The following is a 57,671-nucleotide window of genomic DNA, read 5'->3' as shown; positions in this document are numbered from 1 at the left end:
GTTTGGTTAGTGTTACAACTGAAGAGTATTAACAATATAAAATCAAAAACAAATAATTTCCTCCAACAGATATACCTTAATGACATCTCTAAACTTTTAAATAAAAATACTCATTTTTAACAATAAAAAAGGAGCTAATCGCTCCTTTTTATAATGAGTATGTCTTAATATCTTAACCTCTTACAGTATCATCGCTTTCATCTTCTGTACCATATTCTCTGGTAGTATCATCACTCTCATCCTCATTACCAAATACATCTATAATTTCTAAACTTACATCCTCATTTTCTACTGAATCTGCTTCACAAGCGATGAATAATGGGCTAAAGAATAGTATTGCTGCAAGTAATTTAATAGTTTTCATAATCTTTTGTTTTTTTGTTTTTTTAGTCTTTTAGTTTGTTAACACGTATCACCCGTCGGTCATACTTGTTGGGGCAATGTTTATAAATTTCGTTACGTAACGGTTAAGAATTTCTTCTTGTTATTATTGTACTTCACTGATTATTACCTCAATTGTACACTACAAATGTATAGCAATAAGGGCCTCGCGCCTAATATATTAAGGTGTCTTTAGTAACTGACACTATAGGAGTAGTAGATTGCATTCGTATGCGGGTAGATGGGGTGATTTACTATCAGTAGGTAAATTATTGTAGGAAAAAAACTACTGATTTAAAAACACAGGGGCCTTGTAAATAACTTGGGTTGGGAAAATACAAAAACCCTATTTACATAGCAATAGGGTTTTTAATTTTATCACAAGAATTTAAATCTGTATTAAACTTTTCTTGGCTAAATTATCTTTAATTTCTTCTACATTATTTTTATAGGATCTAGAGAAAGGGATCATAGCCGTACTGTTCTTAATCTCGCATTTGGCTTTTCCAAAATGAATCCTCGACACATAATTGGTATTGATGATATAACTGTTATGTATACGTACAAAATGATCCGGTAGCAGATTTTGAAAATGCTTTAAGGTTTTAAAAGCTTCTACCTTGGAGCCATCACTCATTATAAAATCAGTAGTGTTATTATCCGCTTTAAGGTACAAGATTTCGTCTACATCAACAAAGCGATAATCGCCATACGATTTAAAGCACAGGGTGTTATCTGCAGTATGATCTATATTCTTCTCAAAACGCATTAGCATCCTAAGCATATGACTCTTAGACAGAGGTTTAAGGATATAATCTAACACATTATTTCGTATCCCTTCAATCGCATAATCAGCTGTTTTGGTTACCACAACAAATTGAGGCAACTCATTGATGTATTTCGGCAATTCACTAATTATGGAATATAAGGTTTTGGCACGCTGACTTCCATTTACCTCTGGTTCCAAGAACACCAATCTTGGCCTTCTTTCTAAAATAAGATCTATGGCATGCTCTTCATCTTTAGCGATACCTGTGCATATGTAATCTGCTCGATCCTCTAATGCTAATTGAATGGATGATGTCGATTTTTCATCGTTATCTATAATAATGTAGGGGTATTTCATTTGGTATAGGATTAATTAATAAAAGTTGTTTAGTAATAATGTCATATTCTTCCTACAAGATACTCTAATTGTAGGTTTTACTGATGCGGTATTACCGCAATTTAAGTACTGTTAATTTTTACTATTTTATATATTTCAAATACTTATCATCGTTTAAATCAAACAATTAAACGATAAAAAATAATCACTTCTCTAGAACGAAAAAAGAGGATACTTAGTATTACAATTGTATTTAATGCTCTGGTAGCTTCATATCAGTACCCTAAAAATGTTACAGATCTGTATGATCTATAACTGATGTGTACCTACTTAGAAACCTTATAGCTATTCTTATGACCCAATAGGTTTTACAACCAATGAATTTTGTGTAATTTTCCAAAGATTAAAAAGGTAACGCATGAAAAAGATTGTGGTATTAACCGGTGCAGGTATCAGTGCCGAGAGTGGGATCAACACCTTTAGAGGGGATGATGGTCTGTGGGAAGGTCACGATATTATGGAAGTAGCTTCGCCTATAGGTTGGGAAAAAAATCCAGCTTTAGTGCTCGATTTTTATAATAAACGGAGAGCTCAATTATTAACCGTAACTCCAAACAAAGCCCACCACGCCCTAAAAGAGCTCGAGGATCAATTTGAGGTTACTATTATTACGCAAAATGTGGATGACCTGCATGAACGTGCAGGTAGTAGTAAGGTAATTCATTTGCATGGTGAATTATTAAAGGTACGGAGTCAATTTGACGAAGATCTCATTTTGGATTGGAAAACAGACCTATGTATCGGGGATTATTGTGAGCATAACAGCCAATTACGACCACATATTGTTTGGTTTGGAGAGCAAGTACCTATGATGGAAAGGGCTATGGAAATTACTAGCGAAGCAGACATTCTAATGATCATCGGCACCTCTATGCAAGTATATCCTGCCGCAAGCTTAGTGCAATACGCAGCACACGGAACCCCCATGTATTTTATCGATCCTAATCCAGCGATTGCGCCTCAACCAAATTTAAAGATTTACGAAGAGAAGGCTACGATAGGCGTGCCAAAGGTAGCGGAAGAGCTATTAAACAATTAATCAAAAACCAATGTCTTCATTCATAGAAATACAACTATTAGAGACACTTAATCACTCAAGAGCAAAAAGAAATGAAGTCGCGGAATACCTACTAAGGCATCCTGAATCCATCCCAGATGTAATAGATATTTGCGGAAAGATAGATGAAGACATATCCTGTAAGGCTGCCTGGGTATTGGAATTTGTCTGTGGTAAAGATCTTAGCGTGCTACTGCCTCACATCAATGCATTTCTTAGCTGTGCTAAACTGGTTTATCAAGATCCTGCCGTACGCCCTATGGCAAAAATCTGTGAATATTTAACCTATGCGTACTACAAGCAAAAAACAACAACACTAAATTTAACATTAGCACAAAAAGAGAAAATGGTCGCGCTTTGCTTCGATTGGTTAATTACTTCCCAAAAAGTAGCGGCCAAGGCCTACGCAATGACCTCCTTATATTTATTAGGCAACGATGTTGAGTGGGTGCACCCAGAATTAAAGCTCTTATTACTACAAAACTACGACAAAGGTAGCGCTGCGTATAAAGCAAGAGCGCGCAAAGTATTAAAGGAGCTTACTTAATACGTATTATTCGCTATAAGGGTCGTATCATTTATACATTATTACAATAAGGGTGTAACAAAAGGATAAAAATTCCTACTTATATCCTACAACCTATAGCACTTCACTTCATGCAATCAAAGCTCAGAACCACACCGCAACTTGCTTTTCTAGTTGACCTAATCCTTTATGTAACGGTTATGTTTTTAATAAGGGAATTATATTTTCCAAAACTAAGCTTTATTGTTAATGGGTTGTTTTGGTCATTAACCACTTTAATCGTTGCAAACTGGAGAATGAGGTCAAGAAATATAAGCTGGAAAGATTTAGGATTAACTAAACCAAATAGTCTATTAAGAATGATCGGAATTTCGCTTTTAATTTTAGTGACTGTTATCATTACAATGATAGGTGTAGAACTGTTAAAAGATGCTTTTTCTGAAACCATAAAGCCAGATAATTCTTCCGCTGAAGCCGTTTCTAAATTTGGTAATTTAAAAGATAATTGGCCACTGTTTTTTCAAATTTTACCTTTAATCTTACTCGAATCAGCTTTAGAAGAGCTATTAGATAGAGGATTTTTACTGAATTGGTTAGAACGTGTTTTTTCTTTTACTTCTATCGCTACCATTTTGGCAGTAATGCTACAAGCCGCGATTTTTGGATTCAGGCACTCTTATGATTTTTCTTTAAGATCCCTGAGTACTGGGTTTATAGGGCTTATAATGGGTATAGCTTACGTTAAATTCGGCAGAAACCTGTGGCCACTTATACTGGCACATTGTATTTTAAATACCGTATCTATGATGGATAGAGTTTAAATCTAATTGATAACTAAATTTCTAAATTCGATCTTATCGCCTATCTTTGCAGCTTTCAAAAAAACAACACAACATTATGTCCTTATCTGCACTACAAGCTATATCTCCTATTGATGGTAGATATGCTTCTAAAACAAAAGCACTGAGTGCTTATTTTAGTGAAGAAGCGCTTATTAAATATAGAGTCCTCGTTGAGATAGAATATTTTATCGCATTATGCGAGTTACCTTTACCACAATTAAAAGGAGTTGACACTGCACTATTTGATAAGCTTAGAGCTATTTATAAACATTTTACTGCAGCTGATGCGCAGGCTATAAAGGACATTGAAAAAGTTACCAATCACGATGTCAAAGCGGTAGAATATTTTATCAAAGAAAAATTTGATGCTCTTGGGTTGTCAGCGCATAAAGAGTTTATTCATTTTGGACTGACCTCTCAGGATATTAACAATACTGCCATACCACTTAGTATTAAAGAAGCCATAAGCGATGTTTATATCCCTGTTTTTCAAGAACTACTTGAAAAATTAAAGTCACTAGTTGCGGCTTGGAAAGACATCCCTATGTTGGCAAGAACGCACGGACAACCTGCATCTCCTACTCGTTTAGGAAAAGAATTTGCAGTTTTTGTTGCACGTTTTGAAGCACAATTCGAACAACTCAAAGACATACCTAGTGCAGCCAAGTTTGGCGGAGCTACCGGTAATTATAATGCCCATAAAGTAGCTTATCCTTCGATAGATTGGAAAGCTTTTGGAACTGATTTTGTACAATCTAGATTAGGGTTACATCACTCCTTCCCTACTACGCAGATCGAACATTACGATCACGCAGCAGCGCTTTTTGATGGATTAAAACGAATAAACACCATACTTATTGATTTGGATCGTGACATCTGGACCTACATCTCTATGGATTATTTTAAACAAAAAATTAAAAAAGGAGAAGTAGGCTCTTCAGCTATGCCACACAAGGTAAATCCGATCGATTTTGAAAATAGCGAAGGTAACTTAGGTATTGCCAATGCCCTATTTGAACACTTAGCTTCAAAACTTCCTATTAGTCGTTTGCAGCGCGATTTAACGGATAGTACGGTATTAAGAAATATTGGGGTACCTTTTGGACATACCTTAATCGCTTTTCAGGCAAGTTTAAAAGGGTTAAACAAATTACTTTTAAATGAAGAGAAATTTGCTCAGGACTTAGAAAACAACTGGGCAGTAGTTGCTGAGGCAATACAGACTATATTACGAAGAGAAGGATATCCAAATCCTTATGAAGCACTTAAAGGATTAACGCGTACGAACGCGAAAATCAACCAACACTCTATTGCTGAATTTATTGATACATTATCCGTGTCAGATGCGATTAAAAACGAATTAAAACAAATTACACCTGCCAATTACACAGGTATTTAAAACATAAAAAAAGCTTTAGATTTCTCTAAAGCTTTTTTGTTTTATATCATTTTAACCTAATCGAAGGATTTCGCAATACTTTCAAAAGCACTGAGGTTTACATTTCCTTTTTCTACAGATTTCATAAGCATTGCCATTTTTTCTGGTCGCATATTGTCGCCTAATAAGCGTACTAAGGCTAATCCTTTTTCCTGATCTGTTGCAAATACAATAACCTCATCGATATCATCATCTTCTCCTTGGTATTTCAGCACTGCTCGCATACCATTAGAACCAAATCGCATTAGGGTTTGGTATTTCTCAGCACTTAGTATCTTGTTAATTGCTTCAGATTCTTCAGCTATTCTATTTTTATTGTTTTCGTTTAATGGAATTGCCAAAAAATTAACTTTTTTTATACTCTCTAAGGCCTCTTTTTCATCTTTAGAAAGTTCCACTTTATCCTTATTCAATAAGCTTGAAGGAATATCTACTGCAATAAAATCCTGATCATTTTGATGATCCACATAGTATTGTTGTAAGGATGGTTCGTTGTTACAGCTTAGCACTACTATAGACAAACAAAGCAATGCTAATATTTTGGTTATATATTTCATAATTGTTTTTTTTGATTGATTATGGTTTAGATCAAATAGACTTCGAAGCTAAACTTCGAAGCCCATTTATGCACTAACTATTGTTTAATTTTTCTTTTCTACTTTTTTAAGCTCTTCTCCTCCAGGGATGTTCATTTTATCGGTCAACTTAGAAATTTGTTTTAAATCAATATCGCCAACTAAAGTAAGTACCACAGTATTTGGTCCTTCATCGCCTGCTTCTTTTACACCATCAATGAACATAAACAATTCGCTAACGTGATCTTCATCTTTACCTGGTTTGGAATAAAATTTCACATTTTTCCCATCGCTATTCACTCGCATCAATTCTTCTAATGAAGAGCTATTAAGGTATTTATCTACATCCGATTTCATCTTCTTTCCTACATCAGCACTAGAGGTAGCAAAAACCTTAATGTTGTTTATCTTTTCGACAAGATTCATATACTCTTGTACTTCTGCGTCTTTTGACTCTACATCGATTTTGCTTAATAACTTAAACATTTTACTGGTGATGACTACTGATGAAACATCCTTCATGTTTTCATATTTGTCAAATGCTCCTTGTGCTACCGATAAATAAGGTACAAGTGCCATCATAAAAATAATTACTAACTTTTTCATAATACGTTCGTTTTAAAACTCTTAATCTTGATTGATTGTTTGAGTATTGATTATTTCTTTATTTTAATAGTTTATTGGTGGTGTTTTCGAATTCATTCAGATACACCAGATCTTTTTTGCCCTCATTCATATATTGTGCAACTAAATTGAGGACTTCTTTAGTTTTTTGAAGTGCTACTTCTGGATCTTCATAAGTTCCTGTAGCTTCCGTGGTATTAGGGTTATAGAAAAATACTCCTAATACAATCGCTACTGATGCAGCTACTCCGATAAATGGATATAAAAATCTGAGATTATTTGCTTTGGGTAATGTGGTTGCCCTAGTAGCTACTACATTACTTTGAGCTGAAAAATAGCCAAACAGATCTTTGTATTTCTCCAGATGCGACGGCACAGTTTCTCCGGTAAAGTAAACCTTTAATTCTTTTTCTTCAGAAATGGTCGTTTCGCCTTCAAAATACTTATCCAATAATTTTTCAATTCTAGCCAACTCCATAATTGTGCTTTTTTGTTAATTCTTCTCTAATTTTTTTTCTTCCTCGGCTTATTGCTGCTCGTACTGCTGATTCATTGATATCTAACATTTTGGCAATTTCCGCATTATCATATTCTTCAATATCTCTAAGTTGAATGATCATTCTTTGTTGCTCTGGTAACGTATCTAATATTTTACCAACCCAGCTAACACTATCTTTAGCTTCTACTTGTCGCTGCAAAGATGGTCGTTCGTCCTTGTAATTACTGTGTACGATTTTTAAATTGTTATTTTCTTTAGCTTTTAACTTATCGTAACAATAATTTTTTGTCATTGTCATCGCAAAGGCCTCAATATTTTTATACTCACCTATTTTGCCTTTGTTTTTCCATAATTTCAACAGCACCTCTTGTGTGGCATCTTCTGCCTCCTCCTGACTTACCAATAACCTTTTTGCAAAGCGAAAAAGCTTATCCTTAAATCCGTTAGTAAGTGCTATAAATGCGCTTTCTTTCATTCTATTGGTTAGTTGTTATTAAAACTATTTTACAACTTCAGTACTGTTAGTTTTATATAAGGGAGACGACTATACCTTTAATTTGTTACATTGAAATCAAAAAATTATAATAAACTTGCTATTTTTAAGGTTTTATAAAGAAAATTATATGAGAAAGACTTTATTGTTTACTTTACTTTTTACCATCAGCTTAGTATGGGTAAGTTGTTTTAGTGATAATGATGATTCGCCCAGTTTTGCCACTAGTTTAGAGATAAAGGACTATATATGGAAAGGCATGAATGCCTTTTATCTATACAAAGGATTAGTACCGGATTTGGCGAATGATCGCTTTAATTCTAATCAAGAGTATACGGATTACTTAAACGGATTCACTTCTCCTGAAACTATTTTTGAGGATATTGTAACAGATGATATCGATGCTGCTAGTGGACTACCGGTGGATGACTTTAGCTTTTTGGTGGATAATTATATTGCTTTAGAGCAAGCACTAGACGGTATTACCTTAAATAATGGAATGGAATTTGGCTTAGTGCGTTATCCAGAGCCTAATCAATCCTTAGTCTTTGGTTTTGTTCGTTATGTACTTCCCGGTACGGATGCGGAAACCAAAGGAATACAACGCGGTGACATATTTAATACCATAGATGGTATCCAAATAGATGATCAAAACTTTAGAAGCTTAATCGATCGCGAATCTTATACTATAGGATTGGCTACTTTTGATGGTAATACGGTTACACCTACCGGAGAATCCATTCCATTAACTAAAGTACAGTACACAGAAAATCCAGTGTATATTGCAAAAACACTTGATATTGGTGGAAACCCCGTTGGCTACCTTATGTATAATGGCTTTACCGGTGATTTTGATACGCAATTAAATCAGGCGTTTGGACAATTTCAATCTGCTGGAGTTACTGATCTTATTTTAGATTTACGCTACAACGGTGGTGGTTCAGTTACTACAGCAATCGACTTATCGAGTATGATCACCGGTCAATTTAATGGTCAGGTTTTTTCCACAGAGCAATGGAATGAAGATCGACAGGCACAATTTGGTGATACTAACTTATTTGATAATACGATCAGAACAGGAGCTGCTATTAATAGTCTCAACCTTAGTAGACTTTTTGTATTAACCACAAGAAGTTCTGCTTCGGCTAGTGAACTGGTTATCAATGGACTTGATCCTTATATTGAAGTGATTCAAATCGGAACAGCGACACGAGGTAAATTTCAGGCTTCAATTACCTTATACGATTCTAACAATTTCGGTAGACAAGGCGCTAATCCAGGTCACACCTACGCCATTCAGCCGTTAGTTCTAAAATCGGCAAATTCTGTGGGGTATACCGACTACTACGAAGGATTTATCCCTGATATAGAACTTGCAGAGGATTATGCTAATGCAGGTACATTAGGAGAGTTGAATGAACCTTTATTACAAACGGCAGCAGATTACATTTTAGGCAATCGGATAGCTCCTCTACAAGATTTTAATATCTTAGAGAACTTAGGAGATAGTAATATGATCAATCCAGATTATGAACGCATGTATACAAAGTTCGACCCGAAAAAAATGAAATAAAAAAATGTTCCCCTTCTATGTAAAAGAAGGGGATTTTTTATTTAAAAACTGAGGTTGAAACCTATCTTGGCATTTCTACCTCGAGTACCAAATCCAAAAAGCTCTTGGTATTCTTCGTTAGTAATATTTGTTACCGCGGCAAAAATCTTCATGTTTTCTAACAGCTGATAATTAACGTACCAGTCAAAAAGCATATAAGAGTCTAGCACTACGTCTTCTGAAGAAAAAGTATTTAAATTGAAGAAGCTATCATCTCTAGCATCTACATATTGGAAATTCAAAGAAGAATAGGCTTTAGAACTTAGCTGATAGCCAATATTTGCATTTGCTTTTATTTCAGGTATACGAACTGAAGATTGTACATCATCTAAATTAGTATAGGTGAAATTACCAGAAACATCTAATTTATTATCCAATAATTTAGCAGTGGCTTCAACTTCTAATCCATAAGTATCGAAATCTTCACTTACATTTTGGTATTGAAAAACAAAACCTCCGGTATCCACAAAATTGACAAAATTCTTTTCTTTTCTTGAAAAGTAGACCACGCTTAACCTCAAGTTGTTATTTCTTGAAAACTCTATACCTGACTCTATAGTACTATTTTCTTCGGGTTCCAAGTCCGTATTTCCAAAATTAGGTGAGTAGAGTTGAAATAAAGAAGGAGTAATATATGCGGTAGAATACGAAAACAGTCCCTTGATATAACTATTGTCAAACGTATAGCTATAGGAAGGATTAATACTGTATACCAATTGATTATCGTATTCACTATGTATGTTTAATCGTGCCCCTACGTTGATGTTAAAACCAAAATCTGAAGTATAGACCAAGTTTGCATAAGGATCAATAATATCGAAATCTGCTTGATTATCATTTATAGTTTGTACAAAGTCATCATTTCTTGAGGCTGCACTAAAACCATTGTAATCACTATTTGATCCGTTAACCCCTACAACGGTGTAAAATGTATTATCAATACTATATTTATTATACATATCATATGAATAAAACCTACTATCCGTTAGGGTCGCATAAGTATCCGCTAAAAACGTTCTTTCCAGTAAAGAATACCGATTATTTATGACGAAATTTCCATTTTTATAGGAATATGTGGCTACAAAACCCGCTTCCATCTGCTCGCTATCCGAGTCAAATTCTGCATCAGCACCAGCTCCGCTATCAAATTGATTCTTAAATTCATTAAGACTACCAAATACTTCTAATTTGAACGCCTCTGAAAAGGTATATCCTACCCTTGCATTAACATTATATCTAGAAAATGCATCATCTTTGAATGTAGCATCAGAGGTATCATTTGGTAATTTCTCTGCTGCCGATAAGTCATCTGCAAAATGATTGCTAAATCCTACAACGTAGGTTAGTTTATGGAGCGTTCCATTAAGGCCCACGGAATTTACGAATTCACTGAGATCATAATCCTGATCTTCTTGCGACTGGTTAGTACCAATAGTCGATTGAAAATTTGCATTGATACGGTTATCCTTTGGTTTTTTAGTGGTGATATTAATCACAGCAGTAGAAGCACCAGACCCGTATAATGTACTGGAAGCCCCTTTCAGTATTTCGATATTTGCAATATTATCTACAGCTAGCAAGCGAAGGTCAAATTCGTTGGTGATAAAAGAAGGATCACTGACTGTTAAACCATCAACCCGGATTACAACTTGCCGATTTCTACCTCCTCGTATAAAATAACTGAGTGATTGTCCTGGCGCACTACTGCTACCATTAATCTCTATTCCTGCAACGCGGTTTAGCACAGTTGCTACAGATTGCCCCTGGCTGCGCTCTAATTCTTGCTGAGAGATTGTTGTAATTACTTTTCCGCTTTTTTCGCGTTCTAAAGCAAATTTGGAATCAGAAATAACTACTGTTTCTAATGCTTCAACGTCTTGTTCCGTTTCTTTTTGCTGTGCAAAAAGAAATGCCCCATTAACAGCTATACATAAAGCTGCTAATACTTTTGATTTGTTCATTTTAATTTACTTAATTTAAAAATTAAGGGAAAAAAGTATGTAGTTTACCCATACCCAAACCTTTATCCCGAAAGTTTGATTAACGAATTAAGGCAGGTCTCCTGGCTTGCGTATTGTTATTGACCTTCCCATCCTTAGTATTTTTCTGGACAGTGGTATTTGAAGTTTTAATAACAACCTCCTTTCGGATACGTTTGCTTTACACAAACAAGCTTACAGTTGCGGGAACAGCTCAGGATTGATAATTTTTAAGTAAACAAAACTTATTTCACCTGATTCCCTTTTAATCCTTTTCATTTGTTTCATGAAGAGGAACCAAAATTCAGGGCGAAAATATAATTTTTAAATGAATTCATATAATCAATTGTTCATAATCTCTTTTGAATACTGTTATGCTTCTAATTGAAAATTCCATTTAGTACTTTTACAAAAAAAAGAATGCGTTACCTTACCTTTTTCTTCCTTTTGTTTAGCTTCAATTCTTGTATAAAAAAACAAGAAACTACCTCAACAGATTATACACTTCAGGAACAAGAGGTTACATATGCCTCAGGTTTCAGTATCAAAACGTTTGATACGTATAAAAAAATAGAGGTTTCCTCTCCCTGGCCAGAATCTAAGAAAAGTCTTACCTATATATTATATCCTAAAGGCACCCAAAGACCAACAATTGCAGAAAAAGCGATTTTTATTCCAGTACCGATAGAAAAAACAATAATTACCTCATCAACGGATATTCCGATTTTAGAGTATTTAGAAGTAGAAGGCTCTCTAGTGGGCTTTCCCAACACCAATTATATAACTTCCGAAAAGACACGCCGCTTAATTGAAAAAGGACAAGTAAAAGAATTAGGCTCCGAAAGGGATCTAAACACTGAAATTGTATTAGAACTTGATCCTGATGTAGTTATTGGATTTTCGACGACCGGCGACACCAAAGCGTATGACCTTATAGGTAAAACCGGTATCCCAGTGGTGATGAACGGATCGTGGACCGAGCAACATCCTTTGGGACGAGCAGAATGGATAAAATTTATTGCTGCCTTTTATGGCAAAGAACAAAAAGCAGACAGTATATTTACCACTATTGCGCAAGAATATCAGAAGGTGAAACAAAATGCGATTTCCGTAACAAAGAAACCTACGGTATTATCTGGTGATATGTTTAAGGATGTTTGGTATGCGCCAGGGGGTCATAGTTTTCTTGCTCAAATGTATAAAGATGCCCAAACAAATTACCTATGGAAAAATACTGATAAAACAGGTAGCATAGCATTAAGTTTTGAAAGTGCCTTAGATACGGCACAAAATGCCGATATTTGGTTTAGCTCTGGGAGTGCTAATTCTTTAGCCCAATTGGCTAGCAAAAATCATAACTACAGCCTATTTGACGCATATAAAAATAAAAAAGTATATTCGCCAACCCTTAAAAAGGGATTAAATGGAGGTGTATTATATTATGAGCTTGGGCCGATGCGTCCCGATTTAATTTTAAAAGATATCGTTAAAATTGCACACCCCGAATTACTAAAAAATTACGACCTTTATTTTTTTGAAAAACTGAATTAATTGACCTTACGCAAATCATATACGCTAACCTTTTTTCTTATATTTATAGTAATGGCTGCTTGCTTCATTACTAATATCAGTCTTGGCTCTGTGATTATTCCCTGGTTAGATATTTTTTATAGCCTTACAGGTGGAGCCGTAGAAAAGGAATCGTGGCGCTTGATTGTTTTAGATTACCGTTTGCCAAAAGCAATAACCGCAGTACTGGTGGGCAGTGGATTAGGCGTATCTGGTCTATTGATGCAAACCCTTTTTAGAAATCCTCTTGCGGGACCTTTTGTCTTAGGAATAAGCTCAGGGGCAAGTCTTGGGGTAGCCCTATTGATTTTGGGGAGTAGTAGTTTAAGCTTGGTCCTATCCGATTTTTTAATTTCGAAATGGGGGCTGGTAATTGCTGCAAGTTTAGGTAGTATCATTGTACTTTTTGCTGTGTTGCTGGTATCGATACGAGTAAAAGACACTATGGCTATACTTATCATCGGTTTGATGTTTGGGAGTATTACTGCCGCAGTAGTAAGCGTGCTATCCTATTTTGCTCCTGCACAACAACTACAACAATATATATTTTGGGGATTTGGAAGTCTCGGCAACTTGTCTTGGCACGATTTACTATTATTTGTAATTATATTTTCTTTCGGTATTTTACTAACCATAGCTAGTATTAAACCTTTAAACACCTTGCTACTAGGCGAAAATTATGCTAAAAGCATGGGATTAAATATCAAAGTTAGTCGACTCATCATCATAATAGCTACAGGATTGTTAGCAGGTGGAATTACGGCATTTGCTGGCCCAATTGCGTTTATTGGGTTGGCAGTACCTCATTTAACACGACAATTATACCATACCTCTGACCATAAAATCTTAGTCCCAGCTGTACTCTTAATGGGTAGCATTATTATGCTCATTTGCGATACGGTGGCACAATTACCGTTTACCGAATATACGTTGCCTATCAATGCAATTACCTCATTAATTGGAGCACCAGTGGTCATTTGGTTACTGGTACGAAAACGTAAAATGTTATTTTAATACTATCGAGACAGAAAAGCTAAATATCGTTTTAAAAACAGAAGACCTTTCTATAGGATATCGAACCAAGAAAGATTTGCTCGTTGTAGCTGCAGATATTAATCTTCAGCTATACGAAGGAGAGCTCATCGGTCTTGTGGGTGCAAATGGTATAGGTAAATCCACCTTATTAAGAACCCTATCTGGAGTACAACCACAGTTACACGGTAAAATTTTATTATCTAACAAAAAATTAGAGGAGTATAAGAATCTAGAACTTGCCTCGCAGCTAAGTGTGGTGTTAACCGAACAGATAGCATCCAAGAACCTAACCGTGCAGGAACTTGTAGCCTTAGGAAGACTACCGTATACGAATTGGGTGGGTAAACTGGCCGAAGACGATGTAGAAAAGGTAAAACGTGCAATCGAGGTTACACATATCACTGATTTGATTGCTAAACGATGCTTTGAGCTTAGCGATGGACAATTGCAAAAAGTACTTATTGCCAGGGCTATTGCACAAGATACTCCATTTATCATACTTGATGAACCCACCACACATTTAGATGTCTATCATAGAGCTTATATTTTAAAGCTATTAAAACGACTTGCTTTTGAAACTAAAAAAACCATTTTATTTTCTACTCATGATATTGATTTTGCTATACAACTTTGCGATAAAATGATGGTTATGAATCCTGAAGGTTTTGAATTTGGAAGACCCAAAGAATTGATACAATGTAAAGCTTTTTCTTCCCTATTTCCTGACGATCTTATTCTATTTGACGAAAAAACAGGCAGCTACAAAATACGAGGGTAAAACCATAAAAAAATATCGATATAAAACGTTTTTTACCGATAAAAAACACAATTTATTCTTAAATATTAGGCTATTACCTACTTTTTTTCGTTATTTGCGCAGTGATATTGATATCTATGCAAAGAATTTATACTGTTTTATTACTTTTTGTCGTATCTGTAATTAATGCGCAATCGGTAAATGATTATCGAACTGTAGCTTCTGGTAACTGGACAGATGTAGGTATATGGGAAGTTTATAATGGAACTTCTTGGGTAACCGCGACAACTTATCCTGGTCAGGTTGCGGGAACTAACGACGTTTTTATTCAGGGATATAATGTAACATTAAATTCAAGTATTCCTAATACCTTTAATTCTCTCACAGTTGGGTCTGGTACTTTGTTTATAAGTTCAAACTCTTCTTTAGATACCTCATCGATAACTCTGGTGACCGGTGGTTTTATGGAATGGACAAGTAACAATACTAATTTAGCTTTACCCTCAGATGCATCAATAGTCCTTCAGGGAGGAAGATTGGTAGAAGATAGTCCTTGTAATGCCACAAAAACACTATCGATTGGAGGTGTCGTTTATGCATCGTGTAACGGAGGTGGCGGTGTAGATAACGAATTTGGAGATATCAACGATGGTGGAGGTACGCTAAGTGCTACTCCATCTTCCAATGGACCTATTTGTGTGGGTCAGACTTTAAATCTTTTTGCAAACCCTTCGGGAGCAGGAAGTACTACTGCTACTTTTAGTTGGTCTGGTGTAGGGCCGGGAGGATATTCATTTAGTTCTGCTGTACAAAATCCTACAGAATCAGGTATTACCAGTACAGGTACTTATACTTATACAGTAACCGTAACAGATACTAACGGATACAGTGATACAAATTCGGTTGATGTTACAGTAAGCGGCAATCCTACTACTCCAACCAGTAATGGAGATCAAACCATATGTAGCGGTAGCTCAGGAACTCTAACAGTTACCGTTGGTCCCGGAGAAACTGTAGATTGGTATGATGCCGCCACGGGAGGTACTTTATTATTATCAGACAATACTTCATATACGACTTCGACAGCAGGCAGTTATTATGCAGAAACAAGAAATACTACAAGTGGCTGTGTAAGTACGAATAGAGTTATAGTTTCATTAGTAACCAAATCTTGCAGCGTAATTACCAACAGAAGGGTAACTTATCGAGTAAATAATTAGTACTTAATAATCGTTAATCTCCAATTACATCAGCAACGTTATCAAGTAAATATTTATCTTTGAAAAAAGATAATTTTTAATGACAGAATACACTCTTATTCTTACTTCAATAGGGATTATAGTACTAGGTACAGTAGTTGGTATATTTATAGGTAAATATATAGCAGCGCTTAAAAATAAAAATGTGGTTGGTAGCCTGGCAGATAAACTGCATCAAGCCCAATCCCAAGTAGAAGACAGCAAAAAAGTTGGAGAAACACAGTTAGATTTTTTAAAAACTCAATTTGAAGCTAACCTGGCCTCAAAAGAAACACAATTAGCAAAAGCCAACGAGGAAATCTATCAAATTCGTAAAGAAAAAGAGTTTTTGCAAAACGAGTTAACCAGAAGAAATTCAGAATTTGAAAATCTTCAAGTACGAAATCAAGAACAAAAGGAAGAGGTAACCAAACTACAAGAAAAATTCTCCAAAGAATTTGAAAATTTAGCCAATAAAATATTGGACGAAAAATCCAATAAATTTACAGAGCAGAACAAAGAAAATATTAAAAATATACTTAGTCCTTTACAAGAAAAAATTCAAACTTTCGAGAAAAAAGTCGATCAAACCCATAAGGAAAGTATCGACTATCACGCAGCGCTACGACAACAAATTTTAGGGCTTAAAGATCTCAATCTACAGATGAGTAAAGAAGCCAATAATCTGACTAGAGCCTTGAAAGGTGATAGCAAAATGCAAGGGAACTGGGGAGAGTTGGTCTTAGAACGTGTTCTAGAAAAATCAGGGTTGGAGAAAGACCGGGAGTATTTTGTACAACAAAGCTTCACCACTGCTGATGGACAGCGTATTATGCCCGATGTAGTAATTCATCTACCGGATAATAAAAAAATGGTGATTGACTCTAAAGTATCACTCACTGCTTATGAGCGGTTTGTAAATGCTGAAGGTGATGAACAAAATATCGAATTAAAAAAACACGTTGATTCACTAAAAAAACATATCGAACAGCTAAGTGCTAAGAATTATCAGGACATTTATGAAATAGAAAGTCCAGATTTCGTCTTACTGTTTGTACCTATAGAACCAGCTTTTGCTGTAGCCATCAATTATGACAATAATTTATACAACTGGGCATTTGAAAAAAATATTGTTATTGTAACCCCCTCCACATTACTGGCTACCTTGCGTACGATAGACTCTATGTGGAATAATGAAAAACAACAACAAAATGCTATAGAAATAGCAACACAAGCCGGTAGGCTTTATGATCAGTTTGTTAATTTAACGGACGATTTAGTGAAGTTAGGCAACCAATTGAAAACGGTTCAGGGAAGTTATGATGGAACTATGAAAAAACTAACCGGAAAAGGAAACTTAATCAAGAAGGTAGAAAACATCAAAAAATTAGGAATTAAGCAAAAGAAACATATCAACGAAAAGTTGCTTAATCGCGCAACTGAAGACTAAAACAACAACATGAAAAACAATCTTACAGCCAATATCATTGAGTTTATGCTATCTTTAATTCACATTCTTCCCATAGTACTAGTATTAGCATTTGCCATTTATTACATATCAAAAAAAGGTTGGAATTTAGAAGGAATACTATTAGTAGCCGGAAGTTCAGCAATTCTTATTAGCGTTTTAAGTACACAACTGTTTATCTTTATAATGTATAACCAAATGAACCATATCACTTTGTTTATGTATATTTTAAATGGTTTATCATTTTTAGGGTATTTAGTGCTTGCATTAGGAGTTCTTGGTTTGATTAAAAAAATTATTAAACTTACCAATTCAGAACATTAATATATTATGAAAAAAGTTTTCACCATAATTGTAATTTCCATCCTTGCCTTATTTGCGATTTGGTATGCATTTATTTATTATGCTACCTATAGTGAGGGAACCAGAAGTGGGGAGCTAATTAAATTTAGCAATAAAGGAGTGGTATTTAAAACATGGGAGGGCGAAATCAGCCAAGGAATCAGTGGCGCACAAATATTTAGCTTTTCGGTTGAAGATAAAAATGACCAACTCATTGAAAAATTAGAAAAATTACAAGGTAGATACGTCAAAGTAACCTATAAAGAGCGTTTTGCAAAAATAAACTGGTTAGGAGATACCAAGTACTTCATCACCGAGGTTACCGAAGAAAAGTCTCCCCATTTTAGAAATAAATAAATGAGTCGATTTAAAACCATAAAACAATCGCAGATTACCATTTCGGAATTGATGTTACCCTCACATTCTAACTTTAGTGGTAAAATTCACGGAGGTTACATTTTATCGCTGATGGATCAAATTGCTTTTGCCTGCGCTTCTAAACATTCTGAAACCTATTGCGTAACTGCTAGTGTGGATAAAGTAGATTTTCTTTTACCTATTGAAGTGGGCGAATTAGTCACTATGAAGGCTTCAATCAACTACACTGGATCGACGTCAATGGTTGTCGGTGTAAGGGTAGAAGCGGAAAATGTCAGAACTGGTAAAGTTAAACACTGCAACTCCAGTTATTTTACTATGGTAGCCAAAGATGACCAAGGAAATAATGTAGAAATACCAGGCTTGATTTTAAAGGGTAAAAACGACATCCGAAGATATGCTCGAAGCTTTTATCGAAAAAAAGAGTCCAAAGAAAGAACGGATCGTTTTACGGATGCAGTTTTTAATGAAAAAACCTATATAACTGAGTTAAAATCTCAAAATGTACGATTGGAAATATAATGATTAATCGATATTTTCGTTATTAAATAAAAAGCTATGAAGTCCCCAATTTATGTATTGTTATTTTTCGCTATCCTCTTCTTGGTAAGCTGCGGTAGTGATGAAGAAGCCGTTACGGAACCTCCTATAGAAATTGACCCAGATCCAATACCCGGAAAAACGACTACTTATGTGGCTGATGTAAAAGCGATTATAGACGCCAATTGTATTGAGTGCCATTCTAATCCACCTACACAATCGGCTCCGATGTCATTGGTTACTTACGAAGATGTAAAAGATGCGGAAGTCAATGGAGAGCTCTATCCCAGAATGTTTACTTCTAGCTTTACACGGGTAATGCCTCCACCTGAAGAAGGTGGTCGGTTACCAGATGCTACCATAAAAATAATCGAAGACTGGATTGCTGATGGTTTACTTGAACAGTAAATTATAGATTAAACACTCTTGAAAGGTTAAATCCAAAATAAAAATCTCCGTCGGACCAATCTCCTGCTGCTTGTCCTAAAAATCCATTTTCGAACATTGGCTGGGCATTGGTAAAGTGCAATTGAAAAACGTGACCGCCGGTTTCAATATCAACGCCAATAGATAATGGATTTTTAAATAAGGACTGAGAACTTCTATTGAGGTGCGCCCCATAATCTATATTGAGACTAAAACGCTTGGTCAGTTTATAGCGACCGCCAAACCCAATTAAATATTGAGCATTATCTTGATCATCAAATCTTACGTAGCTTTCGTAAAGAAATGAAGGTATAACTTCTATAGACAAGTTTTTGGTTACTTTCTTAGAAATTACAAACTGATGTACATAAGAAAGTCTATCGTTAAACGAAACACCTGGTAATATTTGGTCGTCCAATAAGGTATTTACAGTAACCAGATTATAACCCGCGATTGTAACAGGAAAGCCATCCTTCTGCTGCTGTAAAAGATTGTATTTAAGATGCAATCCATAGATTTTTTGAAAAGAACTTCGAGCTATACCTACATTAAACCCATCTGTTATTCCGTATATAAATTTTAATTGAGTAACGGCTTGATCTAGCCCAAAAAAGTCATCGACACCATTCTTTACGGTACCAAAACGATGTGCAACTATAAAATATAAATTTCTTTTTTGCACTAATTTGGTAGATTCAAAATTGACAATCTTTAAACCTTTAAAAGCAGCTTCCACCTCTTGACTTACTTCTGCTTGATTTTCTAATTCTTCAAGTAAATCCTCTTGTGCTAATACCAAAGTTGGAAACAAAAAAAGCAACAACACTAATCTTTTCATAGAGATATGATTTATTTTCACTATAATCTCAGTTGATAAATTGTTTATCATTATTTGAGACTGCTAAAAATACTATTAATAATTTTTAGATGTATTCCAATTTAGGAATAACAAAAAAATAATTTAGAAAACTTGCATCATACTAATCTGTAATCAGATAATTTTATCCGAATAAAATATAACTCAAGATAGATGCCATCGATATCGCTATAAACATCCTTTTTACTATTTTTAAACAATGATAGTAAAGGAAAAAACCATACAATTCTCTTCTACAATTATCGTTTTACAAGAATAAATATAAAAATCGCAATGAAGTACCTCATACTGTATTTTTCCTTATTACTATTAAGTCCGCTGTGTTTAGCTCAAAAAAAGTACTATTCATCAAAGGGAAAGATAGCGTTTAATGCTTCCTCTTCATCTATTGTTGAAATAAAAGCTATAAATTCTAACGTCTCAGCGATTTTAAATACAGAAAATGGTACTATCGCAGTATTGTCTTTACTACAAAAATTCAAATTTAAAAATGGATTGATGGAAGAGCACTTTAATGAAAACTATGTAGAATCAGATAAATATCCCAAGGCTACCTTTCAGGGAACTCTTGAAAACTTTGAACCCAAAAATATACAGAAATCATATCGTATTACTGGTATATTGTCGCTGCACGGCATATCAAAAGAAATTTCCGTAAATGCTATTATTGAAAGAGAAAACAACCTCTTACTATTATCATCTAAATTTTTTATAGCTCCTGAAGATTTTGGTATAGATGTACCAAGATTGATAAGTTACAAATTAGCAGATAGAGTGTCTGTTGAATTAAGCTTACCCTTCAGTGAAAACTAAGTTTTCATTATGATATTAGTTCTAATTCTTAAATAAATCATTATTCTTTATCGAACTGTTACCGCATCTCCTCCCTTTACAAACTGGGCAATCTGCGCATGTTGGTCTGAAGAAATTTTTACAATATAGGTACCATTAGGTAATGAGGTAACATCAATTTTCTTATCCATATGAACCTCCTTTTCTATCCGTAAAAAACCTGATAAATCCATAATCTTTACATTTACCACCTGTTTCTCTGGATAGGTTTTAATCATAATCCAATCTGAAGTTAACGTTGGTTCAATCTCATAGATAATCTTATCGTTATCGTTATCGTTGCTAAAAGAAAAAAAGCATAAAATGCTGAATAGTAGTACTAATTTTTTCATAAGTATAAGTTTTAATTGTTACTATAAGTTATTAAATTCCAACACTATATAGCGTTAATAAAACAATAAAAGAGCGCTATACAAGCGCTCTTTTATAAAAACATTAAGTACTGTTTAAGCTATTACTTGCTCAAATACATCTTTCTTCTTGCATATAAATCATAGAATTGATCATCCTTTAGATCGTCAATAAATAATATACTCTCCCCGGTACTTTTCATTTCAGGTCCAAGCTTTTTATTGACATTATGGAACTTATTAAAAGAAAATACTGGTTGTTTTATCGCATAACCATCTAAATGCGGTTTAAAGTCAAAATCTTTTACTTTTTTATCCCCTAGCATCACTTTTGTGGCGTAATTCACATAAGGCTCACCATATGCCTTAGCAATGAAAGGAACCGTTCTAGAGGCTCTTGGATTAGCTTCTATGATGTATACCATATCATCTTTGATCGCAAATTGTATGTTTATCAATCCTACCGTGTTTAAGGCTAACGCTATTTTTTTAGTATGATCCTTAATTTGTTGCATCACAAACTCACCTAAATTAAACGGTGGCAAGGTGGCATTAGAATCTCCTGAATGTATTCCACAAGGTTCTATATGCTCCATTATACCTATAATATAGACATCTTCGCCATCACAAATCGCATCCGCTTCCGCTTCAATAGCACCATCTAGGTAATGATCTAGCAATAATTTATTGTTAGGTATCTTTCGTAATAGATCTACTACGTGCTCCTCTAACTCTTGTTTGTTAATCACGATTTTCATTCCCTGACCTCCAAGTACATAAGACGGTCTAACCAAAATAGGAAAATCTAATCGATCAGCAACAGCCAAGGCTTCATCCGCAGTTTCTGCGGTATCAAATTCTGGGTAAGGAATGTTATTGTCCTTTAATAGCGTAGAAAAACTACCTCTATCTTCAGCTAAATCCAAAGATTGGAAGCTAGTACCTATAATTTTGATACCATAACGATCTAATTTCTCTGCAAGCTTTAAAGCCGTCTGTCCTCCAAGCTGTACAATAACTCCTTCTGGTTGTTCATGTCGAATGATGTCGTAGATATGCTCCCAAAATACCGGTTCAAAATATAGCTTGTCTGCTACATCAAAATCTGTTGACACCGTTTCTGGGTTACAATTGATCATAATCGTTTCGTAACCGCATTCAGCCGAGGCTAATACACCATGTACACAACAGTAGTCAAACTCTATTCCTTGTCCGATTCTATTAGGACCAGAACCTAGTACAATAATTTTTTTCTTATCCGTTACCTTACTCTCATTAGCAACATAAACCTTCCCATCTGGCGTTTCAACTTCTGCTTCAAAGGTAGAATAATAATAGGGGGTTTCTGCTTTAAACTCAGCAGCACACGTATCTACTAATTTATATACCCGTTTAATACCAAGGTCTTCTCTTTTATTATACACCTCACTTTCATAGCAACCTACCATATGCGCTATTTGTCGATCTGCAAAGCCTTTTTGTTTTGCTTCAAGAATAAGCTCTTTAGTAAGGGATTGTATAGTATAGGTAGAAATTTCTTTTTCCAAATTGTACAATTCCTCATATTGCTTAAGGAACCACATATCAATCTTTGTAATTTCGTGAATCCTACTTAATGGTATTCCCATTTGGATTGCATCATAGATCACAAATACACGATCCCAACTTGCGTAGGTCAGTTTATCAATTATTTGATCATAATTCTTATATCCCTTACCATCTGCACCTAAACCATTTCTTTTAATTTCAAGAGACTGTGTCGCTTTATGTAAGGCTTCCTGAAAAGACCTCCCAATAGCCATTACCTCTCCTACCGATTTCATTTGAAGTCCTAATGTACGATCAGAACCTTCAAACTTGTCAAAATTCCATCTTGGAATTTTTACAATCACATAATCCAGCGTAGGTTCAAATAGTGCCGAAGTAGATTGTGTAATCTGATTATCTAGCTCATCCAGGTTATACCCTATTGCTAATTTAGCTGCGATTTTAGCGATTGGATATCCAGTAGCTTTAGAAGCCAGTGCAGAAGATCGAGAAACCCTTGGGTTAATCTCGATGGCAATAATGTCTTCTTTTTCATCCGGACTCACAGCAAATTGTACATTACAACCACCTGCAAAGTCACCAATACTGCGCATCATATGTATCGCCATATCTCGCATACGCTGAAAAGCACTATCACTTAGGGTCATTGCGGGCGCAACGGTAATAGAATCCCCGGTATGAATACCCATTGGATCCATATTTTCAATGGTACAGATAATAACCACATTGTCATTATTATCTCTAAGCAGCTCTAGTTCATATTCTTTCCACCCCAGTAATGCTTTATCAATCATTACCTCGTGTATAGGAGAAACTTCGAGACCTCTGGTTAGTAGTTCATCTAATTCTTCTTCTTTATGCACAAAAGAGGCTCCTGCTCCACCTAAGGTGTAAGAAGCTCTAATTACTAATGGAAATCCAAAATCCTGTGCAATTTCTTTTCCTTTAAGATAAGAGTTGGCAGTGGCTTGCGGTGCCATACCAATACCGATCTTTAGCATTAACTCCCTAAACTTTTCTCGGTCTTCGGTAATATTAATTGCGTCAATATCAACACCAATAATTTCTACATTAAAGTCCTGCCAGATTCCCTTTCCATCTGCCTCTATACACAGGTTTAAAGCTGTTTGCCCACCCATAGTAGGGAGCACGGCATCAATCTCTGGGTGTTGTTTTAAAATATCAATGATAGACTTTGTGTTTAAAGGTTTTAAATACACATGATCCGCCATTGATGGGTCTGTCATAATTGTAGCCGGGTTAGAGTTGATCAAAATGGTTTTAATACCATCCTCTCTTAACGATCTTAAGGCTTGAGTTCCAGAGTAATCAAACTCGCAGGCCTGACCAATTATGATTGGTCCTGATCCAATAATCAAAATACATTTAAGGTCTTTTCTTTTAGGCATGGGAAAGTTTTATTGTTGACGCTTTACAAGTTAATACAAATTAGATATAAAAAAAGGCGTTACCTTTAAAGTAACACCTTTTATATTTTTAATCACTAACAATCATTAGTGCTTATGTCTTATCTCAGATGACACAGATAGCTTTTTTCTTCCTTTTGCTCTTCTTCGAGCTAATACTTTTCTTCCGTTCACGGAAGCCATACGCTCTCTGAAACCGTGCTTATTTTTTCTTTTCCTTTTTGATGGTTGAAACGTTCTTTTCATTGCTATCTATCTTTATATTTCTTCTTCAGATGTCTTTACTTTAACTATAGGAGTATTTTCTCCAAAACTGCGGGCAAATATACAAAGAGTTTTTACTTCTACAAACCTAAAATACAAAATATTTTTAATAGTTTTTATTACCTTTGCCGCGATCAAAAATATTAAATCCTATATATGTTCAACAAAAATATAAAATTAGTAATAGCAGCTATTATCATTGGGCTTGGTGTATGGCAAATAATTGAAAATTATATTGGAAATGGTATTATGCTAATTTTATTTTCATTGATTTTTATTTTTCTATACTTTAAAAATGAAATGATCTTAATGGCATTTCTAAGGCTTAGAAAACAAGATTTTGATGGGGCAAAAAAGTGGCTTGCTAAAATTAATAACCCTGCAACTGCACTTACTACAAAACAACAAGGATATTACAATTACCTTTTAGGAATTATGTTATCCCAAACTAATATCACGCAAGCAGAAAAGTATTTAAAGAAAGCGGTGAAATTAGGACTCTCGATGAATCAAGATTTGGCAGTAGCCAAATTAAACCTCGCAGGTATTGCTTTAACGAAAAGGAGAAAGCGCGAAGCTCAAATGCTGCTCACGGAGGCCAAAAAACTGGACAAACATAATATGCTGAAAGATCAAATTACTATGATGAAGCAGCAGATGAAAAAAATTTAGGCATACTAATTGCCAAGCGTAAATCGTTAGGGTAATAGGGAAAAAGTAATTCTTTAGGTAAATAGTAAATCGAATGGAGAGATTATCTATTGATAAGTTTTGAGGGAAAACCATAAATTCTGAAGACTTTATTTTACCTTAGCAATTGTAATTGAAATATATGATGAAAAATTTTTTTGTGTTTTTTTTACTTATTGGAGTATTCTATTCAAGTATAGCTCAGGAGGAAGTTAAAGTCCCCTTCTCTGTAGCCATTTCGGCACATATCAATAAATATAACCAGAGAATTGACGAAGCTTATGAGGATAATGATATGGAACGAGCCACATTTTTATTTGACTCTTTAGTCGATAATCATCTCAAGGGAACATATATGGACAACTTCCAAGTGAATCAACTCAAAGGAGAGTCTTTATCATTGAATTCATTTGAAAAACCTATCTATTTAGTAACCTATGCCGCCTGGTGCGTACCTGGTATTGGGGAGATACCTGCATTCAATGATTTAGTAGAGCGATTCCACGATCAAATTGATTTTGTGGTTTTGTTTTGGGATACGGAAGAAAATTTAAAATCAAAAGCTGATGACTATAGTGAATTTGCTCATTTGGTTTATGTAGATGAAAAATCAAATCAAAATTCATATATCATTAATAAACTAAAACACGCTCTAGGTTTTCCAATGACTTATTTTATGGATCCGGATAAAAAAATACTGGATATCAGAAAGGTGATAACACACCACAGTAGTGAATCCCTAAGTAACTCTTATAACATTCACTTTAACTCTCTGTCCAAAGGAGTCTCTTTACTTATAGCAGATTTAGACACCAGACCACCGGAAGAAAAAGATGCGGAAATGGTAACCGAAGACCTTAGCAAACCTACTGGTCCAAGAGATGATAGAACTGAAGAAGAGCGGCGAATTGATGAAGAATATGAAAAATACCGAAGAGAAAAAGATTCTCTCAAAAAACTAAGAGATAATTAAGTGTTAAACCACATTATACCTAGCGTATTTTATTTTTCTAGTATATTCAACTAATCTGAAAAATTACTAAACTACTATCTTTTGAATTAAAATCGATAAGGTTACCTGTGTAACACCTATTTAATTTCGTTATTCATAAACTTCACTAGTATTTAATTTGTAATAGAATACGCATTACCAAAACCTCATTTCCACAACCCTAAACTATGAAAATTTACAGGTCATGAATTATCAGAACCTTTTAACAGCAACTAGAGAATCTTTAAACGTAGACTTAAAAGTTAAAGAAGGTAAAATCCCAGATGATCTCTCTGGATTTGTCTTTATAAATTCTGGTGCAGGTACCGTTAATTCAGGTGGTCTGCCTTACAAAAAGAAACTGCCTAATGGGGATATGAATAAGGAGTATGGGTCTCCAGTAATTAATGGAGATGGATATATCTTTCGCTTTGATATGACCCAAAAAGGTAAGATTAATCTTAAAACAAATATCTTAAAACCGCCTTGCTATTATGCGGACTTGGCTTCGAGTCCATTATTGAATGGAAAAAATAATCCTTATGCCAAAATTGCATTTAAGAATAAAGGATTGGCTCGAATGTCTATGAAATTAGGCACGAGAAACCAATTAAATACTGCTATTACTGCTTTTCGTACACCAGGTGACGATCAATTACGTATGCTCGCTACTTTTGATGCAGGTCGACCTTTTGAATTTGATGCGGAAAAAATTAATGTAATTACCCCCATAGGAAGAAATAAATTTTGGAGATCAGGAACCCCTCCTTTTTTTTACGATCCTTTCCCAATGTTTTTGACTACGGCGCATCCAGCTTATGACCCTGAAACCAGAGAGGTTTTTAGTGTCAACTTCACTAAAACCACAAAAAGGTTACTAAGTGCAACAGAAATCTTTGAATTACTAGCAAAAGATAAGAAGGGATTCGAAAAAAAGCTTGAAGAAAGGATCAAGCAGTGGAAAAACTATGAAAGTAAAGAAAAAGCTATAGAGGAGGTAAATGAATTTTTCTATCACGCACAAGAGGCTAAAAAGAAAAAAAGTTTAAAGAAAATGCTAAAGGCCATCTACAAAAAGTCTGTTGGTCATAAGCTATCCAATGAAGATGCTGTTTATGTAGTGATATGGCAAGGCGAAGACACCCCGCAATCTATCAAGATTTTAAATGAAGATGGTTCGGATATTCAGATTCAACACAATATACACCAGATAGGTTTCAGTAAAGATTATTTAATATTAGCAGATACTAATTTTAAATTCACATTGAATGTAATGATGAATAATCCTTTTGCTAATAATAAAAAATTGAATTCATTTCTTAGAGAACTATTAAGTGGGGTGCAAAATGACTATTCTAGTATATACATTGTACCACGAAATGAACTAACTAAAGGAAAAAAAGAAGTAAGAGCTCACAAAGTGATTTTACCGGTAGAAACGGTTCACTTTTCTGTGGATTATAATAATGACAATGATATCGTAACCTTGCATCTGGCGCACAACTGTAGCGCTTGTCCTGCAGAGTGGTTAAGGCACTATGACACCCGTAAAATCGATGGGCAAAGAGTGGATGAACAAAAAGTAGGAATGATTGCTGTAGGGGCAATGGATATCAGTAAAATAGGTAAGGTTAGGATAGATGTTAAAAACCGTGCTGTTCTTCAAAAAGAGTCCAAGTTTTTGCATATCGAAGGCAATTTAGATGAAAAAGATCCTGGCCCACATACCTGGGGTATTGGGCTGCATACATATAACGGCATACTTTCACCAGACAGTAATGTAGATAAAATTTCACACGTGTTTTGGCAAGCGTATGGGCTGTCTGATGAAATACTTACTGAGTTTGTGTATCGACTATATCAGAGTCCAGAGCGTAATCGCATTTATTCAGCAGAAGAAATGCTTGAATTTACCAAAAAAGGTGCCCCTTTTGTTTTACAAACTGTTGCAACGGAAGGTATGGAGGTTACCGATTACTACTCCTTTCCTGAAAATGTCTATATGTGGTCCTTGCAATTTGTTCCTTCTTCCCAACCTAAAGATAATGTCCCAGAAGCGTTAAACGGATATATCCTTTGTACGGTCGTAGGTAAAACGGAAAATACAACCAAGGGAGACTCTTATTACTCAGAAATATGGCTTTTTGATGCACAAGATCTTAAAAAGGGTCCTGTCACCAAGTTATATCACGAAAAAATGCAGTTTGCTTTTACTATCCATTCTATATGGGTCGATTCTGCTTCAAGCGTGACTACTCCTCCCTACACCATTAATATACAGGAAGATTATGATGAGCAAATAAGCCAGGTAAAACGAAAAAAACTTCGTAAAAAAGTACAAAAGCTTATGAATGAAGGAGTTTATCCGTATTTTAAACAATCGAACTAAATAGGTATTGCCTAACCCTTATAAAAGTTTACTTGAAAGATTTATAGTCGTAAAAAAAAGAGTGCTTGCTGATTAAGGGTATAGTATCAATTATAGTTGCAAAGATGGATAAATAGCTTTACTTACCAAAGATCATTTTAATGGCTACAAGTAGTAATACACCACCAAAAATTCTTTTCAATAAAGATTGATTGATGGAAATGGCCAATTTACTCCCTAAGTATCCACCAATAATAAAGGTTAGTGCAATTATTGCAGCATACTTCCAATTTACGTGCCCTTCTTTGTAGTAATTAAATGCGGCTAGTAAGGTTACTGGAACTGCTAATACTGCTAAGCTTGTTCCCTGAGCCTGATGTTGAGAAAAATTAACCCAGAGTATCAATAAAGGAATCATAACCACGCTTCCTCCTATCCCTAAGGTACCGCTAAAAAAACCGGCTATTAATCCAATAAGTATTAGTGAAATAAGGACACTTAAGTTCATGTTAACTAAATAATTAAAATTATAACTCAGCTAACATACTAAAAAATAACATAATGAATTAATTATTATTGCCCTACAGTAGTCTTATAATAGCCGTCTCTAGGTATTTGAATAAAATATTCCTTACCACTTCCATTTTGTAAATGAGATTCGCGTAGCCAAGGATTATGCAACTTTAAGATTTTATAGTTGATATTGTATTGCTTTACAAATTCCGTAAAATCCTCAACGGGCTTATCTACCAACACATTAAAAGTAGGGATGGGATCATATAAATCCTTTTCACTGAAATTAAACCCATATTGCTTTGGGTTACTCAAGATTTCTTTAACTGCTATGATTCTAAATACATATCTACCTGTTTCTTCACCCAATAATAGGTCATAGTAGCTTTTCACGTTTTGACGTTCTAGTTGTTTATCGATGCCATATTGCCCAGCATTGTACGAGGCAGCCGCCAGTGTCCAAGTACCAAAGCGCTCTTTGGCTTTCTTAAGATACTTACAAGCTACTTCTGTTGATTTTTCAATATGATAACGCTCATCAACATTATCATTTACTTCTAAACCGTATTCTTTTGCCGTCCCTGAAAGTATTTGCCAAAACCCGGTTGCTCTAGCAGGAGAAACCGCCTGCGTCAAACCGCTTTCGATTACGGCTAAGTATTTAAAATCATCAGGTACTCCTTGTTCTTTAAGAATAGGCTCTATGATAGGAAAATATTTATGTGCTCTCTTAAATAACAGTAATCCATTGGATTGCCAATACGTATTCACCAATAATTCTCTATCCATTCGCTCCCTGATATCAGGATTTTCAACAGGAACCAGCTCACCGGCAAAATTCAAATTTGAAGGCATAGGAATGGCATAAACGTTATAATCGTTTACCAACTTGGTTTCTAATTTATTTTGCTGAACATTTTTTTGTGGTTCAGCCTGTGTTGCGTTAATTAAAACACCAATCGTGAAGACAACACCTAATATTAATAATACTTTTCTTACAACATTGACCATTTTCATAGATTTTTAGCGAGAATACTGATTTTCATCACAATATAAAGTAAAAACATCGATTATCGCAAGTCTTTTTCGATAATTTCTGGCAAATGTTTATTAAACCATTTTGAGCGTTTTATGATCATTACGTGGGTTCCCTTGGGTATTATGATGCAACCTTTAATATTCTCAATAGGAAAAATAATATCACTATCCCCGTGGATATGTACGATCCCTTTTGGCGGTGTTTCTTGATCCCAACAAACCATATTTTTAATTGCCCAATCCAAGTATTGCTTATTATTTAAAGAAAGGTATTTTTGATACATTGCCGCGCGCTTCTTGGCAAACTCACCCACTGCTAAGGCATCCCAGTTCTTCACTTTTGCAACTAATCCAGTAGGCAAAAATTTATACAAGCCTGTTTTCTTTACAAACCTCATCCGTTTAGGTAATTCGAACTTTGACTTGACACTGCTAATAATTATTAGTTTTTGTACCGTTACGAATTTACTCATCTCTTGCACCACTACCCCACCAAAAGACACTCCAACTAATACAATATCAGTATGTTTAATTTCCTGACACATACGCTTAGCATACTGCTTTAAGGTCTCGTTTTTAGCGGGTATTTTCCAAGGGATCGTATGCATAGTGTATCTGTCTTCGGGTAGTTGGATATACTCGAATATAGATACATCTGCAGCCATACCTGGTACAAAATAAACGTGCATCATAGGTATTCTAATAGTATTTTAACAGTGATTATTTTAGTTAAAGCGTTAATTTTCTTATCTTTGCATCGCCAAAATTAAGTATTCTCTGATTATAATTGGAATGCTTAATATCTTATTTAAGGGATTTATAACCAACTGATCTTAGTTAATAACGGGAATTTATTACGCAAAATTACAAAAATTGAATTTTAATAATCCTCTTTCAGTGATATTTAATCACTGAAAAATTATCATAAATACCTTATAAAATCAAAAATATGGAGAACATGAATGATGTCGAATTGGAAATCGTAGACAATGAATTTCTGAGACAGTTTGAGACTACAATTGAAGGGAAAAAGTCAACAATAGAATACTCTCTTCAGGAACGAAAAATTTTTCTTACCAAATTTATTATGGATGATGATTTAGTAGAAAAAGGCTATAAGGATGAGTTTATTCAAGCTGTGTTTAACATCGTAGAAGATCGTAATATTCGACTAGTTCCATCTAGTTCTGAGATTGCAAAGTTTATGAGAAAAAACAAAAGGAAATATAAAGACCTACTACCGGTAGGTATTAATATTTAAAAACAGAAAAATCCGCTTTAAAGCGGATTTTTTTATGCTATTTTTGATTGTAATTCATGCTGTTTAAATTCAAATCGTACCATACCATCCTCATCGATCTCTGTGAGTTTAATACGATGTAGCGTATTTACATACTCTGGGTTCCAAGGCATTTTTACTTTTACATAGTTTTCTGTAAAACCGTGAATGTAACCTTCCTTATTTTCTGATTCAAATAACACTGTTTTTTCCTTACCCAATTGAGACTCATAAAAAGCTCTTCGCTTTTTGACAGATAATCCTCTTAGCATTTTACTTCGTTTTTTACGAACCTTCGCAGGCACAACATTAGGTAATTCAGTTGCCACGGTATTATCTCTTTCTGAATACGTAAAAACATGAAGGTAAGAAATATCAAGAGAAGCTAAAAAATTATAGGTTTCCAAAAAATGCTCATCAGACTCACCAGGAAATCCAACAATAACATCCACTCCTATACAGGCATCCGGTATTTGACGTCGAATCTGCTCTACTCTATCCACGTATAAATCACTAAGGTATCTCCGCCTCATTAAACGCAAAATATCATCACTACCCGATTGTAATGGAATATGAAAATGCGGTACAAATGTTCTACTTTTTGAAACAAAATCTATGGTTTCATTTTTTAGCAAATTAGGCTCTATGGAAGAAATTCGCAACCGCTCTACGCCTTCAACCTCATCAAGTGCTTTTACTAAATCTAAAAAGGTGTGCTCATGCCGTTTATTTCCAAATTCTCCTTTACCATAATCCCCAATATTTACACCAGTCAGTACAATTTCTTTAATACCCTTTTCAGAAATTTCTTTCGCATTGTTAAGTACATTACTTAGCGTATCACTTCTTGATATACCTCTCGCTAAGGGAATCGTGCAATACGTACATTTATAATCACAACCATCCTGAACTTTTAAAAAAGCTCTGGTACGATCTCCAATAGAATAACTGCCTACATAGAAATCCGCATCTTCAATTTCGCAAGAATGAATTTCTCCAAAATCATTTTTTGACAAATCATTGATGTAATCGGTGATTTTAAACTTTTCCGTAGCACCAAGCACCAAGTCAACTCCATCAACCGCCGCTAACTCCTCGGGCTTCAATTGTGCATAACAACCAATAGCTGCTACAAACGCATCTGGATTATTTTTCTGAGCCTGCTTTACAATGGTTTTAAATCGTTTATCAGCATTATCTGTAACTGAGCAAGTATTAATGACGTAAATATCCGCTGATGTTGAAAAGTCAACAGCCTCGAATCCCTCTTCTTTAAAACCTCTTGCTATAGTTGACGTTTCTGAAAAATTCAACTTGCAACCTAATGTATAAAACGCTACTCTCTTTTTCATTCAAAATTTAATTTCCGGTTTCTGGAAATCTCTTTATCTTTATGCTATTACGAAACCTATTTATAAATCAGCACTCTTCCCTTTAAGAAGGGTGCAAATATACCAACAATAATCGATTTAGTAAAATTGAAAACTTTTCTTACGAGGCACTTAACAGGTTATCTTGCAATATTTTACCTTCTTATAGGAATAAGTTCTTGCGACGATCCTAAAAAAGAAAACAAAGAGCATTTAGTTTTTCGCTACAACGAGTACTCCAATATTAAATCATTAGACCCTGCATTTGCTAGAAACCCATCCATAATTTGGCCAACTAACCAACTTTTTAATGGGTTAGTACAGTTTGATGAAACCTTACAAATTAAGCCCGACATTGCTAAGCGTTGGGAGATTGCTGATGATGGACTTACCTATACGTTTTATCTGAGAAATGATGTGTTGTTTCACAAGCACAAGGAATTTAACACGCCTAAAAATACAAGAAAAGTTGTCGCTTCAGACTTTACATATAGTTTTGATCGCCTTCTCGATCCTGACCTGGCCTCACCTGGGAATTGGGTATTAAAAAATGTTCAAAACTATACTGCAGTTAATGATAGTACTTTTCAAATTCAATTAAAACAGCCTTTTCCAGCATTTTTAGGGTTATTGAGTATGCGTTATTGTTCTGTAGTACCAAAAGAAATTGTTTTATTTTACGGTAAGGAATTCAGGAAGCACCCAATAGGTACTGGGCCCTTTAAATTTAAATACTGGGAAGAGAATGTAAAGTTGGTCCTTAGAAAGAATAATAATTATTTTGAAAAAGATGAAAACGGAAAAGGACTCCCCTACTTAGAGGCGATTGCCATCACCTTTTTACCAGAAAAACAAAGTGAATTTTTACAGTTTACCAAAGGAGATCTTGATCTATTAAATAGTTTAGATGCCTCTTATAAAGACGAGCTACTTACTCCATCCGGAAAATTACGTGAACGATATAGGGATAAAATTAATTTGTCAAAAGGACCTTATCTCAACTCTGAATACTTAGGCTTTTACCTTGAAACGGATAAAGATGAAATTCAATCAGAACTGCTTCGCAAAGCCGTAAATTATGGTTTTGACAGAAATAAAATGATCACCTTTTTAAAAAACGGAATTGGTACTGCTGCTGTAAACGGATTTATACCTAAAGGGCTCCCTGGATTTAGTAACCTTAAGGGATATACCTATCAGCCGAATAAAGCTTCCCAACTTATAGCCCAATATAAAAAAGAAACTGGTAATCAAGATCCCTCGATAACGATTACTACCGATAGTAATTATCTAAGTTTGTGTGAATACATTCAGCGCGAATTAGAAAAAATTGGATTACAAGTTAATATTGATGTACTTCCTCCATCTACTATACGAGAGCGAAAATGGAAAGGTGAGCTAGCTGTGTTTAGAGCAAGCTGGATTGCCGATTATCCAGATGCTGAAAACTTTTTATCCCCTTATTACAGCAAAAACTTTACGCCGAATGGCCCTAACTATACACATTTCAAAAACGAAACTTTTGATCAATTGTATGAAGAAAGTTTTGGAATAACCAATGACAGCCTAAGAATACAATACTATGCAAAAATGGATTCAATTATCATAGCCCACGCTCCTATTGTACCTTTATATTATGATGAGGTTGTGCGGTTTACACAAAAAAATGTAAAAGGGCTTACGACCAATCCTCAGAATTTCTTAGTTCTCAAAAAGGTTTGGAAAGAAAAACAATAAGCAACCCTATTTTTATCGTTAAAATGCTTTTTTATACCGATAAAAGTATTACATTCGTATTGTTTTTATCACAAACTAACCCCAATTGATAATGAAAAAAGTTATTTTATGCCTTGTAGCTTCGGCTTTTTTAGCAGTTTTATCTTGTAATGAGGATAAAAAATCCGAGCAAAAATCAACAAAAATTATGGAGCAAAATAGCTCTAAATAATTACAAACAGATTAATTGCATTTTTTAAAATTTATTTTCTTTACCAAATAATTTAAAACACTCAAAAGATCAAAATAAAATGCGCTTTCATATAGACAGCGCATTTTTTTGTTATTTACTTTAAAAAGTAAGAAAAAACTTATCTTTTTCAATTAATAAGATTTTCGCCATTTAGCTGTATCCTCAAACACGTGTTGTAGAATCTTTTTATCTTCTTCTGTTAATTCTTCATCTCTTCTGGCCATAACTACTTCCGCTACCTCAAATGCTTTTTTCGGTAAGTAGTTGGTAAACCCATTACTGCCACCCCAACTATAACTAGGTATAAAGTTACGAGGAAAACCACTTCCAAAAATATTAGCATTAACACCAACCACAGTGCCGGTATTAAACATAGTGTTAATGCCGCACTTAGAATGATCACCCATCATTAGACCGCAAAACTGTAAACCGGTTTTGGCAAAGCCTTCCGTTTCATAACTCCATAGGCGCACTGGAGCATAATTATTTTTAAGATTCGAAGTATTGGTATCCGCCCCAAGATTACACCATTCTCCAATAACCGAATTGCCCAAGAAACCGTCGTGACCTTTATTGGAATAGCCAAATAAAACTGAATTATTTACCTCTCCCCCTACTTTTGAGTAAGGTCCAACCGTTGTAGGACCATAAATTTTAGCCCCCATCTTAACCACCGCGTGGTCACATAACGCAAAGGGACCTCTAATTATACTCCCTTCCATAACCTCAGCATCCTTACCAATATAAATAGGCCCAGTATTTGCATTTAAAGTCGCAAATTCAAGTTTAGCACCTTCTTCTATAAAAACATGATCTGGGTTAAGTACATTATTAGTACTTGATAACTCTTGGCTTTTTCGATCTTTAGTTAATAAGCCGAAATCTGCTGCAATGGCCTCCCCATTTTTCGCAAAGATATCCCAAGTATTTTTTATGGTAATTACATCAGTGTAGGTATAGGAAATTACATCATAAGTATCAAAATCTACTTCTTGATCCTCAGCTACATAGAAAGCAATAGGCACATCTCCATCAAAAATTGCCTGGTTCTCCTCCATATTTCTAACCATTTTAGCAAGATTTTCTGAGGGTAAATAGGAAGCGTTGATCATAACATTATGATCCAGTTCAACCAAAGGGAATTTAGTCGCCAGATAATCCTCTGTGACTGTCGAAGTAGTAGAGCCTAAAAACTTCTCCCACTTTTCTCTAATGGTTAAAATACCTACTCTAATATCTGCAACGGGTCGGGTAAACGTAAACGGCAATAAAGCATTTCGGTTTGGCCCGTCAAAAAGAATGTAATTCATGAGATATACAATTGATCGTGTTTATGAAGATAAAAATAAAAAAGCCTTTCTGACTAAGAAAGGCTATACAATATATTTTAAAACTCAAAAATTACTTTTTGAATTTAGAGTATTTATTCTTGAACTTATCTATACGTCCAGCAGTATCGATAAGTTTAGATTTACCAGTATAAAATGGATGAGATGTTCTTGAAATTTCCAATTTAACTAATGGATACTCAGCACCATCTACATCGATAGTCTCTTTTGTATCTGCAGTAGATTTAGTAATAAAAACTTCTTCATTAGACATGTCTTTAAATGCAACTAATCTATAATTTTCTGGGTGGATATCTTTTCTCATCTTAATGTAATCTTTTCTTTTTTCGAGGCGCAAATTTACAACTTAATTTTACAAATCAAAAACTTTTATCAGAAATGTATTAGATTATTATTCTTGTGTTTCCGTATCCGCTTCTGTATTATCTGGATCTCCACAACCACAAGCTAAGCGAATTAATCCTGCCACAAATCCTGCTCCATTTGAATTTTCCTCTATCTCATCACTTAACTGACAACAACTAGAATTAGAATTAGAATTAGAACTAGAATTAGTACCATTAGGATTTTTTACTCCATTGAACATATCGCGAAATTGACTTGCTATGGCATAAAATTCTTCTGGTGTAAGATCTAATTTCAAAAGTTCATGATATACTATTAAAAAGCTCTCCGTTTGATCGCCTAAGAATTCTCCAACTAAAACTCTTATTTCATCATCAGACAATTGCTTTTTTGCACTTTTCTGAGCATACTCCTCAATAAAGGCTTTATATTTTCCCGTTTTAACTGCACTTTTGTTAAATTCAATAACTACTTCTTTTACAAGAAGCTCTTTATCGTTTTGGTCAATTTCGTCAATTTGATCACTACACGAATAACTGAATAGCAAGCAAATTAAAATAAGTGGTAAAAGTTTTTTCATAGTAGTGTTTTTTAAAAATAAGTCGGTTCATATCCCTTTGTTGAATTTCCGCCTCAATTAAATTGAGCTAAAACCGTATAAAAATGATCAAAATTAGTCATATAGGCAAATTTTTTCGATGAAATACACAGTTTTTTAAGAGTTTTTTTTAATACCTTTGAATCAAATATCATTTTTAACTACCCCCCTGTAACCTTTTGATATGAAATTAATTAGAACTTCTATCGGTAAGATACCTCTTGGATATGGTTGTATTCTTGGTTTGGTAGTTTTGCTTTCGAATATATTTTTTAAGATCTATAAAGATTTTGAGTTGACGTTTTATCTCTCTTCACAAATTTTAATCAATATTTTAATAATTTCATTCGGTATTTATGCCTTTAAAAAGTCTAACCAAGGCTATCTTAGTTTGTCACAGGCATTAAAAATTGGCTTCAGTATTAGTATTATCGCAGGAATAATTATTTTGTTGTCGGATATTTTTTTAGCAGATTTTATCTCAGATGCAATTAATACCACTAAAAAAGAAAAGGAAGCTAAGTGGTTATCCAGATTGTATTATGCCATTTTGGTTTTTATAAGTAACCTATTACTTGCTTTACTCATATCCCTACTTAGCGGTGCTATAATGCAAAAAAATAAAGAGGTGTATGATGAGGAATAAATTATACTGCCTTTTCTAATTATTACTATTTTTTAAAAAGCCCCTGTAACAAATTAGTATATTTGAATACTAATGGTATTAACAACCTTAAAGTTTAAAAAATGGAAAATCAAACTAACACAAATAAAATTGGCATCAACTACGGTATTATTTTAGCAACTATTCTAACTCTGTTTACAGTATTAGGCTATGCTTTCTATCAAGAAATATTTGTTAAATGGTGGGTGTTCTTTTTGCTCCTGATAGTGATTGTACTTATAGGAATTTTATCTGCAGTAAAAAGTCGAAAAATATTAGGAGGTATTATTTCTTTTAAAGAAACTTTTAAAGCCTATTTTATACCTATTGTAATAGGTACATTGATCAGCACCTTAGTCACCATTCTAATCTTTAACGTGATTGATCCTGAAGCTGCTGTAGCAATTAAAGACAGATCCATTGAAGTTACTATGGAGTTTATGCAAAAATTTAATGTGCCCGAGGAAGATATGAATAAAGCCATAGCTGATATTAGGAACGCAGATAATTTTGGAGCTCTTACACAAATAAAAAACTGGTTCGGCTCAATGATAGTCTACATTGTCATTGGTTTAATAGTCTCGCTTATAATTAGAAAAAAGGAACCGATAGAATAAATAAAAGATTAGATAATTACCAAAGGGTTACTTTTAAATAAAAGTGACCCTTTTATTATTTAATATTGAATTCTATACCGCTATATTTGTATTTTTATCATAATATCATTTAATGAAGAAAGACAGTTTATCATTTATAATTATACTCGGGTTTTCATTAGGATTACTGAGAGTAATTATTGATTTTCTCCCCAGAATACTCAATGCATCTCCGCTAGTGTATTATAGCTCATTTTTGATTGCACTTATAGTAGAGGTTATAGTGATTTGGTATGCGATTAAAAAAACATTTAGGATAAAAAATACTATTTCTATACTTAACACAATTAAAATTGGAGTTTTAATAATGCTTATTACTGGTGCTTGCTATAGCGTAATGGCATATATCTATGACACTCAAATCGATCCAGATTTTCAAAAAAATTTAGCCATTGATTTTGCTGCAAATTATGCACCTGAAACCTTAGATCAAGTTAAATTGAATTTTGAAAATGCAAATCAAAAAATATCTCCAATCGGAATTATTACATACACAATTTGGTTTATTTTCCTAGGTACTGTAATTTCGATACTTAGTGCTTCGATACTACACTCCAAAAACAGAAGTAAATAATGAACTTGTCTATAGTAATACCACTGCTCAATGAGCAGGAATCTTTACAAGAATTATACGATTGGATTGCAGGCGTTATGCAATCCAATTCTTTTTCTTATGAAATTATCTTTATTGATGATGGGAGCACAGATCAATCTTGGAACACTATTACCCATATATCAAGTAAAGATCCTAATGTTAAAGGTATCCGTTTTTTAAAGAATTTCGGTAAATCACAAGCGTTACACGCTGGTTTTGAAGCTGCACAGGGTGATGTAGTTATAACTATGGACGCCGACTTACAAGACAGCCCTGAGGAAATCCCTGAATTATATCAGCTTATCACAAAAGAAGGCTACGATTTGGTTTCGGGTTGGAAGAAAAAACGTTACGATGCGGTATTAACTAAAAATTTACCATCCAAACTTTTTAATGCTGCCGCCAGACAAACTTCTGGAGTAAAGCTCCACGATTTTAATTGCGGTTTAAAAGCATACCGCAAAGAAGTCATAAAACATATTGATGTTCATGGCGAAATGCATCGCTACATCCCCGTCTTAGCAAAAAATGCAGGATATGGTAACATCGGTGAAAAAGTAGTGAAGCATCAAAAAAGAAAATACGGACATACTAAGTTTGGTATGAGTCGTTTTATCAATGGATTTTTAGACCTGGTAACCATTTGGTTTATGTCGCGTTTTGGAAAACGCCCTATGCACTTTTTTGGCCTTCTAGGCACGCTACTATTTTTCGTGGGCTTTGCCTTTTCCTTATACCTAGGTATTGATAAACTTATTATAGAAACTAAAGGTAGACTAATTGCGCAACGAACTGAGTTCTATATTGCCTTAACCTGTATGATTCTTGGAACCCAATTCTTTGTAGCTGGTTTTATTGGAGAAATTATGTTAACCAGTACGCGAAAAGATTCTGAGCGATACCAAATCTCCGAAAAATTACATTTGTAAAATCATACAATACGTGCTAAATCCGTAATATCTTTTTAAGATCTTTATAGAAGTAGTATTTTTGCTATTAAAACCAACAAATCATGAGTACCACAACATCAGAATTAGAGGCTAAAATTAAAGAATGGCTTACACCTACCTTTGATCAGAACACTCAAGAAACGATAAAAAAGCTTCAAAATGAAAACAAAGAAGCCCTTCATGAAGCGTTTTACAAAGATTTAGAATTTGGAACAGGAGGTATGCGTGGGGTAATGGGCGTTGGAACCAATAGAATTAATAAATATACACTGGGTAAAAGCACCCAAGGATTAAGCAATTATCTTTCTTCACAATTCAGTGGACAGCAAATAAAAGTTGTAATTGCTTATGACTGTAGAAATAATAGTGATACCCTAGCTAGGACCGTAGCAGAAGTGTTTTCTGCCAATGGAATAAAGGTATTTTTATTTTCAGAATTACGTCCTACGCCTGAACTTTCTTTTGCGGTTAGAGCACTGGATTGTCAATGTGGTATTGTATTAACTGCAAGCCACAATCCACCAGAGTACAATGGCTACAAGGTATATTGGCAAGATGGTGGACAATTAGTACCGCCTCAAGATGGTGAAATAATAAAGGAGATAAACTCACTTACGTATGCTGATATCAACTTTAAGGCTAACCCTGATTTGATAGCAACGATAGATACGGAAGTTGATAAAAAATTTATAGATAAAAGTGTTGAAAATGGCAGTTTTGCTGCCAGTCAAAAGGAAAAAGATGACATCACTATCGTTTTTACCTCTTTACACGGAACGTCCATTACTGCAATTCCATATACACTAAAACAAGCTGGCTATAACAATGTACATATTGTAAAAGAACAAGCAGAGCCAAATGGTAATTTTCCCACCGTAAAATCTCCTAATCCTGAGGAGCCAGAAGCATTAGAGATGGCTATGCAATTAGCCCAAAAGGTAGATGCAGATATAGTAATCGGTACGGATCCTGATTGCGATCGTCTCGGTATTGCTGTCAGAAACCTAAAAGGAGAATTACAACTCCTTAATGGTAATCAAACAATGCTAGTAATGACCTGGTTTCTGCTAGAACACTATAAAAATAATAAAGGACTACAAGGAAATGAATTTGTAGCCTCAACTATTGTGTCCACCCCAATGATGAAATCACTAGCGGATAAGTACGGAGTTGAGTACATGGAGGTGTTAACAGGTTTTAAATGGATCGCTAAACTCATCAAAGATTATCCAGAAAAGCATTTTATTGGTGGCGGAGAAGAAAGTTTTGGCTATATGGTGGGTGACTTTGTTAGAGATAAAGATGCGGTTACTGCTACCTTACTAGCCTGCGAAATTGTAGCGGCTACGAAAGGCAAGGGCAGCTCTTTCTATAAGGCATTATTAGATTTGTATAGCGATCTCGGTTTATTCAAAGAACATTTAGTATCCTTAGTAAAAAAAGGCATTAAAGGTGCAGAAGAAATAAAACAAACTATGGTTGATCTTAGAGCAAACCCTCCAGAAACGATTAATGGAGAAAAAGTAGTTTTAATTGAAGATTACGCAAGCAGCTTGGCGAAAAACACACAAGATCATACGGTGACAGAAATACAGACACCAAAATCGAATGTACTGATCTTTTACACAGAACAAGGAAGCAAAATAGCCGCAAGACCGAGCGGTACGGAGCCTAAAATTAAATTTTATATAAGTGTCCAAGATACCCTGGAAAATCAGGGAGACTTTGAAGAAATTAATAGTAAATTGGATACTAAAATTGAGGCTATCAAAAAAGATTTAAAAATTTAACCAACAAAATCAAATAGTTAGTTAGTATACGTATTGAATGAATTATTTTAAACAAATTATACGCTTTGCCATGCCATATAAATCATATGGCATTTTAAATATTATCTGTAATATTTTTTACGCATTATTTAGTGCGCTTTCTTTTATTGCCTTAATCCCTGTCCTTAAGGTTTTATTTCAAACTGGAGAACAGCAAAAAATTGAAAAACCAATCTATACCGGAATTGTAAATTTAAAAGCTTATTTAACAGACAAATTAAATTACTTTATACTTGAAACCGTTGAGGAAGAAGGCAGATTAGCGGTACTTACGTATATGATTATTGGAATTATTACCATTTTTATGCTCAAAAATCTTTTCAACTATCTGGCGATGTATTTCATCACTTTTTTACGAAATGGGGTACTTCGAGATATTCGAAACGCTATGTACGAAAAAATATTAGAGTTACCCATCCCCTATTTTTCTGAAAAGCGAAAAGGAGATACGATGGCAAGAATTTCCAGTGATGTGTTAGAGATTCAACATTCATTCTTATCCATTCTAGAATTAATTATTAAGGAACCCTTGACCATTTTATTCACCCTTGCTTTTATGGTATTCCTTAGTCCTCAGCTTACTATATTTGTCTTTATATTTATCCCGGTATCTGGCTTTTTAATTTCCTTGGTTGGAAAAAAGCTAAAAAAACATTCCGATAAAGTACAGCGCGAACAAGGATTTTTCCTTTCGATAGTTGAAGAAACTCTTGGTGGTTTAAAGGTGATTAAGGGTTTTAATGCAGAATCTATTTTCGGTAAAAAATTTAAGGATTCTACAGAGCGTTTCTTTAAATACTCTAATGACTTATTAAATAGACAAAACCTGGCTTCACCAACCAGTGAATTCTTAGGTATCTGTGTCATTGCTGTGTTATTATGGTATGGAGGTAGATTGGTTTTTGTGGATGGAACATTGGAAGCAGAAACATTTTTAGCCTACATAGGACTCGCTTACAACATATTAACCCCTGCAAAAGCCATTTCGAAAGCTAATTATGGCGTTAAAAGAGGAAATTCTGCTGCAGAGAGAGTTTTAGAAATATTGAATACGGAGTCTCCTTTAAAAGACAAGGAAAATGCTGTAGTCAAAGAAAATTTTGAAAGTTTAATTCAAATCGAAAATGTATTCTTTAAATATGAGGATGAATATGTCCTCAAAGATTTTACCCTAAACGTACCTAAAGGGACCTCTGTTGCCCTAGTAGGACAATCCGGAAGCGGTAAATCTACTATTGCAAATCTAGTAACCCGTTTTTATGATGTCAATCAAGGAGCTATCAAAATAGACAATTTAGATATTCGTGATCTTAGCAAAAATTCATTAAGAAGTCTTATGGGACTTGTTACGCAAGACTCTATTCTATTTAACGATACTGTAAAAAATAATTTACTAATAGGTAAAGAAGATGCCACTGAAGAAGATATTATTGATGCCTTAAAGGTGGCCAATGCCTGGGAATTTGTACAAGAACTACCCAAAGGTATTCACACAAATATTGGCGATAGTGGTAACAAACTCAGTGGTGGTCAAAAACAACGATTATCCATCGCTAGGGCTGTATTGAAAAACCCACCTATAATGATTTTGGATGAAGCCACCTCAGCCTTGGATACAGAAAGTGAACGTTTGGTACAATCTGCTTTAGAAAATATGATGAAAAATCGAACCAGTATTGTAATTGCACACAGACTCTCTACCATTCAAAATTCGGATGCCATTGTGGTGATGAAAAAAGGTAAAATCGTTGAGCAAGGTACACACGAAGAATTGATTCAAAAAAATGGAGAGTATAAGAAGTTAGTCGCACTACAATCATTTGATTAACATCACTTCAACATATCAATAAATAAAAAAGAGCGTTATTACTAACGCTCTTTTCCTTCACACAAATCATCTTAATTTAGGGGCTTACTCTAAAATTAAAACTCACTTTTAAAAAACTTTCATCTTGGGGATAATGAAAGCACTAACTCATTTTCACTTTGTAAAGATAATTAAAAATTATTGTCCTCCAAACAAAATTGTGTATTTTATCTATAAAATATGTCATTTTAACATATTTAAGTTTGATAAATAATATAATTGTAAGAATTTACCTATATTTTGTTGTACTATCTCAAAATAAAAAAGAGCGTTATTACTAACGCTCTTTTCCTTCACACAAATCATCTTAATTTAGGGGCTTACTCTAAAATTAAAATTCACTTTTAAAAAACTTTCATCTTGGGGATAATGAAAGCACTAACTCATTTTCACTTTGTAAAGATAACTAAAAATTATTGTCCTCCAAACAGAATTGTGTATTTTATCTAAAAAATATGCATTTTAACATATTTAAATCGAATATATAACAAGATTGTAAGAATTTACTTATATACTATTATGCTGTCTCAAAATAAAAAAGAGCGTTATTACTAACGCTCTTTTCCTTCACACAAATCATCTTAATTTAGGGGCTTACTCTAAAATTAAAACTCACTTTTAAAAAACTTTCATCTTGGGGATAATGAAAGCACTAACTCATTTTCACTTTGTAAAGATAGCTAAAAATTATTGTCCTCCAAACAAAATTGTGCATTTTATCTATAAAACGTGTAGTTTTAACATTTTTAAAGACATTAATAAGATGTATTGTAATCTTTTTCTTACTTTTAAATATCAGCGTAAAATAAAAGAGAGTGTTATTGCTAACACTCTCTTCCTTCACACAAATCATCTTAAAATTAGATGTTACTCTAAAATTAAAACTCACTTTTACGGCTTACTTTAGTAATCTAAAATAAGCACAACTCATTTTCACGGGGCAAATGTATTTAAAAAAACCAACTCACAAAATATTTTGATGCTTTTTATCGATTAAATATTTTAGTTGTTCTAAAATAATACCTCCTCATTACACAATACAAACAAATTCTTACAAAATTTTCTTACACCAGGATTAAACCTTTTATATTTATGTTAGTCTTAACAATAAACCATTAGGTAGATGATTAATTTTAAATGATAAGAAATCCAAAGTTGAAACATCAAGAAGAGCAAATCTTAATCGATATAAAGTCTGGTAAGGATATTAACCTTGTATTACGAGAAATAATTACTACTTATAAAGAAAGATTGTATTGGCATATCAGGAATATGCTAAAAAATCATGATGATACGGATGATGTATTACAAAATGTTTTTATAAAAGTCTATCAGAATATTTCAAAATTTAAAAGCGAAAGCAAGTTATATTCCTGGCTTTACCGCATCGCCACCAATGAAGCAATTACCTTTTTAAACAAACAGGCTAATAAAAAAGGTATCACCAACCAAGAACTTAGCTCCCTTCTTGTTCAAAATCTAAAAGCAGATGTATATTATGATGGCGATGAAATGCAATATAAATTACAATGCGCCATAGCCACGTTACCAGAAAAACAACAATTAGTGTTTAATATGAAGTATTTTGAAGATTTAAAATACAAAGAAATATCAGATATATTGGGTACAAGCGAAGGAGCTTTAAAAGCATCCTACCATCTGGCCACTAAAAAGATTGAAGAATTTATAAAATCCAATTAAACCTTTGGTACTAATAAGAGTCAAAATAACAAATGAGTACAGATAAATCAAATAGCAAATCAGGTTTTTCAATTCCTAAGAATTATTTCGAAGGACTAGAAGATAGCGTTTTGTCAAGATTAAAGACAGAAGAAAGAACTACTTCTGGTCAGCACGGCTTCGAAGTCCCGGAGGGATATTTTGAAGGTTTGGAACAAACTGTGCTGCAAAGAGTGGAAAATAAATCTAAAGTGATACCGCTTTTTAAGCGCAAAAAGGTGTTACTATTATCCGGCATTGCTGCTGCAATAGCGTTACTATTTACCCTATTACCAGATCAAAATAACATTACCTTTAAAGATCTAAAGACTACGGAAATTAGCCTTTATATTGAAGAAGGAAATATTGAACTTACTGATGACGAGTTAATATCCATTATTGGTAAAGATATTGACCTTACAGAAAGCTATGAAGAAAATCCAGTAAATGAAGAAGCACTACTAGATTATCTTTCTGAAAATGATATTGAAAATGAAATTATGTACCTTGATTAAACTATTGAACATGAAATATAGTCTACTACTTTTTACTTTTTTACTTTGTTATGTCGGTGTAGCGCAGCGCACACCACAAGAACGTATCAAAGCCTTTAAAATCGCATATATCACAGAACAACTAAACCTTACCACTAAGGAAGCGCAGCAGTTTTGGCCGGTATATAATACGTATGAAGACAATTTAGATACTGTAAAAGCCGAAGAAAGAAATCTTATTCAAAATTTAAGACAGCAATTTACAGCTGCTGAGCTGACGGATCAAAAAGCGGGCACCTATCTTGATAATTTTATACTGTTAGAAGAAAAGAAATTATCCTTGAGAAAATCGTATTTAAATGCTTTGAAAAAAGTGATCCCTAATATCAAGATATTGAAACTCATTAAAGCCGAAGCAGACTTTAATAAACGATTGGTCCAACAACTTAGAGAACGAAGAAGAAATCAACGAAATTAAAGTTGATGCATCATCCTTTAGAGATCCGTATACAAGTAAACAAGTAATTTTAGTCAAATGTTAGTTTACTTATTCTGTTTTTACCCGCAGCAAAAGCTATAGAGTCATTTATAAACCTCAAGGTATAAAAAGGCTCTTTACTCAAGGTTTGCCAGGATCTTCCATAATTGTTTGACACAGCAATACCGGTAAATCCAACAGCTACAATATGCTTGCCTTTTCCTGCTGGAAAAAATTGAACCGAACTTTTATATCCCGGATTTTTATGGTTGGCAATGCTAGACCAGGACTTACCGGCATCATTTGTAAAAACGATAGTATTTTCTGTTTTTGTAGGTTGCATATAGTCTCCCCCGTAAATTATTCCTAAACTATCTGAAATAAAGTCCATAGCATAGGCTCCCGTAGTTTGAGTTCCCTGAACAATAGGCAACTTTTGTACACGCCAGTCCGTTTCATCAACTTTCTTACTATATACCCTAGAAGATGCTCCACCCGATATAAAGAAGATTTGATCGTTTCCATAAAATATGTTACCATTACTTGCAGCAAAAGCGGCTTCGCCCTCAACTGCTTCAGGTAAGTGGTCACAACTTACCTTTTTCCAATGGGCACCACCATCATAAGTAAGTAGTACAGACATACAATTATCTGTAGGATCTCCTATTGCGATTCCTTGTTTGTCATTTAAAAAAGTCATCGCATCATAAAACACATTTGCTCCCTCTTCTTTATAAACGAGTTCACGCTCATACGTCTTTTTGTCGATTTTATATAATAAGGCTGGATTAGCGATACTTAATATATAAAAATGAGTGGCATTTGCAGCGATAGCTCTAAAATGTGGCTTCTCCTCATTGTGTAGCACCGTTTTTTGAATCAACTGAAAGTCCTTAACTTGTGTATCCCATTGAATAACTCCGTATTTTCCTGCTGTACCTGCATAATACATGTTATTTTGGTCTACGTGTATAGCTCGGATACTAATAGAGTCTACAAGAACATCCTCTATTTGCACTCCTTGTACATCTCGTTCAACCTCAATTTTTGAAGTTTCAGACTGCTTACAACTACTAAAAGCCGATAAAATTATAAAAAACAAGGATAATCGCTTCATGCATAGAATTTTGACTTAAAGATAATAGTTATTCTATACAAAGGTTTACCTTTGCACTCCTTTTAAGAATAAATATGAGATTACATAGAAATCTGGTCTTTGCCGTTATAGACGGGCTTAATGAAATTTTTAATGAAAACGCCTACGCCGATAAGGTGGTTCAATCTTTATTAAAGCGCGATAAAAGATGGGGATCCAGAGATAGAGGTTTTATAGCAGAAACAGTATATGACATTGTACGATGGAAAAGATTATATGCTGAAATTGCTGAAGTAAAAGAACCCTACAACCGAGAAAATTTATGGCGAATTTTTGCCGTTTGGGCAACTTTACGCGGTATAACACTTCCTGATTGGAAACAAATAGAACCCACTCCTACCCGACGAATTAAGGGAAAATTTGACGAGTTGAGTAAAATCAGAAAGTTTCGTGAATCTATTCCTGATTGGTTAGATGAATTAGGAATGCAGCAATTACCTGATATATGGGAAAAAGAATTAGCAGCTCTTAATGAACAAGCACCTGTAGTGCTTCGAGTAAACACCTTAAAAACAACTACAGAAAAACTGATTCAACTACTAAAAGAAGAGGATATTGAAGCAGAAACGTTAAAAGGATACCCGAGTGCTGTACAACTTATTGAAAGAGCAAATGTTTTTGCTACCAAAGCTTTTAAAGATGGTTTGTTCGAAGTTCAAGATGCTTCATCACAGCTAGTCGCTAAATTTCTGGACGTGGAACCAGGACAGCGTGTCGTAGACACTTGTGCAGGAGCCGGTGGAAAATCTTTGCATTTAGCAGCATTAATGGAAAACAAAGGACAGGTTATTGCTATGGATATCTATGGGAATAAACTTAAAGAACTCAAAAGACGTGCAAGACGCGCTGGTGCTCATAATATCGAAACCAGAACTATCGAAAGCACTAAAGACATCAAAAAATTACATAAAAAAGCAGATCGTGTACTCATCGATGCACCTTGTACGGGTCTTGGAGTACTTAGCAGAAATCCAGATGCTAAATGGAAATTATCCCCTGAATTTTTAGAAAGTATTCAGAAAACACAAGCAGATATCCTAGAAAACTATTCAAAAATAGTAAAGCCAGGTGGAAAATTAGTTTACGCCACCTGCTCTATCCTACCCTCAGAAAACAGAAAACAAGTGGACTCTTTTTTATCTAAAGAAATAGGGTCTGATTTTAAATTAGTTAAAGACAAAAATATTTACCCTTCTTCTAGTGGCTTTGATGGTTTTTATATGGCGCTTTTAGAAAGAAAACAGTAGTGTTGAAATGAAAAGAATTACAATTCTTGTTGCGTTATTACTTAGCGTTTATTGCTATGCACAACAGGCTTATTATGATGATGTAAATTTATCATTAACCGGACTTGCTTTAAAAAGCGAGTTGGCTACAAAAGTTACCAATACACATACTAATTTTTTAACCTATACTCCTGGAGTTTGGGAAGCCAGTAGAATTACCGACGAAGACCCAAATAATTCCAATAATGTAATTTTGTTGTACGGTTGGGAAGATGGCTCCGATGCGGATGTAACCAATGATAGATCAAGGTCAAAAACGATGAATGGTGGTAATGTAGGAGACTGGAATAGAGAGCACACCTATCCACGGTCGCTGGGTAACCCAAATTTAGGCTCAGAAGGACCAGGTGCTGATGCGCATCATCTTAGACCTACCGATGTGCAGCGAAATGGAGATCGCGGAAACAAAGCTTTTGCGGACGGATCCGGAAATTCAGGTACAACAGCGCAAGGGAACTGGTACCCAGGGGATGAATGGAAAGGTGATGTGGCCAGAATGATGATGTTTATGTACATACGATACGGAGATCGTTGTTTACCAAGTGTTGTAGGTGTAGGCAGTAACGCTGCTACTCCAGATGATATGATCGATTTATTCTTGGAGTGGAATGCAGAAGATCCTGTATCCCTAATTGAAGATAATAGAAACAATTATCACGATAGTAATGACACCTACGCTCAGGGTAATCGAAACCCATTTATTGACAATCCATACTTGGCTACTCTTATCTGGGGTGGGCCCAATGCTGAAGATAGATGGGGGATTTTTAATACGGACACTGAAGCACCAACAGTACCTGATAATTTAGTAGTAAGCAATGAAACCACTTCATCTTTAGACCTTAGTTGGTCAGCCTCCACGGATAATATAGCTGTGACTGCTTATGACATTTATGTAAATGGAGCATTGAATACTTCAACGAATACTACCAATACAACGGTTTCAGGTCTAACTCCTAACACCACATACGCGCTTGCAGTATTGGCTAAAGATCAGGCAGGGAATAGTTCTGATTTGAGCCAGGCGGTCAATGGAACCACCCTACCAAATAATAATAACGATGAAATCTGTGGTAGCGAAACCTTTAGCAACTTAGGAACTAGCGCTTCCTCTTACGAAACTCGTACTTGGACCGGTGATGGTGGAGGGACTTGGACTGCCACAGATGCCAGAACGGATCAAACCTTAAACGGAGCTGCAATTACAATCAGGGATGGAGCACTAACTGCACCAACCACCAATAATGGGATCAGCGAACTTACCATTACAACCAAGAGAGTGTTTAGTGGAGGAGATGGAACCTTTACCGTTCGAGTTAATGGTACGGCTGTAGGGACTATTCCTTATAGCGATACAGAGCAAACCACAACGATTTCGAATATTGATATCGAAGGTGCGGTGTCCATTGTTCTTACTGATAAAGCTAGTCCAAGTGATAGAGTTTCTATAGATGATTTGAGTTGGAAGTGTTTTGAACTACTCTCTGTTGATGAAAATGAATTATCTTCCATTAAAATTCATCCAAATCCATCTTCAGGAAGTATTTATATCAGTAGTGAAATACTTACTGCAAAAGGAACGCTCCAGATCTTTGATTTGTTAGGTAAAGTTATTCTAAGCGCTGACTTACCTGCAAACAAGCAAGGAACCAAAATAATGGACTTACCTAAAGGAATGCTTATGGTAAAGCTAACTGTCGGTAATGCCACGACAATACAAAAACTAATCGTAAAATAAACAGGGAGGCATTACGCCTCCTTTTTTTATGAAATTGGTTAATAATTTCTTGGTATCCCAAAAGTTCTTTTAGCATTATAATTCCAAGAAAATAGTATTTTTGCAACTTAATGAAACATTAAAACCATATAGGATTATGATCCACTTCTTCGGAAATCCAAAAGAGAAAGTATTTGTAGTTCAAACCACGAAAGAAATCTCTGAAGAAAACAGTAAAAAACTAACTTGGCTTTTTGGGAATCAAGAAAAACTTACATCGGCGTCTATTGACGCTTTTTTTGTTGGTCCTCGTGCAACCATGATTTCTCCCTGGAGTACCAATGCTGTAGAAATCACCCAAAATATGGGTATTGAAGATATCATCAGGATTGAAGAATTCACATCGGTAGCAGAAGACTACACGGATTATGACCCTATGTTATCTCAAAAGTATAAACAGCTGGATCAGCAAATATTTACCATTGGTATCCAGCCAGAAGCAGTTCAAGAAATTGATGATATTGCCGCTTTTAATGATAAAGAAGGACTTGCACTAAACCCAGAAGAAGTAAAATATTTAGAAGAGGTAAGCAAGCGTATCGGTAGAAAACTTACCGATTCTGAAGTGTTTGGGTTTTCACAGGTAAATTCAGAACATTGCCGGCATAAAATCTTTAATGGTACTTTTATTATTGATGGTAAAGAGCAACCCTCTTCCCTATTTAAATTAATAAAAAAGACTTCAGAAACGAATCCGAATGATATTGTATCTGCCTATAAAGATAATGTTGCCTTCATAAAAGGACCTAAAGCAGTACAATTTGCACCAAAATCAGCCGATAAACCTGATTTTTATGAAGAAAAAGATTTTGAAAGTGTAATCTCACTCAAAGCAGAGACACATAACTTTCCAACTACAGTTGAACCTTTTAATGGGGCTGCAACTGGCTCAGGTGGAGAAATTAGGGACCGTTTAGCTGGTGGTAAAGGATCATTACCGCTCGCTGGTACCGCAGTATATATGACTTCCTATTCTAGGTTAGAAGAAAACAGACCTTGGGAAAAAGCAATGAAAGAGAGAGCTTGGTTATATCAAACACCAATGGATATTTTAATCAAGGCTTCAAACGGAGCATCCGATTTTGGAAATAAGTTTGGTCAACCGCTAATTTCTGGATCTGTATTAACCTTTGAGCATCAAGAAGAAGCTCGAAAATTAGGTTTTGATAAAGTAATAATGCTTGCAGGAGGTATTGGTTATGGAAAAAATGAACAAGCACTTAAAGACCGCCCGGAAACCGGAGATAAAATTGTTATTCTCGGTGGAGATAATTATAGAATTGGTATGGGAGGAGCAGCTGTATCCTCAGCAGATACTGGAGAATTTAGTAGCGGTATTGAATTAAACGCTATACAACGATCCAACCCCGAAATGCAAAAAAGAGCCGCCAACGCAATTCGAGGTATGGTGGAGAGCGATCATAATAGTATTGTTTCTATCCACGATCACGGAGCTGGTGGACACCTTAATTGTTTATCCGAGCTAGTGGAAGAAACAGGTGGTCATATTGACTTAGATAAATTACCGGTTGGCGATCCTACACTCTCTGCAAAAGAAATTATAGGTAATGAGTCTCAGGAACGTATGGGATTAGTAATCGGTAAAAAAGATATTGATATCCTGCAGCGTATTGCAGATCGAGAACGTTCTCCAATGTATCAGGTTGGAGATGTTACCGGAGATCACCGTTTTACTTTTGAGTCAAAAACCACAGGGGCTAAACCTATGGATTTAGAATTATCGGATATGTTTGGTAGCTCACCAAAAACAATACTCGAAGACACCGATATCAAAAGGACATATGACGCGATAACCTATAGCGAAGATCAGCTTGAAAACTACCTAACGCAAGTACTACAGCTTGAGGCTGTAGCTTGTAAAGACTGGTTGACCAACAAAGTGGATCGATGTGTTGGAGGAAGAGTGGCAAAACAGCAATGTGCAGGACCACTACAACTGCCCTTAAATAACTGCGGCGTAATGGCGTTAGATTTCAAAGGTAAAGAAGGTATAGCAACTAGTATAGGACACTCTCCTATCTCTGCGCTCATTGACCCAGATGCAGGAAGTAAAAATTCAATTGCTGAAGCCCTTACTAATATCATTTGGGCACCCCTAAAAGAGGGATTAAAATCGATTTCGCTTTCTGCTAACTGGATGTGGCCTTGCAAAAACGAAGGTGAAGATGCCAGATTGTATAAAGCTGTGGAAGCTGTGTCAAAATTTGCTATTGAATTAGGAATCAATGTTCCTACTGGAAAAGATTCACTTTCCATGAAACAGAAATATCCTAATGATGAAGTTATTGCTCCTGGAACTGTCATCATATCTGCGGCCGGTAATTGTAATGACATTACAAAGGTTGTAGAGCCTGTTCTACAAAAAGAAGAAGGTGAACTATTTTACATCAATCTTTCAGGCGATCAACATCAACTAGGTGGATCTTCATTTGCTCAAGTATTGAATAAAATTGGTGAAAAAACACCAACAATAAAAAATGTAAAGGCTTTTAAAAATACATTTGACACTATTCAGCAGTTAATAAAAGAAAACAAAATCGCTGCCGGACACGATGTGGCATCTGGAGGTTTAATCACTACTTTATTAGAGTTGTGCTTTGCCGATAAAAATCTGGGGGCTATGCTAGATTTATCAGCTGTGCAAGAACCTGATACAATCAAATTATTGTTTTCAGAAAATGCCGGGATTGTTTTACAAGCAAAAAAGGATGTCGATTTATCCTCAGTTTTTGATGAAAATGGAGTTTCGTATGTTAAGATTGGCAAACCAATTGATCGAGAGTCGTTAATCATCAATAATGGACCTTACACTATCGATCTTGATGTTTCAAAATACCGAAAAGTGTGGTATAAAACATCTTTCCTACTAGATCAAAAACAAACAGCTAATAACTTAGCGGAAGCGCGTTATCAAAACTTTGATCAACAACCGCTTCACTATTCCTTCCCTGACCATTTTACAGGTAAGAAACCTATAATTGACGCTTCAAAACCAAGACCAAAAGCGGCCATCATCCGAGAAAAAGGAAGTAACTCAGAACGCGAAATGGCTAATGCGATGTATCTCGCTGGTTTTGATGTTAAAGATGTGCACATGACCGATTTGATTAGCGGCAGGGAAACATTAGAAGATATTCAATTTATCGGTGCTGTTGGTGGGTTTTCTAATAGTGACGTTTTAGGTTCTGCAAAAGGTTGGGCCGGAGCCTTTTTATATAATGAAAAAGCAAATAACGCACTAAAAAGGTTTTTTGAGCGCGAAGATACCTTGTCAGTAGGTATTTGTAATGGGTGCCAGTTGTTTATGGAATTAGAAGTGATCAACCCAGAGCATAAGGTACACGGCAAAATGCTTCATAATGATTCTCATAAACACGAAAGTGGTTTTACTTCTGTTGCGATACAAAAAAATAATTCGGTGATGTTATCCTCACTAGCAGGAAGCACACTTGGTGTTTGGATATCACACGGAGAAGGAAAATTCAACCTGCCATTGGCGGAAAATGAATATAATATCGTTGCAAAATATGGTTACGAAAGTTATCCTGCAAATCCTAACGGTTCTGATTTTAACACTGCGATGCTTTGTGATAAAACAGGAAGACATTTGGTGATGATGCCACATATTGAACGTTCTATCTTTCAATGGAACTGGGCAAATTACCCTACAAATAGAAAAGACGAAGTTTCTCCATGGCTTGAAGCTTTTGTTAATGCAAGACTTTGGATTGAAAAAACAAATCAATAACTATAATTAAAATTGCGGAGCAACATCTTATCAGACATGCTCCGCAGTTTTATTATTTGTTAGTTTATATGAGACCTAGTATCCAGCTACTGTGGGAAAGTCTTCAAACAAATCATCTACATACTCCGCAATAGCTTTTGACTCTTGCAATTGATAAATTTCATCAGAAGCCGCTCCACTCCATACAACTTTCTTAGTTTTTCTATCTACCAGATCAACAATTAAAGTTCCATCCTTATATTTATCAGTATCTGTAGTATACCCAATGGTATTTCCATAACCAAAATAATAATTATAGTAATATGGATCATATAAAGGACTTACCGGTGATCTATAAGTATATGGATATGTAGCATAAACCGGTTCGGTGTCTTTAACCACATCTACAGAAACTTTTGTTCTGATTAAAACTAAAAGATCAGGTTTTTCTCTATCCAACTCATAACCCGCTTTTTGCATTTGTTGATTTACTGCATTAATTACTGAAATACCTACAGATGGATCATCGTAACCAATATCACTATTTTCAAAATTGCTATTAGGTAAATATGCAAAGCTTTGGTATTTATCTAAAGACTTATCTGTCGTTTTTACCGTTTCAACTGTTGGGCCACAAGCTATCGTAAGTAATATACTAAAAATAGCAGTAACCGATATTATCTTAGTTTTCATAATTGTTTTGTTTTACAATAAGATACAATAGTTCTAAGCCTTATATTATTCAACGTTACTGTTTAGTATTAGATTAACAAAAACAACTTAAAATCTTTTAATTTTAATTAAAAATTATCTAAAAACGATATGAAAATTGCGACTAGCAAATTGAATTATAAGAAGATCTTGATTTTACTTTTTGAAATATGATTACTTTTAACACCAAATTCCATCATTGATTATCAAATGAAAAAACTTCTTTTTGCACTAGTATTACTAAGTTTTGTAGGGTTTTCTCAACAAAAACCGAATTATAGTAAAGTCAAGATATATTATCAAAACCAAGGAGATTTAAAAAGTTTAACAGCTAAGGGAATTCCTTTAGATCACGGAGTACATAAAGCAAACACCTTTTTTATATCCTATTTTTCTAACGAAGAAATAAAAATGATCAAGGAAGCCGGATTTGAGGTAAAAATACTTATCGAGGATGCCGAAGCTGATTTTATAAAAAGAAATAAATCAAACGATTTCTCTGAAAAAAATCTATACTGTCCATCCGTAACTACTCCGATAGATTACCCTACCCCTACTAACTTTTCGTTAGGATCCATGGGTGGTTATTTAACTTATCAAGAAATGCTAGATAACCTGGATGCGATGCATAATTTGTATCCCAATCTTATTTCAGCACGCTTTGACATCGGTAACTTTACAACAGAAGGAACACCGGATAATTCAACAACTCCAGCCATCGGAGGAAACAAATTACAATGGGTTAAAATTTCTGACAAGCCGGATACAGATGAAGATGAGCCAGAAGTTTTATATGACGCGATTCACCACGCCAGGGAACCAGCAAGCTTATCTCAATTGATATTTTATATGTGGTATCTGTTAGAAAACTATGAAACCGATCCACTAGTTAAACAAATTGTGGACCATACAGAATTGTATTTCGTACCCGTAGTGAACCCTGATGGCTATCTTTATAACGAAAAAACCAATCCCAATGGGGGCGGTTTATGGCGAAAAAATAGATATAATACTCATGGGGTGGATCTGAATAGAAATTATGATTATTATCCTACCGGAGACGCTTCTTCTTCAGTTTGGGGAGGTCAAGGAGCTTCGCCTAATACGAGTTCTGACACCTACAGAGGTGCTACGCCTTTTTCTGAAGTAGAAACTCAAGCTATGAAATGGTTTGTAGAGCAACACAATTTTAGCGTAGCATTGAACAATCATACCTTTGGAGACCTCCTACTCTATCCTTTTGGTTATACGGATAATGCTCCTACACCAGACGATGATTACTACAAACAAATATCTGCAATTATGGTTACACAAAACGGATATAACAACATCATCTCGGCAGGACTATATCCAGCAGCTGGGGATTCTGATGATTTTATGTATGGCACTATTGGTACACATACCAAGGTTTTTGCCTTTACCCCAGAGATAGGAGATGAATTTTGGCCAGCCTCTAGCGAAATCATTGGTATCTGCAAAGAAATGGTTTACCTGAACCTAGCTGCTGCCAAAATTGCCGGTAATTATGCTAAATTAAGTGATACTAGTGCGGCTTATATCGAGGACAATCCCTCCTTTAATGCTTCTTATACAATAGAGAATGTAGGAGTTAGTGGTACCGGTAATTTTCAAGTATCTGTAAACCCTATTAGTGCTAATATTGAATCAGTAGGCGATGCGAAATCATATACCAGTTTATCGTTTGGATCTCCAATCAATGATCAAATAATCATTAATCTAAACAACTCCATCAACTATGGAGATATTGTGGAGTATCAATTAATTTTAGATACAGGTACGCTAACAGAGGCAATAACAGTTACTAAAACATACGGTAAAACCGAAACGATTGTTGATAATTCAGCAGATAACCTCAATGAATTTAATAGCGACAGTTGGGGAACTACTAATACAACCTATGTTTCTGCTGTAAGCTCCATAACCGACTCACCTGGTGGTGATTATAATCCTAATCAAAATAATGCAATACAATTTACTAACACTATTGATCTTACAGAAGCTATTACCGCTAAAGTTTCATTTTTTGCTAAATGGGATATTGAAAATAACTGGGACTATGTGCAATTTCAGGTATCAGAAGATGGTGGAAGCAATTGGATACCCCAATGCGGAAAACATACGAACTCGGGTAGTACAAATTCAGGGCAACCTACAGGAGAGCCCTTGTACGATGGGCTTCAAGAAGAATGGATCAAAGAAGAAGTTAATCTTAGTGATTATTTAGGAAAAAGTATCAACATTAGATTTGTACTTGTTTCTGATCAAGCCGTAGAAAATGACGGATTTTATTTTGACGATCTAGAACTAAAAATAATTAAAGAAGAACCTTTAAACGTAGCGGATATCAACAAATCCAACATCAGTCTGTTCCCAAACCCTACCAAGGGTATCTTGCATGTTACATTAGCCTCTGAGGATAAGGCTAATGCAACTGTGTATAATATATATGGACAAATTGTAGTTCCTACAAAACAAATTACAGAATCTGGCGATATAACTTTAAATGGTCTAGCCAATGGAGTGTATTTTATTAACATACAGCAAGATAAAGCAGAAAAAAACTATAAAGTAATAAAACTATAATACACTAATAGAATTCATAAATAATTAAAAGGTTCGCAATTCTATACCGGTTTTTTTATATATTAGAGTTGTGGATTATATTATTTTTTATAATTTGCGAAACTATGCACGCATAGTAAATAAAATAGGGATTAATGAGAAAAAAGATGTTTTCTTGTTATATATGCGTTTAACAATAAAAAAGCTTAAATAATATCTAAAAAAACTATGACAACAATTACGCGTTTATTTGATTTTCCATATTATCAACTTGAAAAATATGATTTAGATAAGGCTTTAGTGACTAAGTATGAAGGTAAATGGGTGGCTACATCTACCAAAGAATACATAGAAAAGGCAAACCGAATTAGTAGGGGGTTATTACG

At 34.7% G+C, this 57,671-nt stretch carries 55 protein-coding genes and 1 riboswitch (2 of these 56 running past the window's edge); of the genes, 34 read left to right on the top strand and 21 right to left on the bottom strand.

Annotation, left to right across the window (positions count from 1 at the left end; translation table 11 throughout):
- From EV197_RS10115 to EV197_RS10105, 3 genes are all read right to left on the bottom strand, one after another.
- Positions 1–86: the beginning of a tetratricopeptide repeat-containing sensor histidine kinase gene (locus EV197_RS10115; protein WP_130286637.1), read on the bottom strand. 1,978 nt of this gene lie to the left of the window's left edge; the window shows 86 of its 2,064 coding nt (coding positions 1–86); it begins with the start codon at positions 84–86; its stop codon lies off the left edge, out of view.
- Positions 87–172: 86 nt separating this feature from the next.
- Positions 173–364: a hypothetical protein gene (locus EV197_RS10110; protein WP_130286636.1), complete on the bottom strand. Its 192-nt coding sequence runs from the start codon at positions 362–364 to the stop codon at positions 173–175.
- Positions 365–769: 405 nt separating this feature from the next.
- Positions 770–1,507, bottom strand: coding sequence for a LytR/AlgR family response regulator transcription factor (locus EV197_RS10105; protein ID WP_130286635.1), 738 nt, complete (start codon positions 1,505–1,507; stop codon positions 770–772).
- A gap of 397 nt (positions 1,508–1,904) precedes the next feature.
- Between EV197_RS10105 and EV197_RS10100 the strand changes: the two genes are divergently transcribed.
- The 4 genes from EV197_RS10100 (at position 1,905) to purB (ending at position 5,370) form a co-directional block, all read left to right on the top strand.
- Complete coding sequence (locus tag EV197_RS10100) at positions 1,905–2,585, top strand: SIR2 family NAD-dependent protein deacylase (protein WP_130286634.1); 681 nt, start codon at positions 1,905–1,907, stop codon at positions 2,583–2,585.
- Between the two features lie 10 nt (positions 2,586–2,595).
- The gene (locus EV197_RS10095) at positions 2,596–3,150 is read left to right on the top strand and encodes an adenylosuccinate lyase (RefSeq protein WP_130286633.1); all 555 of its coding nucleotides are present in this window, start codon (positions 2,596–2,598) and stop codon (positions 3,148–3,150) included.
- Positions 3,151–3,260: 110 nt separating this feature from the next.
- A complete protein-coding gene (locus EV197_RS10090; protein ID WP_130286632.1) occupies positions 3,261–3,950 on the top strand; it encodes a CPBP family intramembrane glutamic endopeptidase in 690 nt (229 codons plus the stop codon).
- Positions 3,951–4,026: 76 nt separating this feature from the next.
- Positions 4,027–5,370 (top strand): adenylosuccinate lyase, encoded by a 1,344-nt coding sequence (purB, locus tag EV197_RS10085; protein ID WP_130286631.1) that lies wholly within the window; start codon positions 4,027–4,029, stop codon positions 5,368–5,370.
- Positions 5,371–5,426: 56 nt separating this feature from the next.
- Here the strand turns inward: purB and EV197_RS10080 are convergent, their stop codons facing one another.
- The 4 genes from EV197_RS10080 to EV197_RS10065 form a co-directional block, all read right to left on the bottom strand.
- Positions 5,427–5,966 carry a DUF4252 domain-containing protein gene (locus EV197_RS10080; RefSeq protein ID WP_130286630.1) on the bottom strand — a complete coding sequence of 180 codons (540 nt, stop codon included), beginning with the start codon at positions 5,964–5,966 and terminating at the stop codon, positions 5,427–5,429.
- Between the two features lie 84 nt (positions 5,967–6,050).
- Positions 6,051–6,590 carry a DUF4252 domain-containing protein gene (locus tag EV197_RS10075; RefSeq protein WP_130286629.1) on the bottom strand — a complete coding sequence of 180 codons (540 nt, stop codon included), beginning with the start codon at positions 6,588–6,590 and terminating at the stop codon, positions 6,051–6,053.
- 58 nt (positions 6,591–6,648) lie between these two features.
- Positions 6,649–7,086 (bottom strand): hypothetical protein, encoded by a 438-nt coding sequence (locus EV197_RS10070; protein ID WP_130286628.1) that lies wholly within the window; start codon positions 7,084–7,086, stop codon positions 6,649–6,651.
- Positions 7,073–7,582 carry an RNA polymerase sigma factor gene (locus EV197_RS10065; protein WP_130286627.1) on the bottom strand — a complete coding sequence of 170 codons (510 nt, stop codon included), beginning with the start codon at positions 7,580–7,582 and terminating at the stop codon, positions 7,073–7,075. Before EV197_RS10065 ends, EV197_RS10070 begins: the two co-directional genes overlap by 14 nt.
- 148 nt (positions 7,583–7,730) lie before the next feature.
- On the opposite strand from EV197_RS10065, the gene EV197_RS10060 reads away from it, so the two are divergent.
- Complete coding sequence (locus EV197_RS10060) at positions 7,731–9,173, top strand: S41 family peptidase (protein ID WP_130286626.1); 1,443 nt, start codon at positions 7,731–7,733, stop codon at positions 9,171–9,173.
- Positions 9,174–9,214: 41 nt separating this feature from the next.
- On the opposite strand, the gene EV197_RS10055 is transcribed toward EV197_RS10060, so the two are convergent.
- A complete protein-coding gene (locus EV197_RS10055) occupies positions 9,215–11,173 on the bottom strand; it encodes a TonB-dependent receptor plug domain-containing protein (RefSeq protein ID WP_130286625.1) in 1,959 nt (652 codons plus the stop codon).
- 74 nt (positions 11,174–11,247) lie between these two features.
- A riboswitch (cobalamin riboswitch) is annotated at positions 11,248–11,508 on the bottom strand.
- 103 nt (positions 11,509–11,611) lie between these two features.
- Here EV197_RS10055 and EV197_RS10050 point away from each other — a divergent pair.
- From EV197_RS10050 to EV197_RS10010, 9 genes are all read left to right on the top strand, one after another.
- Entirely contained in the window at positions 11,612–12,742 is a 1,131-nt protein-coding gene (locus EV197_RS10050; protein WP_130286624.1) for an ABC transporter substrate-binding protein, read from the top strand.
- Positions 12,743–13,774 carry a FecCD family ABC transporter permease gene (locus EV197_RS10045; protein ID WP_130286623.1) on the top strand — a complete coding sequence of 344 codons (1,032 nt, stop codon included), beginning with the start codon at positions 12,743–12,745 and terminating at the stop codon, positions 13,772–13,774. It begins immediately after the preceding gene.
- Positions 13,719–14,573 (top strand): ABC transporter ATP-binding protein, encoded by an 855-nt coding sequence (locus tag EV197_RS10040; RefSeq protein WP_341273019.1) that lies wholly within the window; start codon positions 13,719–13,721, stop codon positions 14,571–14,573. Before EV197_RS10045 ends, EV197_RS10040 begins: the two co-directional genes overlap by 56 nt.
- A gap of 116 nt (positions 14,574–14,689) precedes the next feature.
- Positions 14,690–15,772, top strand: a complete 1,083-nt coding sequence (locus EV197_RS10035) for an immunoglobulin domain-containing protein (RefSeq protein ID WP_130286622.1) — start codon at positions 14,690–14,692, stop codon at positions 15,770–15,772.
- Between the two features lie 79 nt (positions 15,773–15,851).
- A complete protein-coding gene (locus EV197_RS10030) occupies positions 15,852–17,240 on the top strand; it encodes a DNA recombination protein RmuC (RefSeq protein ID WP_130286621.1) in 1,389 nt (462 codons plus the stop codon).
- A 9-nt stretch (positions 17,241–17,249) separates the two neighbouring features.
- On the top strand, positions 17,250–17,582 hold the full coding sequence (locus tag EV197_RS10025) for a hypothetical protein (protein ID WP_130286620.1): 333 nt from the start codon (positions 17,250–17,252) through the stop codon (positions 17,580–17,582).
- Between the two features lie 6 nt (positions 17,583–17,588).
- Complete coding sequence (locus tag EV197_RS10020; RefSeq protein ID WP_130286619.1) at positions 17,589–17,957, top strand: 6-phosphogluconate dehydrogenase; 369 nt, start codon at positions 17,589–17,591, stop codon at positions 17,955–17,957.
- A complete protein-coding gene (locus tag EV197_RS10015) occupies positions 17,958–18,500 on the top strand; it encodes an acyl-CoA thioesterase (protein WP_130286618.1) in 543 nt (180 codons plus the stop codon).
- 36 nt (positions 18,501–18,536) lie between these two features.
- Positions 18,537–18,926: a hypothetical protein gene (locus EV197_RS10010; protein WP_130286617.1), complete on the top strand. Its 390-nt coding sequence runs from the start codon at positions 18,537–18,539 to the stop codon at positions 18,924–18,926.
- A gap of 1 nt (position 18,927) precedes the next feature.
- Here EV197_RS10010 and EV197_RS10005 read toward each other — a convergent pair whose 3' ends face one another.
- Positions 18,928–19,782, bottom strand: a complete 855-nt coding sequence (locus EV197_RS10005) for a DUF5777 family beta-barrel protein (RefSeq protein ID WP_130286616.1) — start codon at positions 19,780–19,782, stop codon at positions 18,928–18,930.
- A 312-nt stretch (positions 19,783–20,094) separates the two neighbouring features.
- Between EV197_RS10005 and EV197_RS10000 the strand changes: the two genes are divergently transcribed.
- Complete coding sequence (locus tag EV197_RS10000) at positions 20,095–20,634, top strand: YceI family protein (RefSeq protein ID WP_130286615.1); 540 nt, start codon at positions 20,095–20,097, stop codon at positions 20,632–20,634.
- A 47-nt stretch (positions 20,635–20,681) separates the two neighbouring features.
- Here EV197_RS10000 and EV197_RS09995 read toward each other — a convergent pair whose 3' ends face one another.
- The 3 genes from EV197_RS09995 to rpmH form a co-directional block, all read right to left on the bottom strand.
- Complete coding sequence (locus tag EV197_RS09995; RefSeq protein ID WP_130286614.1) at positions 20,682–21,005, bottom strand: T9SS type A sorting domain-containing protein; 324 nt, start codon at positions 21,003–21,005, stop codon at positions 20,682–20,684.
- Positions 21,006–21,127: 122 nt separating this feature from the next.
- On the bottom strand, positions 21,128–23,980 hold the full coding sequence (gene carB, locus EV197_RS09990) for a carbamoyl-phosphate synthase large subunit (protein WP_130286613.1): 2,853 nt from the start codon (positions 23,978–23,980) through the stop codon (positions 21,128–21,130).
- A 105-nt stretch (positions 23,981–24,085) separates the two neighbouring features.
- Positions 24,086–24,244 (bottom strand): 50S ribosomal protein L34, encoded by a 159-nt coding sequence (rpmH, locus tag EV197_RS09985; RefSeq protein ID WP_130286612.1) that lies wholly within the window; start codon positions 24,242–24,244, stop codon positions 24,086–24,088.
- A gap of 174 nt (positions 24,245–24,418) precedes the next feature.
- On the opposite strand from rpmH, the gene EV197_RS09980 reads away from it, so the two are divergent.
- The 3 genes from EV197_RS09980 to EV197_RS09970 all read left to right on the top strand — a co-directional run bounded on the left by EV197_RS09980 (position 24,419) and on the right by EV197_RS09970 (position 28,332).
- On the top strand, positions 24,419–24,934 hold the full coding sequence (locus tag EV197_RS09980; protein WP_130286611.1) for a DUF2892 domain-containing protein: 516 nt from the start codon (positions 24,419–24,421) through the stop codon (positions 24,932–24,934).
- A 160-nt stretch (positions 24,935–25,094) separates the two neighbouring features.
- Entirely contained in the window at positions 25,095–25,925 is an 831-nt protein-coding gene (locus tag EV197_RS09975) for a TlpA family protein disulfide reductase (RefSeq protein WP_130286610.1), read from the top strand.
- 223 nt (positions 25,926–26,148) lie between these two features.
- Complete coding sequence (locus EV197_RS09970; protein ID WP_130286609.1) at positions 26,149–28,332, top strand: carotenoid oxygenase family protein; 2,184 nt, start codon at positions 26,149–26,151, stop codon at positions 28,330–28,332.
- 118 nt (positions 28,333–28,450) lie between these two features.
- Here EV197_RS09970 and EV197_RS09965 read toward each other — a convergent pair whose 3' ends face one another.
- From EV197_RS09965 to EV197_RS09955, 3 genes are all read right to left on the bottom strand, one after another.
- Positions 28,451–28,819, bottom strand: a complete 369-nt coding sequence (locus EV197_RS09965) for a sulfite exporter TauE/SafE family protein (protein ID WP_130286608.1) — start codon at positions 28,817–28,819, stop codon at positions 28,451–28,453.
- Positions 28,820–28,884: 65 nt separating this feature from the next.
- Positions 28,885–29,835, bottom strand: a complete 951-nt coding sequence (locus EV197_RS09960) for a lytic transglycosylase domain-containing protein (protein WP_130286607.1) — start codon at positions 29,833–29,835, stop codon at positions 28,885–28,887.
- 59 nt (positions 29,836–29,894) lie between these two features.
- Positions 29,895–30,554 carry an alpha/beta hydrolase gene (locus EV197_RS09955; RefSeq protein ID WP_130286606.1) on the bottom strand — a complete coding sequence of 220 codons (660 nt, stop codon included), beginning with the start codon at positions 30,552–30,554 and terminating at the stop codon, positions 29,895–29,897.
- A gap of 266 nt (positions 30,555–30,820) precedes the next feature.
- Here EV197_RS09955 and EV197_RS09950 point away from each other — a divergent pair, with 266 nt between their 5' ends.
- Positions 30,821–31,123: an N-acetyltransferase gene (locus EV197_RS09950; RefSeq protein WP_130287103.1), complete on the top strand. Its 303-nt coding sequence runs from the start codon at positions 30,821–30,823 to the stop codon at positions 31,121–31,123.
- A 32-nt stretch (positions 31,124–31,155) separates the two neighbouring features.
- Here EV197_RS09950 and mtaB read toward each other — a convergent pair whose 3' ends face one another.
- A complete protein-coding gene (gene mtaB / locus EV197_RS09945; protein ID WP_130286605.1) occupies positions 31,156–32,493 on the bottom strand; it encodes a tRNA (N(6)-L-threonylcarbamoyladenosine(37)-C(2))-methylthiotransferase MtaB in 1,338 nt (445 codons plus the stop codon).
- Positions 32,494–32,619: 126 nt separating this feature from the next.
- On the opposite strand from mtaB, the gene EV197_RS09940 reads away from it, so the two are divergent.
- Positions 32,620–34,248 carry an ABC transporter substrate-binding protein gene (locus EV197_RS09940; RefSeq protein ID WP_130286604.1) on the top strand — a complete coding sequence of 543 codons (1,629 nt, stop codon included), beginning with the start codon at positions 32,620–32,622 and terminating at the stop codon, positions 34,246–34,248.
- A 363-nt stretch (positions 34,249–34,611) separates the two neighbouring features.
- On the opposite strand, the gene EV197_RS09935 is transcribed toward EV197_RS09940, so the two are convergent.
- From EV197_RS09935 to EV197_RS09925, 3 genes are all read right to left on the bottom strand, one after another.
- A complete protein-coding gene (locus tag EV197_RS09935) occupies positions 34,612–35,790 on the bottom strand; it encodes a GlmU family protein (RefSeq protein WP_130286603.1) in 1,179 nt (392 codons plus the stop codon).
- Between the two features lie 91 nt (positions 35,791–35,881).
- Positions 35,882–36,133, bottom strand: a complete 252-nt coding sequence (locus EV197_RS09930) for a type B 50S ribosomal protein L31 (RefSeq protein ID WP_130286602.1) — start codon at positions 36,131–36,133, stop codon at positions 35,882–35,884.
- Positions 36,134–36,220: 87 nt separating this feature from the next.
- Positions 36,221–36,754, bottom strand: a complete 534-nt coding sequence (locus tag EV197_RS09925) for a hypothetical protein (protein ID WP_130286601.1) — start codon at positions 36,752–36,754, stop codon at positions 36,221–36,223.
- Positions 36,755–36,956: 202 nt separating this feature from the next.
- On the opposite strand from EV197_RS09925, the gene EV197_RS09920 reads away from it, so the two are divergent.
- From EV197_RS09920 to EV197_RS09880, 9 genes are all read left to right on the top strand, one after another.
- Positions 36,957–37,418: a DUF4199 family protein gene (locus tag EV197_RS09920; protein WP_130286600.1), complete on the top strand. Its 462-nt coding sequence runs from the start codon at positions 36,957–36,959 to the stop codon at positions 37,416–37,418.
- A 101-nt stretch (positions 37,419–37,519) separates the two neighbouring features.
- Positions 37,520–38,053: a DUF4199 domain-containing protein gene (locus EV197_RS09915; protein ID WP_130286599.1), complete on the top strand. Its 534-nt coding sequence runs from the start codon at positions 37,520–37,522 to the stop codon at positions 38,051–38,053.
- A gap of 112 nt (positions 38,054–38,165) precedes the next feature.
- A complete protein-coding gene (locus EV197_RS09910) occupies positions 38,166–38,666 on the top strand; it encodes a DUF4199 domain-containing protein (protein ID WP_130286598.1) in 501 nt (166 codons plus the stop codon).
- Entirely contained in the window at positions 38,666–39,616 is a 951-nt protein-coding gene (locus EV197_RS09905; protein WP_130286597.1) for a glycosyltransferase family 2 protein, read from the top strand. The genes EV197_RS09910 and EV197_RS09905 overlap by 1 nt, the downstream gene beginning before the upstream one ends.
- Before the next feature lie 83 nt (positions 39,617–39,699).
- Positions 39,700–41,427 (top strand): phospho-sugar mutase, encoded by a 1,728-nt coding sequence (locus EV197_RS09900; RefSeq protein WP_130286596.1) that lies wholly within the window; start codon positions 39,700–39,702, stop codon positions 41,425–41,427.
- Between the two features lie 37 nt (positions 41,428–41,464).
- Positions 41,465–43,294, top strand: coding sequence for an ABC transporter ATP-binding protein (locus tag EV197_RS09895; protein WP_130286595.1), 1,830 nt, complete (start codon positions 41,465–41,467; stop codon positions 43,292–43,294).
- A 1,176-nt stretch (positions 43,295–44,470) separates the two neighbouring features.
- A complete protein-coding gene (locus EV197_RS09890; protein ID WP_130286594.1) occupies positions 44,471–45,034 on the top strand; it encodes an RNA polymerase sigma factor in 564 nt (187 codons plus the stop codon).
- A 32-nt stretch (positions 45,035–45,066) separates the two neighbouring features.
- Complete coding sequence (locus EV197_RS09885) at positions 45,067–45,567, top strand: hypothetical protein (RefSeq protein WP_130286593.1); 501 nt, start codon at positions 45,067–45,069, stop codon at positions 45,565–45,567.
- A gap of 10 nt (positions 45,568–45,577) precedes the next feature.
- On the top strand, positions 45,578–46,024 hold the full coding sequence (locus EV197_RS09880) for a sensor of ECF-type sigma factor (RefSeq protein ID WP_130286592.1): 447 nt from the start codon (positions 45,578–45,580) through the stop codon (positions 46,022–46,024).
- A 49-nt stretch (positions 46,025–46,073) separates the two neighbouring features.
- Here the strand turns inward: EV197_RS09880 and EV197_RS09875 are convergent, their stop codons facing one another.
- The gene (locus tag EV197_RS09875; protein WP_130286591.1) at positions 46,074–47,141 is read right to left on the bottom strand and encodes a beta propeller repeat protein; all 1,068 of its coding nucleotides are present in this window, start codon (positions 47,139–47,141) and stop codon (positions 46,074–46,076) included.
- A 74-nt stretch (positions 47,142–47,215) separates the two neighbouring features.
- On the opposite strand from EV197_RS09875, the gene EV197_RS09870 reads away from it, so the two are divergent.
- The 3 genes from EV197_RS09870 (at position 47,216) to purL (ending at position 54,012) form a co-directional block, all read left to right on the top strand.
- Positions 47,216–48,427: an RsmB/NOP family class I SAM-dependent RNA methyltransferase gene (locus tag EV197_RS09870; protein WP_130286590.1), complete on the top strand. Its 1,212-nt coding sequence runs from the start codon at positions 47,216–47,218 to the stop codon at positions 48,425–48,427.
- A gap of 7 nt (positions 48,428–48,434) precedes the next feature.
- On the top strand, positions 48,435–50,204 hold the full coding sequence (locus EV197_RS09865) for an endonuclease (RefSeq protein ID WP_130286589.1): 1,770 nt from the start codon (positions 48,435–48,437) through the stop codon (positions 50,202–50,204).
- 136 nt (positions 50,205–50,340) lie between these two features.
- On the top strand, positions 50,341–54,012 hold the full coding sequence (gene purL / locus EV197_RS09860) for a phosphoribosylformylglycinamidine synthase (RefSeq protein ID WP_130286588.1): 3,672 nt from the start codon (positions 50,341–50,343) through the stop codon (positions 54,010–54,012).
- 75 nt (positions 54,013–54,087) lie between these two features.
- Here purL and EV197_RS09855 read toward each other — a convergent pair whose 3' ends face one another.
- A complete protein-coding gene (locus EV197_RS09855; RefSeq protein WP_130286587.1) occupies positions 54,088–54,684 on the bottom strand; it encodes a DUF4136 domain-containing protein in 597 nt (198 codons plus the stop codon).
- 228 nt (positions 54,685–54,912) lie between these two features.
- Here EV197_RS09855 and EV197_RS09850 point away from each other — a divergent pair, with 228 nt between their 5' ends.
- Both EV197_RS09850 and EV197_RS09845 read left to right on the top strand, forming a co-directional pair.
- Positions 54,913–57,306, top strand: a complete 2,394-nt coding sequence (locus tag EV197_RS09850; RefSeq protein WP_130286586.1) for a M14 family metallopeptidase — start codon at positions 54,913–54,915, stop codon at positions 57,304–57,306.
- Between the two features lie 207 nt (positions 57,307–57,513).
- A protein-coding gene (locus EV197_RS09845) for an AMP-dependent synthetase/ligase (RefSeq protein WP_130286585.1) crosses the window boundary here: on the top strand, positions 57,514–57,671 show its 5' end (the start). The gene runs 1,615 nt beyond the window's last position; 158 of the gene's 1,773 nt are visible here — the first part of the coding sequence; it begins with the start codon at positions 57,514–57,516; its stop codon lies off the right edge, out of view.

Origin of the sequence: Aquimarina brevivitae (assembly GCF_004216895.1) — a bacterium.
GTDB classification, from domain to species: domain Bacteria; phylum Bacteroidota; class Bacteroidia; order Flavobacteriales; family Flavobacteriaceae; genus Aquimarina; species Aquimarina brevivitae.
This window is presented reverse-complemented; position numbering and strand designations above follow the sequence as displayed.

What these genes read in the sequence shown, in the direction of transcription:
- EV197_RS10110 (WP_130286636.1), bottom strand. Translation starts at nt 364, where the DNA reads ATGAAAACTATTAAATTACTTGCAGCAATACTATTCTTTAGCCCATTA.
- EV197_RS10105 (WP_130286635.1), bottom strand. Translation starts at nt 1,507, where the DNA reads ATGAAATACCCCTACATTATTATAGATAACGATGAAAAATCGACATCA.
- EV197_RS10100 (WP_130286634.1), top strand. Translation starts at nt 1,905, where the DNA reads ATGAAAAAGATTGTGGTATTAACCGGTGCAGGTATCAGTGCCGAGAGT.
- EV197_RS10095 (WP_130286633.1), top strand. Translation starts at nt 2,596, where the DNA reads ATGTCTTCATTCATAGAAATACAACTATTAGAGACACTTAATCACTCA.
- EV197_RS10090 (WP_130286632.1), top strand. Translation starts at nt 3,261, where the DNA reads ATGCAATCAAAGCTCAGAACCACACCGCAACTTGCTTTTCTAGTTGAC.
- purB (WP_130286631.1), top strand. Translation starts at nt 4,027, where the DNA reads ATGTCCTTATCTGCACTACAAGCTATATCTCCTATTGATGGTAGATAT.
- EV197_RS10080 (WP_130286630.1), bottom strand. Translation starts at nt 5,966, where the DNA reads ATGAAATATATAACCAAAATATTAGCATTGCTTTGTTTGTCTATAGTA.
- EV197_RS10075 (WP_130286629.1), bottom strand. Translation starts at nt 6,590, where the DNA reads ATGAAAAAGTTAGTAATTATTTTTATGATGGCACTTGTACCTTATTTA.
- EV197_RS10070 (WP_130286628.1), bottom strand. Translation starts at nt 7,086, where the DNA reads ATGGAGTTGGCTAGAATTGAAAAATTATTGGATAAGTATTTTGAAGGC.
- EV197_RS10065 (WP_130286627.1), bottom strand. Translation starts at nt 7,582, where the DNA reads ATGAAAGAAAGCGCATTTATAGCACTTACTAACGGATTTAAGGATAAG.
- EV197_RS10060 (WP_130286626.1), top strand. Translation starts at nt 7,731, where the DNA reads ATGAGAAAGACTTTATTGTTTACTTTACTTTTTACCATCAGCTTAGTA.
- EV197_RS10055 (WP_130286625.1), bottom strand. Translation starts at nt 11,173, where the DNA reads ATGAACAAATCAAAAGTATTAGCAGCTTTATGTATAGCTGTTAATGGG.
- EV197_RS10050 (WP_130286624.1), top strand. Translation starts at nt 11,612, where the DNA reads ATGCGTTACCTTACCTTTTTCTTCCTTTTGTTTAGCTTCAATTCTTGT.
- EV197_RS10035 (WP_130286622.1), top strand. Translation starts at nt 14,690, where the DNA reads ATGCAAAGAATTTATACTGTTTTATTACTTTTTGTCGTATCTGTAATT.
- EV197_RS10030 (WP_130286621.1), top strand. Translation starts at nt 15,852, where the DNA reads ATGACAGAATACACTCTTATTCTTACTTCAATAGGGATTATAGTACTA.
- EV197_RS10025 (WP_130286620.1), top strand. Translation starts at nt 17,250, where the DNA reads ATGAAAAACAATCTTACAGCCAATATCATTGAGTTTATGCTATCTTTA.
- EV197_RS10020 (WP_130286619.1), top strand. Translation starts at nt 17,589, where the DNA reads ATGAAAAAAGTTTTCACCATAATTGTAATTTCCATCCTTGCCTTATTT.
- EV197_RS10015 (WP_130286618.1), top strand. Translation starts at nt 17,958, where the DNA reads ATGAGTCGATTTAAAACCATAAAACAATCGCAGATTACCATTTCGGAA.
- EV197_RS10010 (WP_130286617.1), top strand. Translation starts at nt 18,537, where the DNA reads ATGAAGTCCCCAATTTATGTATTGTTATTTTTCGCTATCCTCTTCTTG.
- EV197_RS10005 (WP_130286616.1), bottom strand. Translation starts at nt 19,782, where the DNA reads ATGAAAAGATTAGTGTTGTTGCTTTTTTTGTTTCCAACTTTGGTATTA.
- EV197_RS10000 (WP_130286615.1), top strand. Translation starts at nt 20,095, where the DNA reads ATGAAGTACCTCATACTGTATTTTTCCTTATTACTATTAAGTCCGCTG.
- EV197_RS09995 (WP_130286614.1), bottom strand. Translation starts at nt 21,005, where the DNA reads ATGAAAAAATTAGTACTACTATTCAGCATTTTATGCTTTTTTTCTTTT.
- carB (WP_130286613.1), bottom strand. Translation starts at nt 23,980, where the DNA reads ATGCCTAAAAGAAAAGACCTTAAATGTATTTTGATTATTGGATCAGGA.
- rpmH (WP_130286612.1), bottom strand. Translation starts at nt 24,244, where the DNA reads ATGAAAAGAACGTTTCAACCATCAAAAAGGAAAAGAAAAAATAAGCAC.
- EV197_RS09980 (WP_130286611.1), top strand. Translation starts at nt 24,419, where the DNA reads ATGTTCAACAAAAATATAAAATTAGTAATAGCAGCTATTATCATTGGG.
- EV197_RS09975 (WP_130286610.1), top strand. Translation starts at nt 25,095, where the DNA reads ATGATGAAAAATTTTTTTGTGTTTTTTTTACTTATTGGAGTATTCTAT.
- EV197_RS09970 (WP_130286609.1), top strand. Translation starts at nt 26,149, where the DNA reads ATGAATTATCAGAACCTTTTAACAGCAACTAGAGAATCTTTAAACGTA.
- EV197_RS09965 (WP_130286608.1), bottom strand. Translation starts at nt 28,819, where the DNA reads ATGAACTTAAGTGTCCTTATTTCACTAATACTTATTGGATTAATAGCC.
- EV197_RS09960 (WP_130286607.1), bottom strand. Translation starts at nt 29,835, where the DNA reads ATGGTCAATGTTGTAAGAAAAGTATTATTAATATTAGGTGTTGTCTTC.
- EV197_RS09955 (WP_130286606.1), bottom strand. Translation starts at nt 30,554, where the DNA reads ATGATGCACGTTTATTTTGTACCAGGTATGGCTGCAGATGTATCTATA.
- EV197_RS09950 (WP_130287103.1), top strand. Translation starts at nt 30,821, where the DNA reads ATGAATGATGTCGAATTGGAAATCGTAGACAATGAATTTCTGAGACAG.
- mtaB (WP_130286605.1), bottom strand. Translation starts at nt 32,493, where the DNA reads ATGAAAAAGAGAGTAGCGTTTTATACATTAGGTTGCAAGTTGAATTTT.
- EV197_RS09935 (WP_130286603.1), bottom strand. Translation starts at nt 35,790, where the DNA reads ATGAATTACATTCTTTTTGACGGGCCAAACCGAAATGCTTTATTGCCG.
- EV197_RS09930 (WP_130286602.1), bottom strand. Translation starts at nt 36,133, where the DNA reads ATGAGAAAAGATATCCACCCAGAAAATTATAGATTAGTTGCATTTAAA.
- EV197_RS09925 (WP_130286601.1), bottom strand. Translation starts at nt 36,754, where the DNA reads ATGAAAAAACTTTTACCACTTATTTTAATTTGCTTGCTATTCAGTTAT.
- EV197_RS09920 (WP_130286600.1), top strand. Translation starts at nt 36,957, where the DNA reads ATGAAATTAATTAGAACTTCTATCGGTAAGATACCTCTTGGATATGGT.
- EV197_RS09915 (WP_130286599.1), top strand. Translation starts at nt 37,520, where the DNA reads ATGGAAAATCAAACTAACACAAATAAAATTGGCATCAACTACGGTATT.
- EV197_RS09910 (WP_130286598.1), top strand. Translation starts at nt 38,166, where the DNA reads ATGAAGAAAGACAGTTTATCATTTATAATTATACTCGGGTTTTCATTA.
- EV197_RS09905 (WP_130286597.1), top strand. Translation starts at nt 38,666, where the DNA reads ATGAACTTGTCTATAGTAATACCACTGCTCAATGAGCAGGAATCTTTA.
- EV197_RS09900 (WP_130286596.1), top strand. Translation starts at nt 39,700, where the DNA reads ATGAGTACCACAACATCAGAATTAGAGGCTAAAATTAAAGAATGGCTT.
- EV197_RS09895 (WP_130286595.1), top strand. Translation starts at nt 41,465, where the DNA reads ATGAATTATTTTAAACAAATTATACGCTTTGCCATGCCATATAAATCA.
- EV197_RS09890 (WP_130286594.1), top strand. Translation starts at nt 44,471, where the DNA reads ATGATAAGAAATCCAAAGTTGAAACATCAAGAAGAGCAAATCTTAATC.
- EV197_RS09885 (WP_130286593.1), top strand. Translation starts at nt 45,067, where the DNA reads ATGAGTACAGATAAATCAAATAGCAAATCAGGTTTTTCAATTCCTAAG.
- EV197_RS09880 (WP_130286592.1), top strand. Translation starts at nt 45,578, where the DNA reads ATGAAATATAGTCTACTACTTTTTACTTTTTTACTTTGTTATGTCGGT.
- EV197_RS09875 (WP_130286591.1), bottom strand. Translation starts at nt 47,141, where the DNA reads ATGAAGCGATTATCCTTGTTTTTTATAATTTTATCGGCTTTTAGTAGT.
- EV197_RS09870 (WP_130286590.1), top strand. Translation starts at nt 47,216, where the DNA reads ATGAGATTACATAGAAATCTGGTCTTTGCCGTTATAGACGGGCTTAAT.
- EV197_RS09865 (WP_130286589.1), top strand. Translation starts at nt 48,435, where the DNA reads ATGAAAAGAATTACAATTCTTGTTGCGTTATTACTTAGCGTTTATTGC.
- purL (WP_130286588.1), top strand. Translation starts at nt 50,341, where the DNA reads ATGATCCACTTCTTCGGAAATCCAAAAGAGAAAGTATTTGTAGTTCAA.
- EV197_RS09855 (WP_130286587.1), bottom strand. Translation starts at nt 54,684, where the DNA reads ATGAAAACTAAGATAATATCGGTTACTGCTATTTTTAGTATATTACTT.
- EV197_RS09850 (WP_130286586.1), top strand. Translation starts at nt 54,913, where the DNA reads ATGAAAAAACTTCTTTTTGCACTAGTATTACTAAGTTTTGTAGGGTTT.